Origin of the sequence: Nocardiopsis sp. NPDC101807, assembly GCF_044766605.1 — a bacterium.
GTDB lineage: Bacteria > Actinomycetota > Actinomycetes > Streptosporangiales > Streptosporangiaceae > Nocardiopsis > Nocardiopsis tropica.
The window spans coordinates 199,756-255,342 of the sequence record NZ_JBIWMK010000004.1; the positions used below are offsets into that span (position 1 = coordinate 199,756).

Consider the following 55,587-nt stretch of genomic DNA (forward strand, 5'->3'; position numbering starts at 1 on the left):
CGTCCCCGACGGCGCCGGCGTGCCCCGACGGCGGTGGGGCGGGGGGGGCGGGCCCCCCGCGCCCCCCCCCCCCCCGGGGGGCCCCCCCGGGGGGGCCCCCGGGGGGGGCCCCCGGGGGGGGGGGGGGGGGGGGGCCCGCCGCCGGTCGTCACGGGGCCGGGCGCGGTGCGTCAGGCGGGGAAGCCGCCGGTGTCCAGCGTCAGGTCGAACGGCGCGGGGAGGTGGATCTCCTTGCCGAACGGCACCTTGGTCGCGCTGGTGTACACACCGTTCTCCGGTCCGGAGAAGAGGGTGACCTCGCCCCTGTCCGTCTCCGGGTCCCAGCGGTCCACGAGCAGGTACAGGGGGATGCCGGCGTGGGCGCAACCCCAGAGCTTGGGTCTGCGGTCCCGGTCGGCGGTGCTCCTGGAGGTCACCTCGACCACCAGCAGGGCGTCGGACATCATGGCCTCGGGTTCGTACTCCATGGCGGAGTAGGGAAGAACCACCAGGTCGGGGACGTAGACACCGGTGCGCAGAGGCACGCGGACATCGAGGGTCTGGTGCACGCTGGCCTCTGACAGCCCGCCTCCGTCACGGAGGAACTCGCGATAGAGCTCTCGCTGGATCAGCGAGACGATATGGGCGTGTTCGACCGTAGGGGGTGCCACGAGAAAGAGCCCGCCTTCGATGATCTCGGCCCGCCAGCCGTCCGGCAGGTCCAACTCCTTCCAGGTGCGCAGCATGAGGTCCCAGTGGGAGTGCGCCCCGGGGGGCGTCTCCGTTTCCGCGATACTCATCTGCCGCGTCACCTCCGGTAGCTGAACGTAGCGAGGCACGATCACCGATGTGCTGGTTTCAGACTAACCGGCGGGCTTCTTTCCCACACCGGTTTCCGGAACGGGTTCCGGCGCTGCTGTAATGGGCGTATGACCAGCGAACCCGACCCCTTCCCGCGTCCACCGCTCGACACGGAGGCGCTCGACGCCGTCCTCGTCCGGCCGGGCGGCCTGTGGCGGCGGATCGAGGTGCTGCCCGAGACCGGGTCCACCAACACCGACCTGGCCGCGCGCGCCGCGGCCGGCGCCCCGCACGGGAGCGTGCTGGTGACCGAGCACCAGACCGCGGGCAAGGGCCGGCTCGGCCGAGGGTTCAGCGTCCCCCCGCGTGCGGCCCTCACCGTGTCGCTCCTGGTGCGCCCCGACACCCCCGTCTCCTCGCTCAGCTGGCTGTCCCCGCTCATGGGCGTGGCCGGGGTCGGCGCGGTGCGCCGCCTGGCCGGGGTGAAGGCGTCCCTGAAGTGGCCCAACGACGTGATCGTCCCCGCCGGGCTGCGGTCCGGTCCGGCGCGGTCGGACGGCAAGCTCGCGGGCATCCTCGCGGAGGTCGACTTCTCCTCCGGGGACCCCGCCGTGGTCGTCGGCATCGGCCTCAACGTGTCCCAGTCGCGCTCCGAGCTGCCCGTCGACAACGCCGTCTCCCTGCGCGGCGAGGGCTCCGCGGCCCTGGACCGCGGCGCGCTCCTCGCCGCCGTCCTGGGGGAGTTCGAGGAGCTGTACACGGTATGGGCGGCGGCCGGGGGCGACGCCGAGGCCAGCGGCCTGGCCCCCGTCTACCGGGACACGTGCGCCACCCTGGGGCGCCCGGTCCGGGTCCACCTGCCCGGCGGCCGGGTGCTGGAGGGGACGGCGACGGGTGTGGACTCCGAGGCGCGCCTGCTGGTCCGGGGGCCGGACGGCGAGCGCGCGCTCAGCGCGGGCGACGTCGTCCACGTGCGCCCGGGCGACTGACCGGCCCCGTCCGCCGGGCGGGGCCCGGAGCGGCGGATCTCCGGGCGGGATCGTCCACAAGAGGCTTCCGCTCACTCCCGCGGCCGACCGCCTTGTGCCATCATCACCGTTATGGCTATCGCGGACCGCTGTCCCTCCGACGACGAGGAGCTCGACGTCCCCCGGGAACGCATCCCGCGGTACGGGACGTTGTCCGTACAGGCGGCCTCCGAGCAGGGGGGAACGCTCCTGCACCGGGCGACGGGGCCGGAGCGGCCCCGGGCCGGGACCCGAAGACGGGTCGACGCCGCCCGGAGACGGGAGCCGTCGGCGGGGCCGCAGAGGTGACCATGCGCCTCCGGTACGCGCCCGCCCCTTCCGAGGAGGGGGCACGGGCGTAAGCTGGAGGTGATCCGCGCCGCGTCCCGGCACGGTGACGAGGCGATTGCTCCCCGCCATCCGGGGATGATCCGTGAAAGAGAACGTATGCCGTCGCGTCCGGACCCGAAAGCGATCGAGGCCGCCCTCCTGGGCGGCGAACCTGTCTACACCAGGGAACAGGCGATCGAGCTCGCCGGTGCCGACCCCGAACTCGCCGGCCGCATCTGGCGCGCCCTCGGGTTCCCCAACCAGGGTGACGAGACGGTCACCTTCGCGGAGAGCGACGTGGAGTCGCTGCGGATCGCCAACAGCCTGCTCCAGGAGGGCGTCCTGGACGAGGAGGGCGTGGTCCGCTTCGCCCGCGCCATGGGCCAGACCATGGCCCGCCTCGCGGACTGGCAGACCAGCATCCTGAGCACGCTCATCTACAAGGAGGGCGTGGACTCCGCGACCCCCCTGATGAACCAGGTCAAGGAGCTGCTGCCGGACGTCGAACGCCTCCTGCTGCACATCTGGCGCCGCCAGCTCTCCGCCTCCACGGCACGCACCCTCGCGGTGATGTCCAACGGCACCGACGGGGTGCCCAACTACTACCCGCTGGTCGTCGGCTTCGCGGACCTGGTCTCCTTCACCACGCTCAGCCGCGAGCTGGACGAGGTGGAGCTGGCCGGGGTGGTGGAGGGCTTCGAGGCCACCGCGGCCGACATCGTCGCCTCCGGCGGGGGCCGCGTCGTCAAGACCCTCGGCGACGAGGTGCTCTACGTGGCCGACTCCCCGGCCGAGGCCGCCGACATCGCCCTGCGCCTCGCCTCCGGCGTCAAGACCCACGTGGAGGTGCCCGACGTGCGGGTCGGCCTGGCCGCGGGGCCTGTCCTGACCCTGCACGGCGACGTGTTCGGCACGACCGTCAACCGCTCCAGCAGACTGACCTCCTTCGCCCGCCCCGGCACCGTCCTCATCGACGAGAGCCTCGCCGAGAGCCTCACCGACGAGGACGGCCTCCAGGTGGTCCGGGTGAGGGCTCGCCACGCGCACGGGCTCGGCCTCATCCAGCCGTACGCGCTGCGCCGCAACTTCGAGCCCACGGGGCTCTGACCCGCCCGGTCGGCACGCGCCGCCCCGGCCCCGGGGACGCGCCGACTCTCACTCCCCTCTTACCGAACAGGCGTGTGCGGAGAGTGCGGGAGGGATAGGCTCGGAACCGCCGTACCGGCCCACAAGACGTCAGGTGATGAACCCTGTGAGCGTGCCTCCTCCCATCCAACGCCTGCGCACCTCGGGCATCTTCAGCCTGGAGGGCGGCGAGTTCGATGTCGAGAACAACGTGTGGATCGTCGGCGACGAGGACAGCGCGATCGTCATCGACGCCGCGCACGACCACCAGGCGATCGCGCGCGGCCTCGGCGACCGCGAGCTGATGGCCATCGTGTCCACCCACGGGCACAGCGACCACGTCAACGCCGCCGTCGCGCTCGCCGACCTCGCGAACTGCCCGATCCTGCTGCACCCCGACGACGCGGAGCTGTGGCACCACGTCCACCCCCACCGCGAGCCGGACGCGCCGCTGCTGGACGGAGAGGCGCTGCTGGTCGGGGGCGTGGAGCTCCAGATCCTGCACACCCCGGGCCACACCCCCGGAGGGGTGTGCCTGTACGCGCCCGAGCTGGGCGCGGTCTTCACCGGGGACACGCTCTTCCCGGGCGGGCCGGGGGCCACCGGGCAGCCCTTCTCGGACTTCCCGACGATCATCGCCTCCATCCGCGACCGCCTGGCGCCCCTGCCGGGGGAGACCGTCGTCCACCCCGGCCACGGGGAGACCACGACCGTCGCCGAGGCCGCCGAGCACCTGGACGCCTGGGCCGCCCGGGGGTTCTGACCCGCCCGCCGGGGTGAGGGCCGAGCGGGCTCCCGGGGGGCGCGTCCCCCCGGGGGCCCGAGGACCACGGGCGCGCGTCCGGCCGCGCGCATGCCGTGCGGGTCAGCCGTCCGTCCGGGGCCGGTCAGCCGTAGGGCGCACGTTCGGGACGATCGGGGTGTCCTTCGGGCGGACCCCGATCTTCGAGCCCAGCCACACCAGGGGGTCGTACTTGCGGTCCGCGACCCGCTCCTTCATCGGGATCAGCGCGTTGTCGGTGATGTGGATGCCCTCCGGGCACACCTCCGTGCAGCACTTGGTGATGTTGCAGTAGCCCAGGCCGAACTCGTCCTGTGCGATCGCGCGGCGGTCGGCCGTGTCCTCGGGGTGCATCTCCAGCTCGGCCACGCGCATCAGGAAGCGCGGCCCCGAGAAGTGCTCCTTGTTCTCCTCGTGGTCCCGGATCACGTGGCATACGTTGTTGCACAGGAAGCACTCGATGCACTTGCGGAACTCCTGTGAGCGCTCCACGTCGACCTGCGCCATGCGGAAGTCGCCCGGCTCCGACTCCGGGTCCGGTGCGAACGACGGGATCTCCATCGCCTTCCGGTAGTTGTACGACACGTCGCACACCAGGTCCCGGATCACCGGGAAGGTGCGCATCGGCGTCACCGTCACCACCTCGTCCTCGTCGAAGACGCTCATCCGGGTCATGCACGAGAGCCTCGGCCGCCCGTTGATCTCCACCGAGCACGAACCGCACTTGCCCGCCTTGCAGTTCCACCGGACCGCGAGGTCCGGGGTCTGCGTGGCCTGGAGCCGGTGCAGGACGTCCAGCACCACCTCGCCCTCGTTGACCTCGACCCGGTATTCGGCGAGCCCGCCCTCGCCGGAACCCCGCCACACCCTGAACACGCGCTCGCTCATGACCCGTCCTCCTCGGCGGCGCCGTGCGCCGTGTCGTCCGCGGGGTGCGCTCCACCCGCCCCGCCCTCCTCGGGCAGCTCCTCCTCCGTCAGGTACTTGGACAGCTCCTCGCGCTCGAAGAGGGCGAGGAGCGCGGCCGGGATGTCCGCGACCGGGCGCCGGGCCAGGGTCACCCGGTCGGCCCGGTCCGCCCGCACCTCCAGGTTCACCCGCCGCCACTCCGCGGACATGGCCGGGAAGTCGTCCCGTGTGTGCCCGCCGCGCGACTCCTCGCGCGCCAGGGCGGCCGCGGTGATCGCCCGCGACACCAGGATCATGTTGGGAAGGGCGAGCGCCAGGTGCCAGCCCGGGTTGTAGACGCGGTCCCCGGGGGCGCTGAGCATGGACGACCGCTCCGCCAGGGAGTCCAGCCTGGCGACGGCCTCCGCCATCTCCGGCCCGCGCCGGATGATCCCCACCAGGTCGTTCATGGTGTCCTGGAGTTCGGCGTGGAGCGCATAGGGGTTCTCGCCGCCGCCCTGCTTGAGGAACTCCAGGGCGTACCGGGCCGACTCGGCGGCGACCCGGTCCACCGCCCCCCTCGGAACCGCCCCGCCGTCCGGTCCGTCCGCGTACGCGGCGGCGGCCAGGCCGGCGCGGCGGCCGAACACCACCAGGTCCGACAGGGAGTTGCCGCCGAGCCGGTTGGAGCCGTGCATGCCCCCGGCGACCTCGCCGGCGGCGTACAGCCCCGGCACGTCGGAGGCGGCGGTGTCGGCGTCCACCCGCACCCCGCCCATCACGTAGTGGCAGGTGGGGCCCACCTCCATGGGCTCGGCGGTGATGTCCACGTCCGCCAGCTCCTTGAACTGGTGGTGCATGGACGGCAGCCGTTTGCGGATCTCCTCGGCCGGGAGCCGCGTGGACACGTCCAGGAACACGCCTCCGTGCGGGGAGCCGCGCCCCTCCTTGACCTCGTTGTTGATGGCCCTCGCCACCTCGTCGCGGGGCAGCAGCTCGGGGGGCCTGCGGTGGTTCTCCGGGTCGTCGTACCAGCCGTCCGCCTCCGACTCCGTCTCGGCGTACTGGGAGCGGAACACGTCAGGCACGTAGTCGAACATGAAGCGCCTGCCCTCGGAGTTGCGGAGCACGCCGCCGTCGCCGCGCACCGACTCCGTGACGAGGATGCCCTTGACCGAGGGCGGCCAGACCATGCCGGTGGGGTGGAACTGGACGAACTCCATGTTGATGAGCGAGGCCCCGGCCCGCAGGGCCAGGGCGTGCCCGTCCCCGGTGTACTCCCAGGAGTTCGACGTGGTCCGGAACGCCTTGCCGATGCCGCCGGTGGCCAGGACGACCGCGGGGGCCTCGAAGACCACGAACCCGCCGTCCGCCCGCCGGTAGCCGAACGCGCCCGCGATCCTCCCGCCGTCGGTGACGAGCTCGGTGACGGCGGTCTCGGCGAACACCCGCAGACGGGCCTCGGGGTCGCCCAGCTCGGCGGCGTCGGCCTGCTGGAGGGCGACGATCCGCTGCTGGAGGGTCCGGATCATCTCCAGCCCGGTGCGGTCGCCCACGTGCGCCAGCCGCGGGTACTCGTGGCCGCCGAAGTTGCGCTGGCTGATCCTCCCGTCCGCGGTGCGGTCGAACAGCGCGCCCCAGTGCTCCAGTTCGAGGATGCGCTCCGGGGCCTCGCGGGCGTGGAGCTCGGCCATCCTCGGGTCGTTGAGGAACTTGCCGCCGCGGATGGTGTCGCGGAAGTGCACGCGCCACGCGTCGGAGGGGTTGGCGTTGCCCAGCGCGGCGGCGGCTCCGCCCTCGGCCATCACCGTGTGCGCCTTGCCGAACAGCGACTTGGAGATGACCGCGGTGCGCTTGCCCTGCTCGCGGGCGGCGATCGCGGCGCGGAGCCCGGCTCCGCCCGCGCCGATCACCACGACGTCGTAGGTGTACCGGGTGATGCCGGCGTCTGCTGTGGGGGGCATGTGGGTGTGCCTTTCCAGGGGACGGCCCTCCCCGGGGCTCAGTTGAGGATCCGCAGGTCGGTGATGGCGCCGCCGGCCACCAGGGCGATGTAGGCGTCGGTGGCCATCAGGGACGCGATGCTGAACCAGCCGAAGTACATGTGCCGGTCGTTGAGGGTCGAGACGCGGCTCCACATCCAGTAGCGGACGGGGTGCCGGCCGAAGCTGCGCAGGCGCCCGCCCATGATGTGGCGGCAGGAGTGGCAGCTGAGCGTGTAGCCCCAGAGCATCAGCACGTTGAGGACCATGACGAGGTTGCCGAGCCCGATGCCGAAGCCGCCGTCGGTCCCGTGGAGGAAGGCGACCGCCGTGTCCCACGTGTTGACCAGGGTGATGGCGAGGGCGACGTAGAAGAAGTAGCGGTGGCCGTTCTGGGGGAGCATCAGCGGTCGGGTCTCACCCGTGTACCGGCTGTGCGGCTCGCGTACGGCGCACGCGGTGGGCGCCTGCCAGATCGAGCGGTAGTAGGCCTTGCGGTAGTAGTAGCAGGTCACCCGGAACAGCAGCAGGAAGGGCAGGCTGAGCAGGGCGTAGGGGACGAGCGGGGGGAACTCGAAGGGGAGCCGCCCGAACAGCGCGGCCTCGGGCGCGCACTGCTGTGCCAGGCACGGCGAGTAGAACGGGGTCAGGTAGTGGTGCTCCGCCACCCAGTAGTGGTCCTGCTGGAACACCCGGAGGGTGGCGTAGACCACGAAGGCGGCCAGGCCCGCCGTCGTGAGGACCGGGCCGAGCCACCATCGGTCGGTCCGCAGGGTTCGTCGGGGGATGCGCGCCCGGACGGCTCCGGTGCGCGCGCTGTCGTCGGGGGTCACCGAGGTCTCCACCTCCTGTGGAGAGGGCGCCGGCCGGGCGGCGACCGGGGTGCGGGACCCCGGGCCCGGGCGGTGACCGCTCTCCGTGAGTGCTGCACGGCTGCGGGAGAAGCTGTAGGACCGGTCTGCAACGCAACGTTAGGACGTTGTGATCACGGTCACGTCCCGGCTGTGGAGAAACCCCTGGGAGGCGAGTGTGAATTAGGCCACTTTTAGTCATTCATTTGTGGCCCTTTGTCACTAAAAGCCGACGAACATCCCGAGTGTCATGTTCGTTGCTTTTGACAAACGAGTGGTGATAGGGGGCGGGTTTGTCCCCTGGGTGTTTTGGGGCTCAGGAAATTTCTCCGGTATTCCTACCGGAGAACCTGTCTTCCTCGGGCCCGCCCGCGCCCGCGTCCGAGATCAGCACCTCCAGATCCGGGCCCAGGTCCTCCTTCGTCATCCCCAGCAGGTACTCGTTGAGGTGCCGGCGGAAGGCGTCCGCCGAGTGCGAGGGCTCCACGTCCTTGCGCCGCGCCAGGGCCACGGTACGGAGCAGGCGGGGCCGGGCCAGCGGCGTCCCGCGCAGACCCGGCCTGTTCTTGAGCACCATGCTCGGCACGACGGCCAGACCCAGCCCCGCCTCCACGAAGCGCAGCACGGCGTCCATCTCCCCGCCCTCCACCGCCAGGTCGGGCTCGAAGCCGGCGGCCCGGCAGGCGCGCAGCGTGGCCTCGCGCACGTCGTACCCGCGCCGGAACATCACCAGCGCCCGCTCCCGGAGCTCGGTGATCCGGATCGACGCCCTTCCGTTGGGGGAGGGCTGCGACATCGGGCTCACCACGACGAGGTTCTCCCTCAGGATCGGCGTGGTCGAGAAGTCGGGGTCGCTGCTCTGGAGGGGGAGGATGATCAGCGCCAGGTCCAGCTCGCCCCGCCCCAGGTCCCGGATGAGGTCGCGCGAACCGCTCTCCTCCACCCGGAGTTCGATCCCGGGGAAGCGGGTATGGAAGTGGGCGAGGACATCGGCCAGCAGTCCCGCGCACAGCGAGGGGGTCGCCCCGAGGCGGACCCGCCCGCGACGCACCCCGGCCAGTTCGGCCACCTCCCGACGGGCCGTCTCCAGGTCGGTGAGCATGCGCTGGGCCAGCGGGAGCAGTGCCTCGCCCGCCGGGGTGAGTGTGATGTTTCCCCGGGCACGACTGAATAACGGCGCGCCCAACTCCCGCTCAAGGCTGCGGATCTGTTTGCTCAAGCTCGGCTGGGCGACGCGTGAAAGCTCGGCTGCGCGGGTGAAATGGCGGGTGCGGGCCACGGCGACGAAGTAAGCCAGCTGCTGGAACTGCATGCTCCATAGCCTAAGGCTATGGAGACCAGGGTCCCGATGACTTGGACGTCCGAGTTAACCCGAAATTAAAGTGGCAGGCTGTGGCGAACAGTACCTTGACCAAGAAGCGATCTACGGCCTACAGGTCCACGGTGGCGCTCAAGTCCGCGATGGCGGTCACCGGCGTGATCCTCGTGCTGTACCTGATCGCGCACATGTACGGCAACCTGAAAGTCTTCTCGGGCCAGGAGGCCTTCGACGGCTACGCGCACGGCCTCCGTGAGCTCGGCTACCCGCTCCTGCCCGAGAGCGGCTTCCTGTGGATCGCGCGCGTTGTCCTGCTGGCGAGCGTTCTCATCCACATCTACTCCGCAGCGGTCCTCACGATGCGCGCGCGCAAGGCCCGCACCGACCGTTACCAGGTGAAGAAGCGGGTGCAGCGCACCTACGCCTCGTACACCATGCGCTACGGCGGCATCCTCATCGCGCTCTTCGTGATCTTCCACATCCTGCACCTGACGGCGAACGTCATCGCTCCCGGCGGCAAGTCGGACAGCCCGTACGAGCGGCTCGTGAACGGCTTCCAGCCGGAGTTCTGGTACGTGACGCTGTTCTACCTCGCCTCCGTGATCGCGGTCGGTTTCCACCTGCGTCACGGTGTGTGGAGCGGGATGGCCACGCTCGGCTTCAACAAGGCCAGCCGCCAGGGCAAGATCAACGCGGTCGCCATGGCGATCGCCGTGGTCGTGACCGTCGGCTTCCTGCTCCCGCCCCTGGCGGTCACCTTTGGACTGGTGAGTTAATTGTCTGAGAACGACCTGTACATCGAGGGCGCCCCGATCCGGGACGAGAAGGCCCCCGAAGGCCCGATCAACGAGCGCTGGGACAAGCGCCGCTTCGGCGCCAAGCTGGTCAACCCCGCGAACCGGCGCAAGCTCTCCGTGATCATCGTCGGCACCGGCCTCGCCGGCGCGTCCGCGGCGGCGACCCTGGGCGAGGCGGGCTACAAGGTCACCTCGTTCTGCTACCAGGACAGCCCCCGGCGCGCGCACTCCATCGCCGCGCAGGGCGGCATCAACGCCGCGAAGAACTACCGCAACGACGGCGACAGCATCTACCGGCTGTTCTACGACACGGTCAAGGGCGGTGACTTCCGCTCCCGCGAGTCGAACGTCTACCGCCTGGCGCAGACCAGCGTCGAGATCATCGACCAGTGCGTCGCCCAGGGCGTTCCCTTCGCCCGCGAGTACGGCGGCCTCCTGGACAACCGCTCCTTCGGCGGCGTGCAGGTGTCCCGCACCTTCTACGCGCGCGGCCAGACGGGCCAGCAGCTCCTCATCGGCGCCTACCAGGCCCAGGAGCGCCAGATCGCGGCGGGCACCGTCAAGATGAACACCCGCCACGAGATGCTGGAAGTCATCGTCGTGGACGGCAAGGCGCGCGGCATCATCGCCCGCGACATGGTCACCGGCGAGATCGAGACGCACTTCGCCGACGCGGTGGTCCTGGCCACCGGCGGCTACGGCAACGTCTTCTTCCTGTCGACCAACGCCATGGGCTCCAACGTCACCGCCGCGTGGCGGGCCCACCGCAAGGGCGCGCACTTCGCGAACCCCTGCTACACGCAGATCCACCCGACCTGCATCCCGGTCAGCGGCGACTACCAGTCCAAGCTGACCCTGATGAGCGAGTCGCTGCGCAACGACGGCCGCATCTGGGTGCCCAAGGTGGGCGGTGACGACCGGGACCCGCGCCAGATCCCCGAGGGGGAGCGCGACTACTACCTGGAGCGCATCTACCCGGCCTTCGGCAACCTGGTGCCCCGCGACATCGCGTCGCGCGCCGCCAAGAACGTCTGCGACGAGGGCCGCGGCGTCGGCCCCGGCGGGCTGGGCGTGTACCTGGACTTCGCGGACGCCATCGAGCGCCTGGGACGCGACGCGGTCGAGGCCAAGTACGGCAACCTCTTCGACATGTACCAGCGCATCACCGGGGAGAACCCGTACGAGGTCCCGATGCGCATCTACCCGGCCGTCCACTACACCATGGGCGGGCTGTGGGTCGACTACGACCTCCAGAGCACCATCCCGGGCCTGTTCGTGACGGGTGAGGCCAACTTCTCCGACCACGGCGCCAACCGCCTGGGCGCGAGCGCGCTGATGCAGGGGCTGGCGGACGGCTACTTCGTCCTGCCGAACACCATCAACGACTACCTCGCGGCCGGCCCCTTCGAGCCGCTCGACGAGACCCACCCCGAGGCCGTGGCGGCCAAGGCGGACGTCACCGCGCGGATCGACAAGCTGCTCTCCATCAACGGCTCCCGCACCGTCGACTCCTTCCACAAGGAGCTCGGCCACATCATGTGGGACTACTGCGGCATGGAGCGCAACGAGGAGGGCCTGCGCAAGGCCATCGAGCTCATCCGCGAGCTGCGCGCCGAGTTCTGGCGCGACGTCAAGGTGCTCGGCACCAACGAGGAGTTCAACCAGGCTCTGGAGAAGGCCAACCGCGTGGCCGACTTCCTGGAGCTGGGCGAGCTCATGTGCATCGACGCCCTGCACCGGCGCGAGTCCTGCGGCGGTCACTTCCGCTCCGAGAGCCAGACCGAGGACGGGGAGGCCCTGCGTCACGACGACGAGTTCGCCTACGTCGCGGCCTGGGAGTTCGGTGGCGTGGACAGCAAGCCCGTGCTCCACAAGGAAGACCTGGAGTACGAGTACGTCGAGATGAAGCAGCGGAGCTACAAGTGAACATCACCCTGCGCGTGTGGCGACAGAAGGGCCGTGACGACGAGGGTCGCATGGTCACCTACAAGCTCACCGACGTCTCGCCGGACATGTCCTTCCTGGAGATGCTCGACGTCCTCAACGAGAAGCTCACGCTGGAGAACGAGGACCCGGTCGCGTTCGACCACGACTGCCGCGAGGGCATCTGCGGCGCCTGCGGCGTCGTGATCGACGGCGAGGCCCACGGTCCCGAGCGCACCACCACCTGCCAGCTGCACATGCGCAGCTTCAAGGACGGCGACACCATCACGGTCGAGCCGTGGCGGGCCTCGGCCTTCCCGGTCGTCAAGGACCTGGTCGTCGACCGGGGCGCGTTCGACCGCATCATCCAGGCGGGCGGCTTCATCAGCGCCCCGACGGGTACCGCGCCGGACGCCCACGCCAACCCGATCCCGAAGCCGGACGCGGACCGCGCCTTCGACGCCGCGACCTGCATCGGCTGCGGCGCCTGCGTGGCGGCGTGCCCGAACGCGTCCAGCATGCTGTTCACCGCGGCGAAGGTCACCCACCTCGGCATGCTCCCGCAGGGACAGCCGGAGCGGGCGTCGCGCGTGGTGAAGATGATCAACCAGCAGGACGAGGAGGACTTCGGCGGCTGCACCAACATCGGTGAGTGCGCCGCGGTCTGCCCCAAGGGCATCCCGCTGGACACCATCTCGCAGCTCAACCGCGACCTGCTGGGCTCGCTCAGCAAGGGCATCGGCTAGGCACGACCTCTGCCGGGGGCGTACCCCGGTCCGGTCCCACGGGGCCGCACCCCTTCCGGGGGGTGCGGCCCCGTCCCCGTGCGCGGGTCACCGCCGGGGGGTCAGGAGCTTCCTCAGCCGCTCCGCGATCTCCGGAACGTCCACCCCCACGATCACGGTGACGTCGGCCCTCGTGAGGCAGTGCGTCACTCGGCCAGCCTCGCCAGGAGTTCGGCGTCCTCCTGCGCGATGTCCAGGGCGTGCCGGCGCACCCTCTCGGTCCGGCGGCGTGCCGGACACTCCCCGACGGCGGTCACGACCTCGGGGTCCACACCGGTGCCGTCCTCCTCGGCCGCCTCCTCGATGCGGGCGTGCACGTCCTCCGGGAGGCGCGGGTTCATGTTCATGGGGACACGGTACCCAGGGGTGGTACCGATGAGCGGTACTACCGGGATCCGGCCTCCTGGGCGCGGTAGTGGCGCGCCACCGCGTGGAAGGCCTCCTTCGGCGTCCACGCCGCCGGGTCGTCGGCGGGGGTCCGTACGAGGCCGAACCCCGCCGTGTCCAGGTCGAACTCCGGGTCCTCGCTGTGCGGGAACCCGGGCATGGCGAACGTGAACACGAAGGCCCCCTCCACACCCCGGTCCTCGTACAGGTCGAGCAGCTCGGCGAGGTAGCGCGCCTGGACGCCCTCGTCCCGCACCGTGCCCCGGCGCAGGCGCGGCGGGTCGGCGAACCAGTTCACGGCGAAGAAGGAGCCCGCGCCCCGCAGGTCGGCGCCCTCGTACGCGCCGCACCCGAACTCGGTGACCACGAACGGGCGCCCGGCCTCGTGCATGCGGGCGTCGAGGGCCTCCGCGTAGGCGGCGTCGTCGGTCCCCGCCCGGTACAGGTTCGTCCCGGCGACGTCGAACACCGACCAGTCCACCCGCTCCCACCCCGCGGCGCCGTAGGTGAGGGGGCCGTGGAAACGCTCGCGCGCCACCGCGGCGGTGGCGGCGAGCAGGGTGTGGAGCCTGCGGTTCAGGCGCCGGGAGAAGAGTCTGAGCAGCCGGGGGCGCCTGATGATCTGGAGCCGGGAGAACTCGCCGGGGCCGGGGAGCAGCCCGGGGACGGTCAGCGAGAACTCGGTGCCGACCATCAGGGTGACCCGGCCCGGCCGGGCCGCGCGCAGCCCCTCGGCCATGTCCGCCACGGCGGCGAGACGGACGACCAGGTCCGAGGGCGTCCGGCCGTCGTACCGGGGGCGCACCCACACGTCGAGGCCGACGGCCAGGGCGGCCCGGGCCACCGATTCCAGCCGTCCGACGTCGTCGCCGACCAGCATCACGGCCGTGCAGCGCAGGTCCTCCCGCACGGTGCGCATGTCGCGCTCGGCCGCACCGGCCGGAAGGTGGTCGCTGTGGTACGAGACGCCTCGGATGTTCACCCGGCCATCCTGTCAGCCCGGGAAGGGGGCGAGGGGGCGCCGGCTCCCCGTCAGGCCGCAGGCGGGCGGACCATGCAGTACGCCGAGGGGGCCCGCGGGTCGCTGACCACCCGCACCACCTGGAACCCGTACCGCTCGTAGTAGCCGAGGTTCGCGGGGTTGGTCGTGTCCAGGTGGACGGGCACGCCGTCCGCGTCGGCCCTCGCCAGGCCGGCGCGCAGCAGCTGCGAGCCCACACCCGTCCCGCGGGCCCCGGGGTCGGTGCCCAGCAGCGCCAGGTACCAGTGCGGTTCCTCGGGGACGACCGCGCGCAGTTCACCCGTGTACCGCGCGATCTCGGGGATCCGGGAGAGGCCGACCAGGCGGGACCAGTGCGGCAGCGACCGCAGCGTCACCGCGAACCCCTCGGGCGCCGCGCCGGGCGGCGCCCACAGGGCCGCTCCCCGCACCACCGGGCCGCGCACGGAGTCCTCACGGCACTCGGCCACCGTGGTGTAGCCGCTCGGGACGTAGCCGAACCCGGCCAGGAGCGCGCAGGCCCGCGCGGTCCGCGCCATGCGCCGGTCCTCGGTCGGGAAGAACCAGCGGAAGAACGGGTCCTCGTGGAAGGCGCGCCCCAGGAGCCGGGCCACGCCGGGGACGTCGTTCATGTTCGCGGTGCGAAGGGTCCGCGCCGCGGCTGCCGTGGGGCTCACGGGGGTGCCTCTTCCCTCTCACGGGACTCCGGTCACCGCTCATGGTAGATCGCGCGAACATCCCGGGTGCGGCGTTTTCCGAGGAAGGCCCCAGGCCGCCCCGCGGGTCCCGCGCACGGCTCCCCCTCCAGCCCCGCGGAGGCTCAGGAGGGGTCGCGGATCAGGTAGTAGTGGGCGCCCGCGTCCGGGCTCTCCACCTCGCGGGACACACGGAAGCCGAACCGCTCGTAGAAGCCGACGGTCTTGTCATCGAGGGTCTGGGTGAACACGGGGAGCCCTGCGGAGTCCGCCCGGTCCAGGCCGTCGGAGAGGAGGCCGCCCGCCACACCGGTGCCCGACACCACGGGATCCACGCCCAGGGTGGCCAGGTACAGGTGGGGTTCCTGAGGAGCGGCCAGCTTCCACTCCGCGAACACCCGCACGAACGCGGTGAGGCGCGCCCGGCCGATCAGCGGGCCCCAGTGGGGCCAGGTGCGCAGCGAGACCAGCTGGCCCTCGGGGTTGGCCTCGGGCGGCGCCCACAGGGCCGCTCCCCGCACCACCGGTGCGGACTCCGTGCCGTCCACGGTCTCGGCGACCCGGGTGCCGCCGGCGGGGACGTAGCCGAACCCGGCGGTCAGGGCGAAGAAGCGCCGCGTCTTGGCGATGCGGAGTTCGTCGTCGGGGAACAGCCAGCGGAAGAACGGGTCCTCGTGGGCGGATCTGCTCAGGACCCGGGCGATGCCGGCGACGTCGTCCATGGTGGCGGGACGGGCTGCGGAGGTGACGGTCGGACTCATGCGCACTGCTCTCTGGTAGGGGGCGGCCTCACGCACATGGTAGATCACGGAACCATCACGGCAGCGCCTCGGCGGGTGTGGCGCAGACCTGTCCGGACACCGGCTGGTCGAAGACGTGGGCCCGCACCCAGGCGTGCATCGCGATCGCGGCCGCCGCGCCGGCGTTGATCGACCGCGTCGAACCGAACTGGGCGATCGACAGCACCGCCCGGCACACCTTCCGCACCTCCTCGGACAGCCCCGGGCCCTCCTGCCCGAACACCAGGACGGCGTCCCTCGGCAGCGGGTAGGTCTCCAGCGGCACCGCGCCCGGCAGGTTGTCGATCCCGATCAGGGGGAGTCCGCGCTCCTCGGCCCACGCCACCAGGGCGTCCGTGTCGGGGTGGTGGTGGACGTGCTGGTAGCGGTCGGTGACCATCGCCCCCCGCTTGTTCCAGCGGCGGCGGCCGACGATGTGGACCGCCGCGCACCCGAACGCGTTGGCGGTGCGTACGACCGAGCCGATGTTGAAGTCGTGCGACCAGTTCTCCACCGCGACGTGGAAGGGGTGGCGGACGGTGTCGAGGTCCGCGACGATCGCCTCGCGCCGCCAGTACCGGTAGCGGTCCACGACGTTGCGGCGGTCGCCCCCGGCCAGGAGGTCGGGGTCGTAGTGGTCGCCCTCGGGCCACGGTCCGGACCAGGGGCCCACACCGACCTCGCGTGCCTCGTCCTCGCCGTTGCCGTCGGGCGCGTCGGGCGCGGCCGAGGAGGGGAGGGTGGCCTGGGGTGCGGGATGCTCGTTCATCCGTTCCAGCTTACGAACCCCCGGCGCCTCCTCGGCTGGGTCGCCGTCGGCCCCTCAGCCTCCGCTCCGAGGGCCGTTCCGCCGGCTCCGGGCGACGAGGAGGGCCGCCGCGCGCCAGCCGAGCATGGCCGCGGCCAGGAACAGGGACGTGACGACGACGAAGCTGATCGGTGCGCCCTCACCGGTCAGCAGGCGCAGCGCCATACCGCCCGCCACCGTCACGGCCCACACGAACAGGCCGACCGGCCAGATCCGGTCGGGTGCCCTCCAGCCCAGGGTGACCGCCCATCCCAGGACCGTCCCGGCCAGGAACGGCCAGGCCGTGCCCCAGATGCCCGCGAGGGCGGTCCCCGACTCGTGGTCGACCCTGCCGATCACGACGAAGGCGAGCACACAGACCAGGTCGGCCGCGAAGGCGAGCGGCACCGCATACGAACGCATGCCACCAGGCTAACGGGCCGGCCGGAACCGCGGCCGGTGGGGCGCGGGGACCCCTGGAGCGGCCGGACCCGTGTCCCCGGACCGGGCTCCCGTACCCGGCGCCGCGTCCCGGACGGAGGCGGTGGAGGCGCGGTACCGGCGCCGCACCCGGCCCGGGCACGGCGGGCCCCGGCCGGGCGCGTGCCGGGGCCCGGGCCGTCCGCTACTCGCCCCGGAGGCTCTCCTTGAGGAACTCCACCTGGAGCAGCATCAGGTTCTCCGCGACGGTCGGGTCGGACGGGGAGTGCGTCACCCCCGACAGCGGCAGCACCGTGTGCGGGCGGCCCGCCGTCATCAGGGCCGACGACATCCTCTGGGTGTGCGCGAACGCCACGTTGTCGTCCGCCAGGCCGTGGATCATCATCAGCGGGCGCTCCAGCTTGGCCGCCTCCTCCAGGAGCGAGCTGCGCCCGTACGCCTCCGGCCGCTCCTGGGGGGTGCCCAGGTAGCGCTCGGTGTAGTGGGTGTCGTACAGCGCCCAGTCGATGACCGGCGCGCCCGCCACCGCCGCGTGGAACACGTCCGGGCGGCGCAGCACCGCGAGCGCGGCGAGGAACCCGCCGAACGACCAGCCGTGGATGCCCACGCGCGAGGTGTCCAGGAAGGGGAAGCGGGCCGCCGCGTCCCGCAGGGCCGCCACCTGGTCGTCCAGGACCGGAGCCGCCAGGTCGAGGTGGATGCTCTGCTCCCACTCCACCCCGATCCCCGGGGTGCCGCGGCCGTCGGCGATGAGCACCGCGAAGCCCTGCTCCGCGTACCACTGGGCGGTCAGGTAGGCCCCGCGCGCGTTGAGGACCCGCTGGGCGTGCGGTCCCCCGTAGGGGGCCACCAGCACCGGGAGCGGACGGAGGTCCTCGCGGTACCAGGACGGCAGGACGAGCGCGGTCGGGATCCGCCGCTCGCCGGCGCGCCAGAACTCCACCCTCGGCTCGGGGAGCTCCGGCGCCTCCGCGAGGCTGGGGATCTCGGAGTACGCCCGTCGCGTCTCGGTGCCGGCGTTGCGCACGACCACGGTGCGCACCCCGGCGAAGTCCATCGACCGGTGCTGGACGACGAGGGTGCCGCCGCGCAGCCGCCCGGACCGCAGGCCGCTGTGGGCCCCCGAGTCGGCCGACCGGGAGCAGCCGTGCCCGGGGACCTCCACCGGCTCCGACAGGCCGGTGGCCGGGTCCGCCAGCCACAGGGAGACGTCGCCGGGACTCCCCGCGGGCGAGCCCGTGTAGAGGACGCGGTCGCCGTCCACGTCGACGACCCCGCGCACGTACACGTCGGCGGGGCTGACGGGCGTGCCGCCGACGTACACGCGCCGCTCACCGGGCCCGTCGGGCCCCTCCGGGCCGCGGGCGATCCACACCAGGTCCCCGGAGGCCGTGTGGGCGGGCACGCCCGGCATCAGCTCGACCCACACGCCGTCGGTGTCGGTGCGCACCTCGGCGACCAGGCCGGTGGCCGGGTCGGCGCTGAGGAGGGTGAGCGAGCGCTGGCCGCGGTCCTGCGCGGTGAGGACGACGGTGGGGGTGCCGTCGGGGCCGGTGGTCCAGCCGACCGTCGACAGGTAGGGGAAGGCCTCCCGGTCCCACTCCACCCATGTGGGGGAGGGGCGGCCGTCCCGCCGGTACGCCCCCGCCGAACCGACCGGGAACACGGCCAGGCGCACGTCCGCGTTGACGCCCCCCGCCGGCGGGTAGCGCAGCGCCGTCGGCTCCTGGCCGGGGCGGCCGGGGTCGGAGACGTACCAGGTGTTCACCGCGGACTCGTCCACGCGGGCCACGGCCAGCGAGGAACCGTCCGGGGCCCACCAGAAGCCCCGGTAGCGGCCCATCTCCTCGGCGGCGACCAGCTCGGCCAGTCCCCAGGTGACGTGGTCGCCGTCGGGCTCGGCGACCACCCTGTCGCCGTGGTCGGACTCGGCCGCGGCGACGTCGATGACGTGCACGGCCCCGCCGCTGACGTAGGCGACGCGGTCGCCCGCCGGACTGATCCGCGGGTCCACGACCGGGGTGGCCGCGGGCAGCTCGCGGGGCGCGCCCCCGTCGCCGACCAGGTCGACGTAGAACAGCCGTCCGGACAGGGTGAAGACCGCCCTCGTGAAGGCGTCGTCCACCGAGTAGGCCACGATGCCGCCGCCGCTCTCACGGAGGCGCTCACGGCGCGCCCGCTCCTCCGGGGGGAGGTTCTCGTCGTCGGCGCCCAGGGCCTTGGGGTCGGCGACCACCGACTCGGTCCCGGCCTCCGTCTCGTGCACCCACAGGCACGTGCCCGTGTCTACTCCGTCGCGCCCCCGGAGGAAGGCGACGCGTTGTCCGTCCGGCGAGATCTGGAACGCGCGCGGAACACCGATCGTGAAGCGTTGGGTACGGGCCTGTTGGCGAGGAAAACTCATAGGGGGATTGTGTCCCATGCCGCGCCCGAACGAGGGAGTGTCCCCTCCCCGCCGGCCACGGCGCGCGGAGGTCCGCGCCGGAGCGCCCGGGGGCCGCACCCGCCCCCTCGCGCCCCGGGAGGCCGCGGGGCGACCCGCGCGTGCCGCGCCCCGGCCCCCTCGTGCCGCGGGAACCGCGGCCCGGCCCCGCCCCCGCCCGCTCGCTCGCACCGGGGGCCCTGGCCCCGGTCGGACACGGGCGGGTGAAGGTCCCGGCATGTCGCGATGCGACCGGTATCGTTCGCTATGTGACTGACAGGCGACTGATGATGGTGCACGCGCACCCCGACGACGAGAGCATCGTCACGGGTGCGACGCTGGCGAAGTACGCGGCCGAGGGGGTCGGCGTCACCCTGGTGACCTGCACCCTCGGCGAGGAGGGCGAGGTCATCCCCGACGACCTCGCGCACCTGGCCGCCGACCGCGACGACACCCTGGGCGGCCACCGGGTCGGCGAGCTGGAGAAGGCCTGCGTCGCCCTGGGCGTGCGCGACCACCGGTTCCTCGGCGGCGCCGGCCGCTACAGGGACTCGGGCATGGCGGGCGGTTCCGCGAACGACCACCCGAAGGCGTTCGCCGGGGCCGACCCGGAGGCCGCCGCGACGATGCTCGCGGAGATCATCCGCGAGGTCAGGCCGCACGTACTGGTCAGCTACGACGAGTACGGCGGCTACGGGCACCCGGACCACGTCCAGGCGCACCGGATCACCCGGCGCGCGTGCGCCCGGGCCGGTGAGCGCTCCATGGCGGGCACGCCCTGGCAGGTCGGCAAGCTCTACGCGATCGCCCAGCCGGTGTCCGTGATCGAGGCGTCGATCGCGCGGCTCAACGAGGAGGCGGGCCCGTTCACGCCGCCCGCGCAGGTGTCCGACATCGCGCGCGGCACCCCGGACGAGCTGGTGACCACGCGCGTCGACGCGGGGGCGCACTGGGCGGCGAAGGCGATGGCGATGCGGGCGCACGCCACGCAGATCACCGTGGACGGCGAGCGGTTCGCCCTGTCGAACGGCATCGCGCAGGAGATCGACGCCGTCGAGTACTTCACGCTGCTGCTGGGACCGGCGCCGCGCGTCCGTCCGGGGGAGTACGAGACGGACCTGTTCTCCGGGCTGTGATCCCGGGCGGTCCGGGCGACCGTCTACCCTCGTCTGCTGTGAGCACACCTGAGTCCACCGGGGCCGGAGAGCGGAGACCGCCCCGGACGTCCCTGTCGCCGCTGCTGACCGCGGCCACCTTCGCGGTCCTGCTGCTGCTCGGCGCCCTCCTGGGCCTGCTGTCCACGACCGGCGCCGGCTGGCTCACCCGCTACTGGGACGCGGGCCGGCCCGCGACGGTGCTGTCGGTGGCGGGGCTGGTGGCCTTCCTGGCGCTCCTGTACGGGGCGGGCCGCCTGTGCGCGTGGGGGACCCGGGGCCCGTCCGGGGCGGTGGCCTTCGCGGTGGGGTTCCTGGCGGTGCTGATCGCCCTGGTCAGCTACCTTCCCGGTGGCGACGCCGTCCTCAGGAACCACCTCATGCACAACGCGTACCTGTTCGGGACGATGCTGGTCCTGGCGATCTCCGTGGTCCGCAGCGGGATCTTCCTGCCCCCGGCCCCTCCGGGCGGCGCCCGGCCGCAGGAGCGGTCCCCGTCGGGCGCGCACCCGCCGGACGGGGCCTGACCCCGGCGTCGGGCCGTATACGGGGAGAGGACCCCGGGGATCGCCCCGGGGTCCTCTCCCCGTATACGGGATCAGGCCCAGAACTGCAGGAGGAGCTCTCCGTAGAAGGCGATCCCGGGGAACACCGGGTTGGGCAGGACCAGGTCGAACAGGCCGTACACCAGGTTCACCAGGGCCTCCCTGACCCCGGGGAACCACAGGACGGCGAACACGGCCACGGAGCCGAACAGGGCGTTGCGGCGGGCGGCGGGGACCCACGGTGCGCGGTGCGCCGCCGCGGCCAGCACCTCGAAGCCGTCCAGGCCCGGGACGGGCAGCAGGTTGACGAGGGCGGCGGTCAGGTTCGCGAAGGACAGCAGCGCCATCGCGGCGATCGCCCAGTTGGTGGTGTCGTTGCCGGGGGGGACCAGGACGGTCACGACGGCGGCGAGGACCGCGGACAGCAGGAGGCTGGCCAGCGGGCCGGCGAGCGCCACCGCGGCGCGGCGGCCCCGGGACGGGATGCGGTCCCAGTCGACGTAGGAGGGCGGCCCGGTCATGCCGAAGGCCCCCAGGCCCAGGTAGAGCGAGGGCAGCACGAGCCCGGCGAAGGCCTGCGGGTAGGCGAACGGGTTGAGCCTCAGGTAGGCGCTCCCGCGCAGCGAGCGGTCCCCGGCCAGGTACGCCGCGAGCGCGTGCGCGAACTCGTGGACGGCCGAGGAGACGATCCACCCGAGCAGGATGAGCAGGGGCGGGATCAGCGGGGTGACGCTCGCGCCCTCGGCGGCCCAGTCGAGTTCGACCGCGCGCCAGGAGAGCCAGCCGGCGAACCCCGTGAGCCCCAGCAGCAGGACGAACACCGGGCTGGGCAGGAAGTCGACGCGGCTCGGGACCGGGGCACCGTCCGCGGGCGCGCCGTCGCCCCCGGAGGGGCCCTCCACGTCAGCGGAGTCCCCGCCGGGCCCGGGCGCCCCTGGGCCCCCCTCTCCGGAGGACGCGGGTTCGTCGTCGTCCCCGCCCAGGTCGGGGCGGTTGAGGGCGCCCTCGGGCATCCTGTCCCACGGGTCGACGCCGGGTGCCTCGTCCGCGCCCCGGTCGGGTCCGGGCACGTCGGTCGTCTCCGCCTTCTGGGGCGGTTCGGGCGTGGGCATGGTGCTCCTGCTGGTCGCGGGTGGGTCGCGCTCCAGATTAGGCCCTGGGCGGGACCCGTTCGCAGCGGGTGCGGTCCAGGGGCGGGGCGGCACGGGGGCCTACACGACCGCCCGGGGGGCCACCGCCGACTGGTGCAGGCACGCGACCGCGAAGGCGCGGCCGGGCGCCGTCAGCTCCCGGTGCCCGGCGCCGTCGTCCTCGCCGAGCAGGCCGAGGGTCTCCAGCAGCCAGCACACCGCCATCACCAGCGCCCGCACCCGGTCCGACGCGGCCTCGGCGGTCCTGCGGTGCGAGGCGGCGTGCCGACCCGACGCGAGCGGCGGCTCCGGCGGCACCCAGCCCGACTCGGTCAGCGTCCTCTCGGCCGCCTCCACGTCCGACTCCCGCCGGCGCTCGTGCGAACCGCCGCCCTGCGGGGAGCGGGACAGCAGCATGCCCAGGAGCGTCTCCGCCGCCGCCTGTTCCAGTCCGCCGGTGCGGCACAGGGTCTCGGTGGAGGCCCGCCACAGCGCCTCGGGGTCCTCGCGCAGCTGCCGGCCGCGCCGGGTCAGGACGAGCCTGCGCCCGGACCGGCGCACGGCGCGCATGCCCCGCAGCGCCTGGTGCAGGGCGATCAGCTGGGTCGCGTCCGTCTCGCTGCGCGGGGGTTCCGGGGTGGTCCGCCAACCGAAGTCCGCGCACATCTGGCGGACCACGCCCGGCGAGATGTAGCCGATCTGGGTGAGGGCGATGCCGTCGGCGGCGAGGTCCAGCAGCCGTTGCAGCGGCGCCATCGACCGGTCCGCCGCGCGCGGCACGTCCGCGCCGGCGATGATCTGCCCGACGAGCGGCCACAGCCGCTGCCGGTGCGGGTGCGCCGACGAGCTGAGCCACGCGCGGACCCGCTCCTCCCGCACCAGGTCCAGGTGGCTCAGGCCCCGACGGCCCGGCCGGGTCAGGAAGGAGCGGGCGAACTGCTCCTGGGCCGGACGCCACCCGCGCTTGCCCGGCCTGACGTCGCCGAGGGAGATGGCCAGCTCCAGGGCGGCCGAGGTCTCGTCGCGGGCGCGGATCTCGGCGTCGCCGACCGCGGTGCCCCACGTGAGCTCGGGAAGGTCCGGGGGCTCGACCCCGGACTCCCACATGAGCCGCTCGTACATGGCCAGCCCCGCCGCGTGGTCCTCGGAGTAGACGGCGATCAGGGAGGCGGTCTCCTGCGCCGAGCAGATCTGCGCGTACCGGTAGAGCTGGAGGAGGGAGAAGAGGCTGCCGAGGGAGCGCACGGCGAACAGCTGCTCGTCGGCGGAGTCCTGGAAGCGGACCGGGAGCTCGAACCAGCAGAACCGCTGGACGGCGTGCTGGTTGAGCCTCTCGATCTCCTGGTCCGGCGCCAGGACGTCCAACGCCGTCCGGGCCGTGTCGGCGGCCCGCTCGTCCCGTCGGCCCAGCTCGGCGAGGGCGGACGCTACTGCTTCGCGCATGACGGGCGCTCACCACCTCCCCGCGTACCCGCGCCCGTCCGCGCGGTGTTCCGCAGGGGGGCGCGTTGCTTCGTTCGTCTGTCCCCGGGGGGTCGGGCCGGGGCCCGCTCCGGGACTGTGCGTCTCCTACCCCGCACGGGGCGAAGAATGCCTGTGTCCAGGCGCGGTGTGGACGCCGCGCCCGGCGGGCCGGGCGGCGCCCGCCGCGGGGCTCAGGCCGTATCCGGGGGCGGGCCGCCGCGGCGGCGCGGGGGCACCGGCGGAACGACGCGGCTGGCGGCGACGGCCGACTCCTCGACCTCCACCGCGGACCCGTCGCGCCGGCGCACGGTGATGACGCCGCCTTCCCAGGACTCCACGACCCCGACGACGTCGGTGAACCCGCCCCCGGCGAGGACCGTGCGTACGGAGACCCGGCGGCCCACGTCCTCCGGGGTTATCCGGTGGACGAGACGTCCTCCCATGTGCATCGAACGAGCCCCCCGATTGTGCGCCGGTTGTTCTTCGCCGCCATACTAGGAGGACGACATCTGTGCCATTTGCTTGCAGAGCCCGGGAGCAGGGCCTAGGCGCCCGCACGCCGAACCCGGTCCGGGGTTCTCAAGGTCCCCGCCTCCCCCGTGGAAAGCGGGGGTGAGACAAGGAGTACGACGTGACCTACGTCATCGCGCAGCCCTGTGTTGATGTGCTGGACAAGGCGTGCATTGACGAGTGCCCCGTGGACTGCATCTACGAGGGCGACCGCATGCTCTACATCCACCCGGACGAGTGCGTCGACTGCGGTGCGTGCGAGCCGGTCTGCCCGGTCGAGGCCATCTACTACGAGGACGACCTGCCCGAGCAGTGGTCCGACTTCTACAAGGCCAACGTCGACTTCTTCGACGACCTGGGGTCCCCGGGCGGCGCGTCGAAGGTCGGCAAGATCGACCGGGACCACCCGCTCGTCGCGAAGCTGCCCCCGCAGGCCGAGTAGCCGCGCAGTCCGCGTTCCGGCCCGACAGGGGCCGAGCCGCCACCGCACCCCCCTGGCGCAGAGGGTGCGCGGGCGTGGGTCACCCGCGCGGTGACGTGTCGCGCCGACCCCCTCCGGAGGGTCGGCGCGATTGCTGTGCGAACCGAAACCGATGGATGGAGTGTGCACCGATGGCCGAGCGGCGACCCGTGGCGGACCGGCTCCCGACCTTCCCGTGGGACCGGCTGGCGCCGTACAAGCGCACGGCCGCGGCGCATCCCGGCGGGATCGTGGACCTGTCCGTCGGCACGCCGGTCGACCCGGTCCCGGCGTCCCTCCGCAAGGCCCTGTCCGAAGCCTCGGACTCGCCCGGATACCCGCTGACCTGGGGAACGCCCGAGCTGCGGGCCTCCATCCGCGGCTGGCTGTCGCGCCGCCACGGCGTGGACGTCGCCGAGGGCGCGGTGCTGCCCACCGTCGGCTCGAAGGAGCTCGTCGCGTGGCTGCCGACCCTCCTCGGCCTCGGTGCGGGCGACACGGTCGTGCACCCCGCGCTGGCCTACCCGACCTACGACGTCGGCGCCCGGATCGCCGGTGCGACCCCGGTCGCCTCCGACGGCCTGACGGCGCTGGGCCCGGCCCCGGCGGGGCTGGTGTGGGTCAACTCGCCCAGCAACCCGACCGGGCGCGTCCTGGGCGTCCCGCACCTGCGCAAGGTCGTGGAATGGGCCCGCGAGCGCGGGGCCGTGGTGGCCTCCGACGAGTGCTACCTGGACCTCGGCTGGGACGGCGCCGAACCGGTGTCGATCCTGCACCCGGACGTGTCGGGCGGGTCGCACGACAACCTGCTCGCGGTGCACTCGCTCTCCAAGCGCTCCAACCTGGCCGGCTACCGGGCGGCCTTCGTCGCCGGGGACCCCGCCCTGGTCGGAGAGCTGCTGGCGGTGCGCAAGCACGCCGGGATGATCGTCCCCGCACCCGTCCAGGCGGCGATGCGGGCGGCCTTGGACGACGACGCCCACGCCGCCGAGCAGAAGGAGCGGTACCGGGCCCGCCGGACCCGGCTCCGCGCGGCCCTGGAGGGGGCGGGCTGGCGGATCGAGCACTCCGACGCCGGACTGTACCTCTGGGCGAGCCACCCCCGCCACGACGCCTGGGGCGCGGTCGCGCACCTGGCGGAGCGCGGCGTCCTGGTCGCCCCCGGCGACTTCTACGGCGCCGCGGGGGCGGGACACGTGCGGGTGGCGTTCACCGCCACCGACGAGCGCGTCGGGGCCGCCGTCGAGCGGCTGGCGGAGTAGCGGGACGGCCCCGGGGAACGGCCGCCGGGCCGGTCCCCGGCGCCGCCGCGGACGCACAGGGCCCCGGCGCGACGCGCGCCGGGGCCCTCGCACGTCACCGCGCGGCGGTCAGCCCAGGACCACGCGCCCCCGGGTGTCCTCCCCGGCCGCCGTCCACGCCTCGGCGCCGTCCAGGCCGTCCGACGCACGCCACAGCCGGTCGTTGTAGGCGACCGAGGTCAGCCCGTACTCCTCGGCGTGCGCGACCGCCCACAGGGCCATGGCCCAGCCGAGGTCGCCGGTCCTCATCGCCTCGTCCGCGTTCAGGGGGAGCTCCGCCGGGTCCACGCCGAAGACACGCGCCATCTCCTCCTGGGCGCCCGCCGCGTCCGCGTCGCCCGCCCGCAGGGCGTCCAGGGCCTCGGCGTCGTACCAGCAGGTCAGGCTCGGACCGAGCTCTCCGGTGGTCACCTCGGCCATCCGCGCCGACAGGGCCTCGTGCTGGTCGTAGGCGTAGCCGTCCGCGCTGCGCTGGACCGCCTGGGCGGCCTCGAACACCGGGATCTCCGACCAGTTGTTCACCTCCACCAGCTCGTCGTAGAACGCGCGGGTGGCGAAAACCGGGTCGAGGATCTCCTCCGGCTCGCCCCACTCCTGGGACGGCCGCTGCTGGAACAGGCCGAGGGAGTCCCGGTCGCCGTACTCCAGGTTGTAGAACGCCGTCTCCTGCCACACGGTCGCGAACGCCACGGTCACGGCCTCGGGCGGCAGGTCGCGGCTGAACGCCACCCCGCCCACCGTGGTCGCGCTCACCGCCTGGGCGATCTCCATCTCGTACTTGCCGTCGGACAGCTGCAGACGGCAGCCCGGATCGGGGGCCTCGACCGCGGTCTCGACCGGCTCGAACGTGGTCAGCACGTAGTACGCGCCCGCGACGAGGAGGCCGCACACGAGGAAGAGGGACAACAGGATCTTGACGAAGGCGGAGAGCCTCCGGCGCTTACTGGGCACAGGCGAACCAAGGGTCGGGAGCAGGTGGGGTGCACCACACGGAGAGGAACGTCACCCGTGCCGCGCGGGGCCCGCAGCGAGCCCAGGCCGCATTGTAGTCCGCGCCGGGCGGCGCGGAGGGGCGGATCCCCGGAGGCGGTCGGCACACACGGGCGGGGGGTACCCCCGCACCTTTCGCGAACCACTAACGTGTGTGCACATGACCAGCTCGTACTCCAGCCCGCTGCCCGACCGGATCGACGAACTCTGGGAGAAGCGCTCCGAACTCACGCCCTCCCACGCCGAGGCGCGCGAGACCATCACCGGCGCCATCGACCTGATCGACGAGGGCAAGGCCCGTGTCGCCTTCGTCGACCCCGCGACCGACGAGGTCGTGGTCGACGAGCGCGCCAAGCGTTCCATCCTCCTCGGCTTCAAGGTCCTGGACATGAAGGAGTCGCAGGTCGGCGACTTCCGCCACCACGACCGCATGCCCCTGAAGACCCGCTTCGACGGCGTCCGCGTCGTCGCCGGGGCGATCGCCCGCTGGGGCTCCTACCTCGCCCCCGGCGTCGTCCTCATGCCGTCCTTCACCAACATCGGCGCCTACGTCGGCTCCGGCACCATGGTCGACACCTGGGCCACGGTCGGCTCCTGCGCCCAGGTGGGCCGGAACGTCCACCTGTCCGGCGGCGTCGGCGTCGGCGGCGTCCTGGAGCCCCCGCAGGCCTCCCCGGTCGTCATCGAGGACGACGCGTTCCTCGGCTCCCGCAGCATGGTCGTCGAGGGCGCCCGCGTGCGCACCGGCGCCAAGCTCGGCGCGGGCACCATCCTGACCTCCTCCACGCGCGTGTTCGACGCCGAGACCGGCGAGGAGCTGGAGCGCGGCGAGGCCCCGGTCTGGTCGGTGTGCGTGACCGCGAACCGCACCAAGAGCTTCCCGGGCGGCGACTTCGGCATGCCGGTCCTGCTGGTGCTCAAGCGCCTGCAGGAGGGCGAGGAGCACGACAAGCTCGCCCTGAACGACCTCCTGCGGGAGCACGGCGTCAACGCCTGACACGCGTCCGCCGGGCCGCACGCCCGGCGGCACGCCGGCCGCGTCCGGCAGGGGCGCCCCCCGAAGGCGGGGGGCGCCCCTCGCGCGTTCCGTGCGCCGCCCCGAGGCGGGTTCCGGGACCGGGCCCGCGGTCCGGCTCCGGAACACGCCCGGAGGTCCCGGTGGGGGACGTCCGGCGGGGGAGGGGCGCGGCCGCGCCGCTGTCCCCGCCGGTCCGCCGCCGCGTCCGGCGGACCTCCCGCCGCCCGTGTGCCGCGCCCTTCCCCGGCCGGTACGCCCGGGGTGTGTTCCGTGGACGCCGTCCGTCGCGAGCGGCGCATCCGGTGCGTTCACCGCAAGGCCGGAGAAGGGGTCGGGGCGGGTCCTGTCGACGGAGGGGAACGCCGCGAGGGGCGTGCCGGGGCGACGCGCGGCAGGGCGAGTGCCCGCGGAACACGATCTAGGGTGGCCGTACGCGCGCCCCGCCCGCGCACCCGCCGGGGTGCGCGAACACGGCCGGGCCCGCGGCACGACGGCAGAACACAGCTCGGAAACGGGGCGACACCATGCTGGACCTGACCTCTGACGTGGCGGACCTGACCGCCGCACTCGTGGACATCCGCTCCGAGAGCGGCGACGAGGCGAACCTCGCCGACGCGGTCGAAGGGGCGCTGAAGGCCCTCCCGCACCTCGCGGTCACCCGCGACGGCGACGCCGTGGTCGCCCGCACCGGACTGGGCCGCCCGCGCCGCGTGGTCGTCGCCGGGCACATCGACACCGTCCCGATCGTGGACAACGTCCCCTCCCGCGTCGAGGACGGGCGCCTCTACGGGTGCGGCGCCACCGACATGAAGGCCGGGGTCGCCGTCCAGCTCAAGCTGGCCGCCCTGGTGGCCGAACCCGTGCACGACGTCACCTACGTCTTCTACGACAACGAGGAGGTCGACGCGTCCCGCAACGGCCTCCTCCGGCTCACCCGCAACCACCCGGAGTGGCTGGCCGGGGACTTCGCGATCCTGATGGAGCCCACGGACGGGGTGATCGAGGGCGGCTGCCAGGGGACCATGCGGGTGGAGGTCGTGGCCCGGGGCAGGCGCGCGCACAGCGCCCGGTCGTGGATGGGCGAGAACGCGATCCACGGCGCCGGGGCCGTCCTCGACGTCCTGCGCGCCTACACCCCCCGCGAGCCCGAGGTGGAGGGGCTGCGCTTCCACGAGGGCCTCAACGCCGTGTTCATCGAGGGCGGGGTCGCCGGCAACGTCATCCCCGACGAGTGCGTGGTGAAGGTCAACTACCGGTTCGCCCCGGACCTGTCCGTCGCGGACGCGGAGGCCCACCTGCGCGAGGTGTTCGACGGCTTCGAGGTGCGCGTGGTGGACGCGGCGGCGCCCGCGCGCCCGGGGCTGGACGACCCCTCGGCGGCGGCGTTCGTCGCCTCGGTGGGGGAGGGGGAGGCCCGCGCCAAGCTCGGGTGGACCGACGTCTCGCGCTTCTCGGAGCTGGGGGTGCCCGCCGTCAACTACGGCCCCGGCGACCCCGTGCTCGCGCACACGAAGGACGAGTACGCGGAGATCGCGAGGATCCGCGAGGCCGAGGAGCGCATGGTCGCCTGGCTGACCGGGGCCCGCTGAGCACCGCGGGCCCGGCCCGGCCGCCCGGGGGCGGCGTGACCGGCCGCGACGGAGGCCCGGGGGCGAACCTGCCGCTCGTGGCCATCACCGGGTCACGTGTGGTTCAGGTGTGAGCCGTTCCCACGCGGATAGCTTTACGACATGACCGAAGACGAGAACGTAAGGCGGGCAGGCCCCCTCACCTACCGGGGCAGCTCGATTCCCAGCACCACCACCGACCAGCGACTCCTCGACCGGCGAGGCCCCTCGGACTGGGTGCACACCGACCCGTGGCGGGTCCTGCGCATCCAGTCGGAGTTCGTGGAGGGCTTCGGGCTCCTGTCCGAACTGCCCTCGGCGGTGAGCGTGTTCGGCTCGGCCAGGATCAAGCCCGGGACCCGCTACTACGACCTGGGCGTCGAGGTGGGCGCCAGGCTCGCTGAGGCGGGCTACGCCACGATCACCGGCGGCGGCCCCGGCATGATGGAGGCCGCGAACAAGGGCGCCCAGGAGGCGGGCGGGCTCTCGGTGGGGCTCGGCATCGAGCTGCCCTTCGAGCAGTCCCTCAACTCCTACATCGACATGGGGATGACCTTCCGGTACTTCTTCGTCCGCAAGACGATGTTCGTGAAGTACTCGCAGGCCTTCGTGGTGCTGCCCGGGGGCTTCGGCACCCTCGACGAGCTGTTCGAGGCGGCCACCCTCGTGCAGACGAAGAAGGTCACCCGGTTCCCGGTGATCCTGGTCGGCCGCGACTTCTGGGGCGGGCTGGAGGAGTGGGTCCGCACCAGCCTCCTGGAGAACGAGCTGATCAAGCCGCAGGACATGGAGCTGGTCCAGATCGTCGACGACCCCCTGGAGGTCGTCGACATCATCCGCAAGTCCCACCTGCACATCGCCCGGGAGCAGGAGGAGCTCGCGCGGTCGGAGGCGGGGCCCGAGCAGTAAGGACCGGCCACACGCGCCCGGCGCCGCCCCTTCCGGGGCGGGAGGCGGTCGGGCCCCCGGGGCGCGGCCCGCGCGGAGCCGCCCCGCCCGGCCGCCTCCCGCCGGCCTCCCCACGGGCGCCGGTGTGTGGCACGATCGGGTCCGTGCCTGTTCTCATCATGATCCTGGTTGCCGCGGCCGCGCTGGCCGTGCTCGTCGGCGTGGTCTACGTCGTGCTCGGCAAGGGCGGTCAGCTCGCCCGGTTCGAGGCCGACTACCCCCCGCTCCCCCTGCCGGACGACCGCGCCGTCAGGGCGCGCGACCTCGGTCGCGTGATGCTCCCCCTCGCCCTGTGGGGCTACCACGTCCGCGCCGTGGACGAGCTGCTGCTGCGGCTCACCACCACCCTGCGCGAGAGGGAGGAGCGGATCGAGGACCTGGAGTGGCGGCTGTCGCGGCTCGACCCCTCCTACGTCCCGGAGGGGACCGGACCGCTCCCGGGGTCGCACCTGCCCGGGGACGCCTACGCGCCCGGCGCGGTGGCGGGGACCGGTCCCGAGGGGGCGGACGCGCACGGCGGTCCCGGCGGGGACGCCGGGCGGGAGCCCGCGGATCCCGGGGACGGCACCCGGGGCGAGTCCGCGGACGAGGCCACGGAGGTCGCCGTGGACGACGCCGCGGAGGAAGCCGCGGACGACGCCGCGGTCGGCGGGAACCAGCGCTGACCGGACCCGGCGGCGGGGCCGGGGCGCCCGGTCCGCCCGGTCCGGGGGCGGCGTCGGCCGCGGAATCGCGGTGCGCTTCCACCCGGCCCGACCTGCCGATCCGGCGCCCGCTATGCCGTGCATCACAGCCGCGGCGCCGTTCTGTGGCGGATCCGGCGGGTTGGCGTGCTCTATTCTCGGTCGCTGTACCCGATACCCCCGTTCCGCCGGAGCGGGTGCAGCGTTGTTGAGGATGGCGAGGATGGACACAGCAGCCGAACTCGAGTCGGGAGCCGGGGACAGGCGCGACGCGCCCGCCTCCTCGGTGACCCCGGCCCACCCCGTGCAACAGCTGTCCCTGTGGCCGCCGCCCAGGTCGACCCGGCACAGCGGGAAGCGCCGCCGCCAGATCGCCCTCCTGGCCGCGGCCGCGGCGGCCGTCCTGCTCGTCGGCGGCGGGGCCGCGGCGTGGGCCGTGCTCGCGGAGCCCGGCGAGGAGGAGAGCGGTCCGACCGTTCCCGCCGAGGCCTTCGTCGGCGCGTGGTCCGGCGAGATGAGCCAGGTGGACACCGACGGCGAGCACGTGGCCGACTGGCACGCGGAGGTCCGGATCGAGGAGGGCGCCGAGCGCGGCAGCACCGCCTGGACGACCTTCTCCTGCTCGGGGACCCTGGTCCTGTCGGCCGGAGACAACGACCGCCGCGTCTACGCCTACACCGAGACGGCCGACCCCGAGGACCGGTGCGTCGACGAGGCCGAGCTGACCGTGTGGTCGGCGTCCGACGGCGGCGGGCTGAGGGCGGAGTGGTCCTCCATCACCCGGGAGGGGACCCGGATGATCTCGACGGGCGACCTCGGCTGACCCGGCGCGGGACCGGCCCCAGGTCGGGGCGTCCCGAGGGGCCGCGTCCGCACGGTCGGCCCGGGGCCGCGGAGCTCTCCGCGCCCCGGATACTCCCCGAGTTTCGGTCAGGACCGATATAACCTTACTGACCGAAGATTCCTCGTGGGCGTGTGCTCGCGGCGGCGGCCCCGCTGTCGCCTGGCGCACACGGAGGGGTGAACCTCCGAGATAATGGTCGAAGAGTGATTCACGCCCCTTAAGCCACACGGGCATGAGTCACCCGGAACCGGCATGCGGCTCCGGAGCCGAGACCGGTCACGCGGATCGGCGCCGGTGCTGTGGGTCGGCCCCGGTCACCCGCGAGGAACACTAGAAAGGGGAATGGCATGGCGGCGATGAAGCCGAGGACCAGCGACGGGCCGATGGAGGTCACCAAGGAGGGTCGCGGCATCATCATGCGGGTCCCGCTGGAGGGCGGCGGACGCCTGGTTGTCGAGCTGACTCCAGACGAGGCGTCCGAGCTCCGGGACGCGCTCAAGGGTGTCGTCGGCTAGTTCGGCAGTGAACCGTCCCCCACCCCGGGCCGGAAAGCCCTGACGACCCCCGAGGTTGTACACCTCCCAAGTGAACGATTGTGAGCGGCCTGTGCCTTTCGCCACGGAGATCCACCCCGTACCGGGGAAGCTCGTCGATTCCACCGCGGACCTGCTGGTCCTCCCCCTGATTCCGGGAGACAGCGGACCCGAGGCGGTCGAGGGGGTCGCCGAGAGCGGCCTGACACAGGTCCTACCGGCATCGCTCACCGATCTGTTCGCGCACTACTCGCTCACCGGGAAACCCGGAGAGCTGGCCCACTTCCCGGTGCCCCGGGACCAGGGCCTGGTCCGCCTGGCGCTTCTGGGGGTCGGAACGGGTTCGCCCGACGACCTCCGGAAGGCCGGCGCGGCCCTGGCCCGGGCCGCCCGCGGGATCGAGCGCGTGGCCCTCGCCTGGCCCGGCTCCGGCGCGGAGGCCGCCACCGCCTTCGCCGAGGGCGTGCTCCTGGCCTCCTACACCTTCAGCCTCAAGACCTCGGAGGTCCCGGACGACCGGCGCCCGGCGGCCTCGGTCGAGGTCGCCGCCGGGGACGGCGGCGACGGCTCCCTGGCCGGCGCTCTGGAGCGGGGCACGGCCCTGGCCGCGGCCACCGCCCTGGCCCGCGACCTCATCAACACCCCCTCCCTGACCAAGGACCCCGAGTGGATGGCGGCGCGCGCACGCGACGTGGCCGCGGACAAGGGCCTCCAGGTGCGGGTGTGGGACGAGAAGGACCTGGAGAACGAGGGGTTCGGGGCGATCCTCGGCGTGGGGCAGGGCTCCTCGCGCCCGCCGCGCCTGGTCCAGCTCTCCTACACGCCCGAGAACCCCTCCGCGCACGTCGTCCTGGTCGGCAAGGGCATCACGTTCGACACCGGCGGGCTCTCCCTCAAGCCCAACGACAACATGTCGCTGATGAAGACCGACATGAGCGGCTCCGCGATCGTCCTCGCGGTGCTGTCGGCCCTGTCGGCCGTGGGCGCCCCGGTCCGCGTGACGGGCCTGCTGGCCCTGGCGGAGAACGCCTTCTCCGGCGACTCCACCCGGATCGGCGACGTGCTCACCACCTACACCGGGACGACCGTCGAGGTGCTCAACTCCGACGCCGAGGGCCGCCTGGTCCTCGCCGACGCCATGGGCTACGCGGTCGGCGAGCTGGCCCCGGACGTCCTGGTGGACGTCGCGACGCTGACCGGCGCCGCCAAGGTGGCCCTCGGCACCGGCACGGGCGCGCTGTACAGCAACGACGAGGAGCTCGCCGCCCAGCTGGAGGAGGCCGGACGCGAGTCCGGCGAACCCCTGTGGCGGATGCCGCTCACGGAGGAGTACGTGCCGACCACGAAGTCGCGGGTGGCGGACCTGGCCAACATCGGCACCCGCGGACGCGACTTCGGCCCCGCGGGCGCCACCGACGCCGCCCTGTTCCTGCGCGAGTTCGCCGGGGACGTCCCGTGGGCGCACCTGGACATCGCGGGGCCCGGAAGGTCCATGAAGGAGAGCGGACTGCTCAGCAAGGGCGGCACGGCGTTCACGACCCGCACCCTCCTGCGCTGGCTCGCCGGCCGCTGAGCGGGGCCGGACGGCGGCCGGACCACGGTGGGGGAGGGGGCTCCCCCTCCCCCACCGTTCGTCCCGCGGCTACAGGATGGCGGCCAGCAGCCCCTCGCCCACGGGCATGAACAGCGGGATGGACGCCTCCTCCGCGCGCAGCCGGCCGATCACCTCCCGGACGGCGGTCTCCCTCGGGTCCGGCATGCGCAGCGGTCCGTCCGGCTCGGAGGAACCCGCCATGGCGCCGTTGAACACCACCATCCCGCCCGGACGCAGCAGGCGCCGCGCCTCCTCCAGGTACAGGGGGTAGGAGACGGTGTCGGCGTCCACGAGGACCAGGTCGTAGCCGCCGTCCGTCAGCCTCGGCAGCACGTCCAGGGCGGCTCCGCGGATCAGCCTGGCCCGTCCGGCGCCGAACCCCGCCCTCGCGAACGCGGACCGCGCGTACTCCTGGTACTCGGCGTTCGTGTCGACCGTGGTGAGGATGCCGTCCGGCGTCATGCCGCGCAGCAGCCAGATCCCGGAGGAACCGCACCCCGTGCCGATCTCGACCACGGACCGGGCGCTGATGGAGGCGGCCAGGAAGCGCAGCGCGCCCCCCGTGGCGGCGTCCACGGGCGGGGCCGTCGACCGCAGGCCCGCGTCGTACGCGTCGGCGAGCGGCTCGTCCTCCATGGCGTCCCGCTCGAAACGGGCCTGCTCGGTGCGGACCCAGGTGAGCCGGGCCGCTGTCTCCTCCGGACTGGTGATGACGGCCTCCCGCTGCTGTGGTCACCTACGTGTCGTGGGCCCGACCGGGAAGCCGTCACCCACCGTGGAATGATGGTCCGACCAGGTCCGGCGCCTGGCAGAAGACTAGCCTGATCCGGAGCGAACTCCGAGCGTGGCGGCGGGAACTTAATCCACGCCTCCCGGCGTTGAATCGGGATGAACGTACGTTGATCGCCACGAAGCAAACTCCCCCCGACCAGCCAGTCGGCGAATCGACGGGATGAAGGGAGCAGCGGTGCCAGAGACCGGCCCTGCCGTGGAATTCGAGGCATGGGAACCCCCGAGCTGGGACGAGGTCGTCCGGACCCACTCGCCGCGCGTCTACCGGCTCGCCTACCGGCTGACCGGCAACAAGCACGACGCGGAGGACCTCACGCAGGAGGTCTTCATCAGGGTGTTCCGCTCGCTGGCCAACTACACCCCCGGCACCTTCGAGGGGTGGCTGCACCGCATCACCACCAACCTGTTCCTGGACATGGCCCGCCGCAAGGCCCGTATCCGCTTCGAGGGCCTGGCCGACAACGCGGACGAGCGGCTGGAGGGGCGCGAGCCCTCCCCTGCCCAGCGCTACGACGACCGGCACTTCGACGCCGACATCCAGTCCGCGCTGGACGCGCTGCCCGCGGAGTTCCGCGCCCCCGTCGTCCTCTGCGACATCGAGGGGCTCTCCTACGAGGAGATCGCGGCGACGCTCGACGTCAAGCTCGGCACCGTCCGCAGCCGTATCCACCGGGGCCGCGCCCAGCTGCGGCGGGCCCTGGAGCACCGGAGGTCCCTGGCCGCCGAGCAGCACGGGGTGAGCAGCGGCGGCAACGTCAGCAACGGGGAGGCGGAGTGAGCAAGGACCACCTCGGAGAGCGGCTCTCCGCGCTCGTGGACGGCGAACTGGGCCCCGTCGAGCACGAGAGCGCCCTCATCCACCTGGCCAAGTGCGAATCGTGCCGGTTCGAGGCCGACATGCTGCGCCGACTCAAGCGCCGCCTCACCGGCCTGCGCGAGCCGGAGCCCGACCTGGACTTCATGGGGCGGCTCACGAGCCTGTCCCGCGACCCCGGACCGGGGGGCCGGGGCCCCTCCGATCCGCCGCCCGGGGGCGCGGGCTTCGGGCTCCGCCCGCCGCTGGGGTCATCGCGTCCCCTCGGCGGCTTCCCCGCAGGGGGCGCTCCGGCCGTGGAGACCGCGGCGGAGCCCGCGCCGGCCGGGACGGGGCGCAGCGGACCCGTCCGCCCCGAGCGGTCGGCCCGCCCCGTCAGGCGCCGCGGCGGGGACCGCTTCTCCCACCTGCTCCCGGACTTCCCGGGAGGGCGCTACGCGGTCGCCGGCTTCGCGGTCGCCACCGCGCTCCTGGGCACCGCGTTCGTCGCGGGCGGAGAAGCGCAGGACGCGCCCGTGGTGGAGCCCCGCCTGTCCGACTACGCGGTCGAGCACGCGGTGACCAGCCGTCAGATACCCGTCGTGGACTCCCGCCCGGCGGAGGCCCGTCCCGTGGGGACCGAGACCCCGCCCGGGTACGGCTCCACCGAAACGACGCGGTGAGCGCGGGAGCACCCTCCTCCGCCACCTCCGGTCCGGCCGCGCTCGTCGCCGTCCTGGCGCTGTGCGTGGTCCTGCTGACCGGAGCCGCGTGCCCGGACGCGGACCAGGTCCCCGCCGAGGGGTCCGACGACGGCATGCCCGTCCTGCGCCGGGCCGCCGTGGCGGGGAAGGAGACGGCCTACTCGGCGGTGCGCGAGGTGACCGGCGCGGAGGGGGAGGCGCCGTCCCACGTGCACGTGGTGCACCGGCCCGGCGACGGCCTCGCGCTCGCTCCCGTGGGGGAGGAGGAGTCCGCGTTCGTGGTGAGGGCCTCCTCGGCCCTGGAGGCGCTGGACGAGCGCCTGCTGCACATGCTGGAGGACACCTACGAGGTGACCGACGCGGGCACCGCCGACCTCGACGGCCGGGAGGCCCGGGTGGTGGAGGCCGGACGCGCCGACGGCACCGTCGCCGGGCGGTTCTGGGTCGACACCGGGACCGGGCTGCTCGTCGGGAGCACGGTCTACGAGGAGTCGGGGGAGCCCGCGCTCGGCGTCCGCCTGACCGGCCTCGCACCGGGGGAGGGCGACTGGCCGGAGGGGGCCGTCGGCGGCGCCCCCTGGGGCGACGCCCTGACCGGGGGCGAGCGCGCCGGTCTGCGGGAGGACGGGTGGACGCTCCCCGAGCACCTCCACTGGAACCTCAGGCTGGTCGACGCGCGCTCCACCGAGCACGCCGGCCGCCGCGTCGTGCACGCGATCTATTCGGATGGTTTGTCGCAGGTGTCGGTTTTCATCCAGCGTGGGAAGCTGGACACGAAACACGCCGCTTCACTCCGTGACGGATACGCCGGAACCGATATGGGGGGAGGCGGCGTCACAACACAACACGACACGATCTTCGGCGGAGACGTGGGCCAGTACCAGAGCATGTGGCAGGCGGGCGGCTTCGTCTACACGGTGCTGGCCGACGCCCCCGCCGGGATCGCCTCGTCCGCTGTGACCGCGCTGCCGGGACCCGAGAGTTCCGGCTTCTGGGCCAGAGTGCATCGGGGCATGTCCCGGTTGGGGTTCCTCTAGGGGTGCCCTCCGGTCGAGGCGGACCCGCCGGGCGGCGGGCGGTCCGCACCGCCCGGGGGCCCGTGCGGCGGGACCCGCGCCGGGTCGCGTGTCGACCGCGAGCCAAGCGACAGAGCGACCCACGGAGCAGGTCTTGACTGAGGAGAACGGCCGTTCGGACCACCGGGGAGGGCCCTCCCGGCCGGCCCCGCCGGAAGGCGCACCGCCCCCCGGGGACGGACCGCGGGGGGCGGCGCCCACGCCCGGCCGGACACCCGCGGAACGCCGGTGGGCCGCTCCCGGCCACCCGGTTCCCGAAGACCCGGCCCCCGTCACCGCCGCCGGCCCGGGTGCCGCCCCCGATCCGTCCCCATCCGCCTCTCCCCGCAGTGGAGATCCCATGAACCACACCCCTCCCGGGCAGGGCGGACAGCCCGGCGCCTCCTCGAACCCCGCGGACCGGACCGGTCACCAGCCGGTCCCGGGCGGCCCCGCCGACCCCCAGAACCCCGCGGGGAGAGCCGGGCCTCCGGGCGTGTCCGGCCACGGGCCGGGCGCCCCCGGAGGCCCGGGCCACGCGACCCCCCAGGGGCCTCCCGCGCCCCACGGCCCGACGGGCCCCGACCATCCCACCGGCTACTCGGCCCCCTTCCACCGGGCGGACCCCGACGCCGCCGGGCAGATGGGCAGACCCGGTCCGTACGCCCCCGCGGACGCGCCCGGCCCCTCCGGACCGCACGCGCCGCAGTCCGCGCAGGCGGCCTACGGGATCGCGCCGCCCGCCGCGCCCCGACCGCGCGGACGCGGCGTCCCGGCGTGGATGGCCCTGTCCGGCATGCTCGTGGTCGCGCTCATCGCGGGCGGCGCGGGCGGTGTGGCGGGCGGGCTCCTCAACGGCTCCGCGGCCTCCGACACCGCACCGGAGGACGACGGCCCCGTCATGAACGAGCCCCCGCCCGAGGCGCCCCAGCGCGACCCCGACACCATCGCCGGGGTGGCGCAGCGGGTCAGCCCGAGCGTGGTCTCGCTCATCAGCGCCGACGCGCGCGTCCCGGGAGGCGGCTCCGGGTTCGTCATCGACGGCGACTACGTCGTCACCAACGACCACGTCTCCAGCGGGCTGGAGGCGGACGGCATCGTCATCGAGTACAGCGACGGCACCCTCTCGGACGCCACCGTGGTCGGCGCCGACCCCAGCTCGGACCTCGCGGTCCTGTCGATCGCGGACCCCCACGACGTCGAACCGCTCCAGTTCGGGGACTCCGAGGAGGTCATCGTCGGGGACGAGGTGATCGCGATCGGCGCCCCCCTCGGCCTGAACGGCACCGTCACCCAGGGCATCATCAGCGCCGTCAACCGGCCGGTCAGCTCGGGCCAGGGCGAGAGCGGCGGGCGCTTCTACGCCCTCCAGACCGACGCCGCCATCAACCCGGGCAACTCCGGGGGGCCGCTGGTGGACACGCAGGGCCGCGTCATCGGGGTCAACTCGATGATCGCGACCATGGGCGCCATGGGGGAGACCAGCGGCAACATCGGCCTCGGCTTCGCGATCCCCTCGGTGGAGGCGGAGCGCGTGGTCAACCGCCTCATGGAGGACGGCGAGACCACGTACGCGGACATCGGCGCCGACATCGACGAGGGCAGCCCCCTCGCGGGCGCGGTCATCGCCGAGGGGGCGGATGCGGTGGAGCCGGGCGGTCCGGCCGACGAGGCGGGGCTGGAGCCCGGTGACGTGATCGTCTCCCTCGACTCCCGTCCGGTCGGCTCGGGCGAGGACCTGCTCGCGATGCTGCGCAGCCGCGCCCCCGGCGACGAGGCCGCCGTCGAGTACGAGCGCGACGGCGAGCGCGAGAGCACCACGATCGTCCTCGGCTCGACCGACGACTGAGGCCCGGAGCGGCCCGGACGTGCCCGCCCCGGACACGCGAAGGCCCCCGGTCGCCCGGGGGCCTTCGCCGTTCCTCCTCCCGGCGCCGCGGGCGGCCCGGGAGGGTGTCAGCGTCCGGCCGGGGAGATGCCCAGCTGCATCCCCGCCAGGCCGCGCGGCTTGCCGACCAGGGACTCGGCGATGCCGGAGATGACCTTGCTCGCCTCGGTGTCCGGGTCGCCCAGGACGAGGGGGGTGCCCTCGTCGCCGCCCTCGCGCAGACGGGTGTCCAGCGGGACCTGGCCCAGCAGCGGGATGGTGGTCCCCAGCGTCTTGGTCAGCGCGTCGGCGACCGTCTGGCCGCCGCCCTCGCCGAACAGGTGCAGGGGCTCCCCGCCGCCCGGCGGCACGAAGTACGACATGTTCTCGATGACGCCCGCGATGCGCTGGTGCGTCTGCGCGGTGATCGCGCCCGCGCGCTCCGCCACCTCGGCGGCGGCCATCTGCGGCGTGGTCACGATGAGCAGCTCGGCGCTCGGCAGCAGCTGCGCGGTCGAGATCGCGATGTCGCCCGTGCCCGGGGGCAGGTCCATCAGCAGGACGTCCAGGTCGCCCCAGAACACGTCCGCCAGGAACTGCTGGAGGGCGCGGTGCAGCATCGGGCCGCGCCACACCACGGGCTGGTTGCCCTGGGTGAACATGCCCACGGAGATGACCTTGATGCCGTGCGCGGTGGGCGGCAGGATCATGTCCTCGACCTTGGTCGGGAAGTCCGACGCGCCGAGCATGCGCGGCACCGAGTGGCCGTAGATGTCGGCGTCGACGACGCCGACCTTGTGGCCCTGGGCGGCGAGCGCCGCGGCGAGGTTGACGGTGACGGACGACTTGCCGACCCCGCCCTTGCCGGAGGCGACGGCGAAGACCTTGGTCAGGGAGTTGGGCTTGGCGAAGGGGATCTCCTTCTCCGCCTGGCCGCCGCGGAGCTTGGTCTGGAGTTCCTTGCGCTGCTCGTCGCTCATCACGTCGAGCTCGACGCGGACGGAGGTGACGCCGGCGACCTTGGTCACCGCCGCGGTCACGTCCTTCTCGATGCGGCCCTTCATGGGGCAGCCGGCCACCGTGAGGTAGATCCCGACGCTCACGGCACCGTCGTCGGCGATGTCGATGCTCTTGACCATGCCGAGGTCGGTGATGGGACGGTGGATCTCCGGGTCTTGCACCGTGGCGAGGGCTTTCTGCACCTGCTCGGTGGTTGCTGTGGAGGACATGTGCTCAATCGTAGGTCAGCGGGGCGGGATGGTTGGTCTGCGGTGTCACCCGCACGTACCACCGTTTCCAACCAGCCGGGGGCGTCCCTCATTCCTCGCGGCGGCGGCGTTCGGCCATCCCCTGTTCATACTGTGACCAGGCGATAACGGCGTGGCCTTAACACTGGCAATACACGGCCGGATAGTAGTCTCGGCGCACGATGGGAAATGTGCCGCCACCGCCTGGTTCGTCCTGGCCCGCCGCGCCCGAAGGGCCGGAGGGGCGGGCTTCTGGGGCCTACGCGCAGGAGCAGACCTGGGCCGGACCCCCCGGCGGGGGGCGGCTGACACCGCCCGGCGGGCACCCGGCGGTCAACCCCGATCCGGGGGTGTGGGCCTGGCCACCGCCCCGGCCGGTGCGCACGAACGAGTTCGCCTGCGCGGAACTGCCCAGGGGTGAGTCCTATCACAGGCTGGGCCGGACCTCCCGCTTCCGCTGGTGGACGACGCCCCTCGCCCTGGCGGGGTTCGCCGTCCTGCTGTTCTTCCTGTGGATGGCCATCCTGCTCTCGGTCACGATCGTCGCGATCGTCGAGGGCAGCGGGCTCGCCCCCGATTCGGTGCGCATCAGCGAGATCGCCCAGCTGGCCTTCGGCCTGCTGTCGTCGGCCCTGCTCATCCCCATCGTCCTCTTCGTCGTACGGGTGGTCCAGTGGCGCCGCGTCGGCTCCCTGATGTCGGTCGCGGGCCGGGTGCGCTGGGGCTGGCTGGCGGTCTGCACCGCCGCGGCGGTCCTGCCGGTGGCCCTGGGCGTGGCGGCCTTCCTGCCGCTGGCCCGCATCGTCCAGCCCGGCCTGGTGCCCCACCAGGGCGCCGGGGGGACCGAGGTGTTCGCGGCGGCGATGGCGGTCGTCCTGGTCCTGGTCCCGTTCCAGTCCGCGGCCGAGGAGATCACCCTGCGCGGCCTGGTCATGCAGATGGTCGGCGCGCTCGGGGCGCGCCCCGGCGAGCGGGGCGGCGACTCCGCGATGGCCCGGGTGCTGCGCTCCCCGGGTCCCTCGGTCCTGGCGGGCGGCACGCTGTTCGCCGCGCTCTACCTGGCCACGCACCCCGGCGACCTCTGGACCACGGCCGCCCTCGTCGTCATGGGCCTGGGCGCGGCCTGGCTGACCTGGCGGACCGGCGGCCTGGAGGCCGCGATCGCGCTGCACACGGTCAACAGCCTGGTGCAGTTCACGCTGTGCGTCTTCGAGGACCGCCTGTCGGAGATCGGCACGGGAGCCGTCGTCGGCGCGGGGCTGCCCCTGGGCGCCGGCTCGCCGATCGTCCTGCTCCTCACGACGGCCCAGGTCGGCCTGTACACGCTGGGCGTGGTCTGGCTGGCCCGCCGCCGAGGGGTGCGCCGCACCAGCGCCGACACGCCGCGCTGAGCCCGTCCGGTCCGCGGCTCAGGCGATCGGCTCCCGGGGGGCGCCCTCCGCGACCGCCTCCGGGCGCTCGGGGAACACCCACGTCCGGTACGCGAAGAACCGGAACAGCGTGCCGATCCCCACCCCCACCACGTTGCCCGCGACGTTCTGCGCGAGCACCCCGTCCAGGCCGAGCACGTGCACGGAGAACCCCTGGCAGGCCAGCTGGATGGCCAGGCCGACCCCGTTCATCACCAGGAACAGCAGCGTCTCGCGCCCGTAGCCCGTGCGCTCCCGGTCGCCGAACGTCCAGAACCGGTTGCCGACGAACGCGACCGCGATCGAGCACAGTGTCCCGACCACCTGCCCGGACAGCGGGCCCAGGCCCGCCACCCCCCACAGCAGGTTGGTGGCGCCCAGCTGGACCACGTAGGCGACCGCGCCGACGGAACCGAACTTGCCCACCTCCGCGGCGAGCTTCGCGAGCTTGGGATGGCGGGCGGAGAAGTCGCGCACGGCCGTCGCCTCCAGTCGTGTGATCGGGGGTGCGCCTTCGGACGGGCCGCCGACCTGGGGGCGAGAGGGGCTTCCGGCCGCCGTGCGCGCACGCTCTAGACTCTAGCCCGGGGACTTGAGCAGGGCCCCGGCCGCGGGTTCCGAGCCGAACCGGCCAGGCGTCCCCGCAGGGGAGCCGTCCCGTCACCGCGGTTGACGAGCATGTGAGTTGAGGAACTGTGAGCGAGCGTAACCGCACCGTCCCCCGCGTGGGAATGGTCGGAGGTGGCCAACTCTCCCGGATGACCCACCAGGCGGTCATCGGGCTGGGCGTCCACTTCTCCGTCCTGGCCGCCTCCCCCACCGACAGCGCAGCCCTGGTCTGCGGCGACGTCACGCTGGGGGACGACCGCGGCCTGGACGACGTCATGGCCTTCGCCAAGGCCAACGACGTGGTGACCTTCGACCACGAACACGTCCCCGAGCCGGTCCTGCGCGCCGTCGAGGAGGCGGGCGGGCTGCTGCGCCCCGGCCGGGACGCCCTGCGCTTCGCCCAGGACAAGCTGCGCATGCGCACCCGCATGGCCGAGCTGGGCGCCCCGTCCCCGCGGTGGAGGGCCGTCACCGCGCCGGAGCACGTCACCGGGTTCGCCGACGGCGAGGGGGGCACCGGGTGGCCGGTCGTCCTCAAGGCCGCGCGCGGCGGCTACGACGGCAAGGGCGTGTGGATCGCCGCCGACGCCGAGGAGGCGCGGGCGGTCGTGGAACGGGCCGCCGCCGAGGGCGTCCCCCTCCTGGTGGAGGAGAAGGTCGCCTTCTCCCGCGAGCTCGCGGTGCAGGTGGCCCGCTCCCCGCACGGCCAGGTCGCGGTCTACCCGGTCGTGGAGACCGTGCAGCGCGGGGGCATCTGCCACGAGGTCGTCGCCCCCGCCCCCGGCCTCTCCGACGAGAAGGCCACGAGGGCGCAGGAACTCGCCATCGAGATCGCCCAGGCGCTCGACGTCACCGGGGTCCTGGCCGTGGAGCTGTTCGAGACGGCCGAGGGCGTCGTCGTGAACGAACTCGCCATGCGGCCCCACAACTCCGGCCACTGGAGCATCGAGGGCGCCCGCACGTCCCAGTTCGAGCAGCACCTGCGCGCGGTCCTCAACCTGCCCCTGGGGTCGCCGCGCACCAACGCCCCCTTCACCGTCATGGCCAACCTGCTGGGCGGCACGGACCCCGACGTCTACAGCCGCTACCTGCACGTGATGGCCAAGGACCCCGAGGTGAAGGTGCACTTCTACGGCAAGGACGTGCGTCCGGGCCGCAAGATCGGGCACGTCACAGTGATGGGCGACGACCACCAGGACCTCCTGGAGCGCGCCCGCGACGCTGCCGCCTACCTGCGAGGAGACGACCAGTGAGCAACCAGGCCCCCGTCGTGGGCATCGTGATGGGCTCGGACTCGGACTGGCCGGTGATGCGCGAGGCCGCCGAGGCACTGCGCGAGTTCGACGTGCCGTTCGAGGCCGACGTGGTGTCCGCGCACCGTATGCCGCACGAGATGATCTCCTACGGGGAGGAGGCCGCCGGACGCGGCCTGAAGGCGGTCATCGCCGGGGCGGGCGGCGCCGCCCACCTGCCCGGCATGCTGGCCTCCGTGACCACGCTGCCCGTGATCGGCGTCCCGGTGCCGCTCAAGTACCTCGACGGCATGGACTCCCTGCTGTCCATCGTCCAGATGCCGGCGGGCGTCCCGGTGGCGACGGTGGCCGTGGGCGCGGCGCGCAACGCGGGCCTGCTGGCGGTGCGGATGCTCGCGGCGCACGACCCGGAGCTGTCCGGGCGGATGAAGAAGTTCCAGGAGGAGCTGAGGTCCCAGGCCCACGCCAAGGGCGAGCGCCTGCGGCGCGAGGTCGCCGAGGGCGGCAGGCCCACCGGCTTCGGCCTCTAGCCGCGCGGGCACCGGGGCCTCCGCGGACCGCGCCCCGAGCGGCCCCGGCGCCCCGAGCGGCGCCGGGGCCGCGCCGTGCCCGGGGCGGAGGCGTGTCAGCCGGAGGCGGGCAGGAGCGCGCGCAGGCCGTCCATCGCCTGGTCGACGGTGGGCAGCGCCTCCGGGTCCACGAGGAACTGGATCACGTAGCCGGCGATGAGGTTGTAGACCAGCGACCCCAGGCCCGCGACGGTGCCGGGGTCGACCTCGCCGGGCTCCACGCCCAGGATCATCGCGGCCAGCTCCCGGCGGCCCCCGGCCAGCCCCTCGGCGAGGGCCTCGCGGACGCCCTCGTCGAACTCGGCCTGCGTGAAGGCCTGGACGCTGGCCACCAGCAGGTCCCGCTCCTCCGGCAGGGACGCGAAGACGGAGCCGAGCAGGGCGCGCATCCGCTGTTCGGGCTCCTGCGAGCGGGAGGCGTCGACGGCCGCCTGGAAGGAGTCGCCCCACTCGCCGGACGCCTCCAGCACCGCCGCGTTCATGAGGTTGTCCTTGGACCCGAAGTGGTAACCGATGGACGCCAGGTGCGCCCCGGACGCGGCGGCGATGTCGCGGGCCGTGGTCTTGCCGTACCCCTTTTCGACCAGGCACTTCCTGGCGCCTGCCAGCAGGTCGTCTCGTTGGCTCATACGGGGATCCTAGCATTTTTGTACGTACGTACATATTGACCTCTGATTTTGACGTACGTACGATCAAAGGCATGCACACCCCACCGAACACGACGGGCCGCCGGGCCGCGCCGCGCGCCTGGGCCGGACTCGTCCTCCTCCTGATCCCGGCGCTGCTGGTGTCCATGGACATCTCGATCCTCTTCGTCGCCGCACCCGCCATCGCCGAGGCGCTCGAACCCGGCGCCACCCAGTGGCTGTGGATGATGGACGTCTACGGCTTCGTCCTCGCCGGCCTCCTCGTCACGATGGGCGGCCTGGGGGACCGCCTCGGGCGCCGCAGGCTGCTCCTCGCCGGCGCCGCGCTCTTCGGCGCGGCCTCGGCGCTCCTGGCCTTCGCGCCCAACGCCGAGCTCTTCATCGCGGGCCGGGCCCTCCTCGGCCTCGCCGGGGCGACCCTCGCCCCGTCCACGCTGTCCCTCATCCGCAGCATGTTCACCGACCCCCGGCAGCGCGGGGCGGCCGTCGGCGCCTGGACCGTCGCCTTCACCGGCGGCGCCGTCGCCGGTCCGATCCTCGGCGGCCTGCTCCTGGAGTTCTTCTGGTGGGGCTCGGCCTTCCTGGTCAACCTGCCGTTCATGGTCCTGCTGGTCGCCCTCGCGCCGTTCCTCGTCCCGGAGTCGCGCGACCCGGGCGCGGCCGGCTTCGACCTCCCCGGCGCGGGCGCCTCGCTCGTCGCCGTCCTCGGACTGGTCTACGCGGCCAAGCGCTTCGCCGAGCACGGCATCGAGTTCCAGGGCGTCGTCGCCCTGCTCGTCGGCACGGCGTTCCTGGCGCTGTTCGCGGTCCGCCAGCGCCGCGCCGAGCACCCGCTCGTCGACGTCGCGCTCTTCGCCCGCCCCGCGTTCAGCGCCGCCGTGGGCAGCAACACCGCCGTGGCCTTCGCCGCCGCAGGACTCGGCCTCCTGGTCTTCACGTTCCTCCAGACCGTGCACGGCCTCAGCCCGCTCCAGGCCGCGCTGTGGTCCCTGCCCGTGTTCGCCGGCACCGTCCTCGGCGCCGTCCTGGCGGGCGCCGCCTCGCCGAGGGTCCGCCCCGGCCCCCTGATGGCCGCGGGCCTGCTGGCGGGCTCCGCCGGGTTCGCCGTGGTGGGGACCGTGGAGGCGGACTCGCCGCTGGCCGTCCTCGTCGTCGGGTACACGGTGACGACCTTCGGCGTCGGCGTCGTCGGCACCCTCGCGAACGGCCTCGTGCTGGCCGCGGCGCCGCCCGAGCGGGCCGGCGCCGCCGCCGGGGTCTCCGAGACCAGCACCGAGTTCGGGTCGGCCCTGGGCATCGCGGTCCTCGGCACCGCCGCGACGGGGATCTACCGCAGGGCCATGGAGGAGGGCCCGTCCGGCGCGGAGGGGCCCGCGGGCGAGACCGTCGCCGGCGCCGTCGCCGCCGCGCCGCGGTCGGAGGACCCCGGGGCCCTGCTCGACGCGGCCTTCGCCGCCTACACCGCCGGGGTCTCCACCGCCGCCCTCACCGGCGCGGCCGTGCTCGCGGTCGCCGCCCTCCTCGTCGCCGCGGCCCTGCGGGGCCTGCCCCCGGGGGCAGGAGGGGAACCCGTCGGGGCCGCCGGTGGGGAGGGCGCCCCGGCGGCGGGCGCCCCGGCGGCGGACCGGGATCAGGCCCCGAGGGCGTAGCGCCGGGGGGCCGCGCACTCCTCGGCGGGCCTCTGCTCCAGGTAGCCCCACTCCAGGAGGTCGCTCACCGGCACGTACCCGTCGCCCTGCGCCTCGGGGAGCTCCCCGGCCGGTGCGAGGACCTGCTCACCGCCGCCCGGCTGCTCGAAGTGCGGCGCGATCGGGCCCACCAGGGCGGTGAACCCCGTCGCCACCTCGTAGCAGTTGTAGTTGTGCTCGGGTCCGCCGGGCCAGGTGTTGAGGGAGTCCGGCGGCAGCGCCCGGCGCTCGTACGGCGCGCCCGCCGGGGCCAGGAAGGTGCCACGCGGCGATCCGAACCGGTCCAGCATCCGTCCCTCGCGGAGGCGTCGGAGCCCGTTCACCGGCTCGCCGTCCACCACCACGAAACCCATGTGCTCGGGGTAGTCCCAGCCCTGGGGGGTGGCCCACCTGTCCAGGAACTCCGCCGGGGTGAGGTCGCCGAGCCTGTCGTAGGAGCGGACGAGCGACCCCACGGGGCCCTCCGAGGGGAGCTCGGCGGGCCCGAGGCGTCGGTCGCCGCACAGGTACGCCGCCAGGTCCTCCTCGGTGGGCGGGGGATCGAGCACCGGACAGCCGGCCTGCGGCGCGGACGGCGCCCCGGGAGGGGCCGGCACGTCGGCGTGGGCGGGCGGCGCCACCAGGAGCAGGGCCAGTGCGGCGCCTGCCACCGCGGAGAGCTTCACGAATCGGACTCCGTTCGTTTCCTCGGGCGCCGACCCGGTGCCGGCCGCCCGCATTCGACCACGGAGTGAAGTGAAGCACGGACGGACGGTCACCACCCGGGGTTCGCCGGAACTGCCGACCGGAGGAGGGGAGGGGCGCCCCGCCCCACGCGGTCGCCGGGGGGCGGCTCCCGCTCCGGGAACGCCGGAGGCCGGCCCCCTCGGGGACCGGCCGTCAGGAGCGGGTCGGGGCCTACTGGCGGCCGAGGGCCCGGTAGGCCCACCCCGAGGCCCGCCAGAACGTGGGGTCGAGGGCGTTGCGCCCGTCCACGATCCTCTTCCGGGCCACCACGGTGGCCAGCTCCTCCGGGTTGGCCTCGCGGAACTCGGTCCACTCGGTGAGCAGGAGCACCACGTCCGCCCCCCGCGCCGCCTCCAGCATGGAGTCGGCGTAGTTCAGCTGCGGGTGCTCCGCGCGGGCGCGCTCCAGCGCCACCGGGTCGTACACCGTCACCTGGGCGCCGAGCGACGCGATGGTCGAGGCGACGTCCAGCGCGGGCGAGTCCCGGATGTCGTCGGAGTTCGGCTTGAACGCCGCTCCCAGGACGGTGACCGTGCGGCCGGCGAAGCTGCCGCCGATCAGCTGGCGGGCGAGGTCGATGGTGCGGGCGCGGCGGCGCTGGTTGATCGCGTCCACCTCCCGCAGGAACGACAGGGCGGGCTCCACGCCCAGCTCGTCGGCGCGCGCCATGAACGCGCGGATGTCCTTGGGCAGGCAGCCGCCGCCGAAGCCCAGGCCGGGGCCCAGGAACTTGCCGCCGATCCGGTCGTCGTACGACAGGGCCTCGGCCAGCTGGATCACGTCGGCGCCCGCGACCTCGGACACCTCGGCCATCGCGTTGATGAAGGAGATCTTCGTGGCCAGGAACGCGTTGGCCGACACCTTGACGAGTTCGGCGGTCTGGAGGTCGGTCACCAGGAAGGGGACGCCCTCGTCGACCTGCTGCTGCCACAGGGCGCGCACGGCCTTCTCGACCCGGGGCGAGTCGGTGCCGATCACGATCCGGTTGGGGCGCAGGGTGTCCTCGACGCCGAAGCCCTCGCGCAGGAACTCGGGGCTCCACCCCAGTTCGGCCTCCCCGCCCACGGGGGCGAGCGCGGCCAGCCGCGCGGCCAGGGTCGCGGCGGTGCCCACCGGGACGGTGGAGCGGCCGACGACCACGGCGGGACGGTGCAGGTGCGGGGCGAGCTGGTCGATCGCGGCGTTGACGTAGCGCAGGTCGGCCGCGCCGGACTCGTCGCGCTGGGGGGTGCCCACGCAGATCAGGTGCAGGTCCGCGAACTCGGCGACCTCGCTGAAGGAGGTGGTGAAGCCGAGGCGCCCGGTCTCCAGGCTCTTGCCGAGCAGTTCGTCGAGGCCCGGCTCGAAGAAGGGCACCCTGCCGGAGCGGAGCATCTCGATCTTGGCCTCGTCGACGTCGAGCCCCAGCACCTCGAACCCCATCTCGGCCAGGCAGGCCGCGGTGGTGGCGCCCAGGTAACCGGTACCGATGACGGAGACGCGCATACGGTCCGCTTCGACCACTGGTTGAGTCCTTCCTCGCTTTCGTCCGTCGCCTGTGCCGGTGGTTGTTCCCGCAGAAGGCGGTCAACACCCCGGTGGAGGGCAGAAAACGGACATGGTTCGGCCGACGGGGGTGCCCCGGGGGCGCGATGCATCACCTTACGCGCCGAGGTGTGGCGCATGACCGAACACCGCGTGAACAGTCAGGCGCTCAGGTTACCGGTGGGTGCGGCCCCTCGGCCACGGGGGCGCGGCTCAGCGGGGACCGCCCCGGAAGGGGCCCGCCCCGCCGCTCTCGTCGTCCAGGGGCGTCCAGGTCGCGCCGGACGCGTCCCGCCGGAAGGGGGTCGTGGTCCGGTCCGGGTCACCGGCGAAGGGATCGTCCCGGTCGAGGACGGGGGACGGTGCGGGCACCGCGTCCGGAACGGTGTCGCCCACGGGACCGCGGTCGCCCCGCGGGGCCCCGCCCGCCCCGTCGGGAACGGCGCCGCGGTACCGGTCCCGGCCGGGACCGGTCAGGGGGGCGGGGAGCCCGGCGTCGGCGGCCGTCCGCCAGCGGGCCGGCATGGCCGCCGAGACCAGCAGCAGCGTCCCGAGCGGCAGCCCCACCGCGAGGCCCGCGCCGGCCGGGTACAGGAAGCTCTCGTCGTTCAGCCACGCCAGGGCGGGGCCCATCGACGCGGGATGCACGGCCGGCCACAGGCACAGCGCCGTGAGCAGGGCCCCCGACGCCCCTGCCGCCAGCGGGGACGCCCGGGACGCGACCAGGTAGGCGCACACGCCCCCGGTGAGGCACGACACGGCCGCCGACAGCACCGTCGCGACGCCCACGTCGCCCTCGGCGAGCCGCGGGAGGGCCTCGGCCGACCAGGCGACGGCGACCCACAGCACGGGGGCGAGGGCGATACCGGCGAGCAGGCCGACCAGGTGTCGGAGCACAGGAGTCCTTCCTTCGCGGGGGTCACCCGCAGACGTTGTCCCGGGCGGTCGAGGTGGAGAGGCCCTCGGAGGCGGAGGGCTCCGCCTCCGGCCCGGGGGACTCCGCGCCGTCCGGGGCGTGGAACCCGGTGTAGTCGGATCCGATCACGACCTGGAGCTCGCCGTCCAGGGCGGCGTCCTCGACGGCCTCCGCGCCGGGGATCATCCCGGCCACGTACGCGGCGTCGGCCCCGTCGTCCGGCCCGTGCCTCACCTCGGTCGTCGGCACGTCGTTGCTGCTCCAGTTCTCGGCGGGCGCGGTCAGCGCGAAGCCCGCCCCGGTCAGGCCCTCGTCCACCTGCGCGCCGAGGCCGGGGGTCCCGACCCCGTTGAACACCCTCACCCGGACGTCACCGGGGTCCGGGTCGCCGCTCCCCCCGGCCGGGGCCTCCTCCCCGGGCTCGGCGACCGGCCGGTCGGCGCGGACCGCGGCGAACAGCTCCCGGGAGGCCGGCTCGTCCCACAGCAGGGCGACGTCGCCGCGCGGCGTCCAGTGGTTCATGTCGGCGATGGGGACCTGGGTGAAGGTGACGGCCCCCATGTCCAGGTCGCGCATCTGGTAGGCGAGCTCGTTGATCGTGCTGGTGTCCAGGCCGGAGTCCACCGTCACCGAGGAGAGGGCGCTGTCCAGGAACGCGGTCAGCTTGGCGGGGTCGGACAGGGTCTCGCTGCTCAGCGCCCGGTCGAGCATCGCGGACAGCACCTGCTGCTGGCGGTCGATCCGGTCCAGGTCACCGCGCGACGTGGCGCGGGTGCGGGCGAAGGCCAGGGCCTCGGTCCCGTCCACCTCGTGCGTGCCCGCGGCCATGTCCAGCTGCGCCTTGGGGTCGTCGACGGGCTCGGGCAGGCACACCTGGATGCCGCCCAGGGCGTCGACCACGTCGACGAAGCCGTGGAAGTCCACCTCGACGTAGTGGTCGATCCGCACGTCGGTCACCGACTCGACGGTCCGGACGGCCAGCTGCGGCCCGCCGTAGGCGTAGGCGGCGTTGATCTTGTCCTCGCCCTCGCCCGGGATGTCCACCCACAGGTCGCGGGGGATGCCGACGACGGTCACGCGGTCGCGCTCGTGGTTGAGCCGCACCAGCATCATGCTGTCGGAGCGCCGGCCCGGGGTCGAGCCGACGCTCAGGTCGTTCCGGTCCTCCTGGTCGACCTCCTCGCGGCTGTCGGAGCCGATCACCAGGAAGGTCAGGCCGCCGGTCGCCTCCGGCCGGTCGCCGTCCGACAGGCCGGAGAACACGTCGAACCTGTTCAGGGAGCCGGACATCCATCCGGTGAGGGCCCACGAGGTGCCCGAGGCGAGCAGGACGAGGACGGAGAAGGCGCCCATCAGGAGCAGACCCGTGCGGCGCCGCCGCGCGGCCCTGCTGGGAACGGTCACCCGGCCCGACCTGGGGGACCGGCGGTCCTCCGGCGGCAGCGGCTGGGAACGCTCTCGCCGGAAGCCGTCCCCCGGCCCCTGCGTTCCCGAGCTGTCGTCGCTCATCGGCGTCCCCGTCCCAACCGACCCACGGTGTCCTTATCCCTAGGTTGTCACCCGATCCGCCGAAGAGCGCGGGATGTCAACCCTCGGCGTGTTGTCCTCCGCTTTGGGTAGGACGCGGCCGGAGCCGCCGGGGTTCCGCCGGCACGGGGAGCCGTCCTGAGGCGTATCCGGTACCAGCGTGTGACCGAAATCCATGGCCTTGGAGTGACTTACGCGCAAAAATGATCGTTTCCGGTACGCGCACGGCGGCCCCCCGCTTCCGGGGAGCGCCGCACTGCCCGCCCGCCGCGGACCGGTCGCAACCCCTTCCCCTTTCCCTTTTCCCCGCACCATCCCGGAGTACCACCATGTACCAGCAGCCCCAGTACGAAGCCGTGTCCCCGAAGAACTGGCTCACCACGCTCCTGCTCAGCCTCTTCCTCGGCGGTCTCGGGGTCCACCGCTTCTACGTCGGCAAGACCGGCACCGGCGTCCTCATGCTGATCACCTGCGGAGGCGCCGGCGTCTGGGCCCTCATCGACCTGATCATGGTCATCATGGGCAACTTCAAGGACGCCCAGGGCCTGCCCGTCAAGAACCAGGGCTGACCCGTCGGCGGCGCGGCCCGGCGGCGATCCCGCCGGGCGCTCCGGGCCGTACGGGTGCAGTACCGTTGACGCGCGCGAGGGAAGCCCCTCGCGAGTCCCCGACACGTCTTGACCTTGGGAAGTGCCCGTGTCCTGGCCGCCTGTCTCCGTCGTCATGCCCGTACTCAACGAAGAACGCCACCTCGCCTCGGCGGTGGAGCACGTCCTCGCCCAGGAGTACCCGGGCGAACTGGAGGTCGTGCTCGGGGTGGGCCCCTCCTCGGACCGCACCCGCGAGGTCGCCGACGGGCTCGCCGCCGCCGACCCCCGCGTCAAGGTGGTGGACAACCCCACCGGCAGGACCCCGGCCGGCCTCAACGCCGCCATCGGCGCCTCCTCGCACGACATCGTCGCCCGTATCGACGGGCACGCCATGATGCCCTCCGACTACCTCCGTGTGGCCGTGGAGACCCTGCGCGAGACCGGCGCCGACAACGTCGGCGGCATCATGGCCGCCGAGGGCACCACCCCCTGGGAGAAGGCCGTCGCCGCCGCCATGACCTCCAAGGTGGGCGTCGGCAACGCGCGCTTCCACACCGGGGGCGAGGGCGGTCCCGCCGACACCGTCTACCTGGGCGTCTTCCGGCGCTCGGCGCTGGAGCGCGTCGGCGGCTACGACGAGGCCTTCCTCCGCGCCCAGGACTGGGAGATGAACCACCGCATCCGCACCACGGGCGGCACCGTGTGGTTCCAGCCGCGGATGACGGTCTCCTACCGGCCGCGCCGCAACGTGCGGCTGCTCGCCAAGCAGTACTTCCACTACGGCCGCTGGCGGAGGGTGGTCGCCCGCCAGCACAAGGGCACCATGAACCTGCGCTACCTGGCGCCCCCCGTCGCCCTGACCGGGGTGGTCGCGGGCCTGGTCGGCGGGTTCGCGTTCTGGCCCCTGTTCCTGGTCCCCGCCGCCTACCTGGCGCTGGTCACCGCCGCGTCCGTGCCCCTCGGCCGGGGGCTGCCGGCCGCCGGCCTGCCGCTGATCCCGCTGGCCCTGGCCACCATGCACATGTCGTGGGGCGCCGGCTTCATCACCAGCCCGCCCGGACTCGGCTCGGACTCGCGCACCGCGCAGGGCGCCAGCGCCTGACGCGCCCGCCGCCGCGGGTCCCGCGAAGACGGCCGTGTCCGGCCAGGGGCCGCCCTCGCACCGGGGGCGGCCCCTCTGCTACCCAGGGAGCAGGACACGGAGAGGAACCCATGGACGAGTTGCGGGGCGACCAGGCCGCGTGGCGGTTCGACGGCGAGTCGATCGCGATCGCGTACGAGACGAAGGGCTGGTTCAAGAGCCCCCTCCTGAAACTCCTCGGCGGCCTGAGCGTGCCGCTCGCGGCGGTGGAGGAGGTGGACTTCCGACCCGGGGCGGCGCGCAAGGGCGGCTGGGCCATGAACCTGCGGCTGCGGGAGCGGATGGACCCCTACGCCGCGGTCGGGGCGATGCTCGACGAGCGGGCACAGCCCTTCAGGCTGACGGGGCCCGCGTCGACGGAGCTGGTCGCCGAGTACCTCGCGGACCAGGTGAGGTTCGCCGCCGGGCAGGCCGGGGAGCCCGACGGCGCGACCCCGGCGGCCCTCGTCCCGCCGCTGCCGCTGCACGTCAGGACCTCCGAGGGGACCGCCCACCTCGACCGGGGGCGCCTGACCCTGGTGTGGGGCGGGGGGCACGCGAGCGGTTTCAAGAAGAAGCAGCAGCGCCGCGAGTTCGACCTGGCCGACATCGCCGCCGTCGAGTGGTCCCCCCTCGACGACTGGGGCTGGGGCTTCGTCCGGGTGATCACCGCCGACGGGGCGGGGCAGGCCGCGGCCAAGCCCCGGAACGACCTCAACGTGCTGCGCGCGGGGGAGGAGGGCAGCGAGATCCACCAGGTGTTCCTCCTCGCCGCCACCGTCACCGCGCACATGTGGGCCCGGGACGCCCGGGCGCGGCCCGCGCCCGGTGCGGGCGGAACACCGGGCGACGGCCGGACCGGGCGGGACGACGACGCCTGGTGGAGGGACACCGCCAGGAGCGCGCTGGACGCCGTGCGCCGCTCCGCGCTCGCCCTGAACCGTCCCGGCGGCGCCCCCGCGGAGAGCGACGGGCCGGGCGCCGACGGAGGGGCCGCGCCGGGGGAGGGGCGGGCCTCCGAGGACGTTCGCGTCGGGGGCGCCGACACCGCGTGGATCTTCGAGCAGATCGAACGCCTCGGGGAGCTGCACGCGAAGGGCCTGCTCACCGACGAGGAGTTCTCCGCGAAGAAGGCCGAGCTCCTCGGCCGGATCTGACCCTCCCGGACCCGGCCCGCCGTGCCCGGGGCCTCAGCCCCCTGTGCGGGCCCCGCCCTCCCGGGCCTTGAGGGCGGAGACCGCTCCGGGCACGTCGTCCACCACGACCGCGTCCATGCCCGCCTCCGCGAAACGGGCCGCGTCGACCGGGTCCGGGCACCAGGAGACCACTTCCAGCCCCGCCCGGTGCGCCAGGTCCACGGTGTACGGCACCGAACGGCGGCCCGGCCGGGGGGCGTCGCCGGTCAGCCCGAACGACCGCGCGTCCACCGCGACGATCGCGCACCCCAGGCCGGCGGCGCCCGCCACGGCCTGGTCCAGCGGGTTGCGCACGAACGGCATCCACGCCGTCGGCACCTCCGGGGCGCCCCCGTGGACGGCCACGAGGACGCCGGGGTCGAACGAGCAGACGAACACCCGGCGACGTTTGGCCTCACGGCGCAGGTACGGGAGGAGAAGGGAGGCCGTCCGCCGTGACGGAGCGTCGACCGCGTCCTCCATGACCGACTTGACGTCCACGTCCAGCCCGACCCCCGCGGGGATCGCCGCGAGCCCCTCGTCCAGTCCGGTCAGCCCCGCCGCGGCGCACTCCCGCACGGTCAGGTCGACGATCGCCCGGCCGTCGGCCAGGGCGGCGTCGTGGTGGAGCACCAGCGCGTCGTCGGCCGTGCGGCGCACGTCGACCTCCACCCAGTCCGCCCCGGCCGCGGCCGCCGCCGCGTAGGACTCCGGCGAGTTCTCGCGGGCGCCGTCCACCACGCCGCGCCCCGCGCCGCGGTGCCCGATGACCTCGGTGGCCCCGAAGACCCGGCTCACGAGTCCGCCTCCGCCGGGACGGCGCGGGCGCGGGCCCGGCGCAGCAGCGTCTCGGCGACCTCCACGTCCCCCGGGTTCGTCACCTTGATGTTGTCCTCCTCGCCGGGCACGATCCGCACCTCCTCGCCGGGCAGGTACCGCAGCACCACCCCGCAGTCGTCCGTGGCGACCAGCCCCGGGTCGGCCATCGCCAGGGCGTAGGCGCGGCGCGCCACGCCCAGACGGAACCCCTGCGGGGTCTGCATGCGGCGCAGCTCCGAGCGCGGCGGCACCTGGACGACGGCCTCGCCGCCGGTCCGGCCGGGGGCCACCCTGACGACCGTGTCGGCGCTGGGCACCGCCACCCCGACGGCGCCCGCCTCCCCCAGCGCCGCGACGCACGCGCCGATCGTGGCGGGACGCACGAGCGGCCGGGCCGCGTCGTGCAGCAGGGCCAGGTCGGTGTCGGCCGCGCCCCCCATCGCGGAGAGGGCGGCGTACGAGGTGTCGGTGCGGGTCCCCCCGCCGGGAAGCACGGCGGTGACCTTGGTGAACCCCGCGGAGGCGACGACGTCCTCCACCCTTCCCACGTACTCCCGCACCATGAGGACCAGGATCTCGTCCACCTCCGGGCACGCCTCGAACGCGGCGATGGAGTGCTCGATGATGGGCCGCCCCTCCAGGGGCAGCAACTGCTTGGGGGAGGGGGCGCCCATGCGGGCGCCGACCCCTCCGGCCAG

At 73.7% G+C, this 55,587-nt stretch carries 55 protein-coding genes (1 of these 55 only partly in view); 29 read left to right on the plus strand and 26 right to left on the minus strand.

Annotation, left to right across the window (positions count from 1 at the left end):
- Positions 1–170: 170 nt before the first annotated feature.
- Positions 171–779 carry a Uma2 family endonuclease gene (locus ACIRPH_RS13825; RefSeq protein ID WP_402913730.1) on the minus strand — a complete coding sequence of 203 codons (609 nt, stop codon included), beginning with the start codon at positions 777–779 and terminating at the stop codon, positions 171–173.
- Positions 780–908: 129 nt separating this feature from the next.
- Here ACIRPH_RS13825 and ACIRPH_RS13830 point away from each other — a divergent pair, with 129 nt between their 5' ends.
- The 4 genes from ACIRPH_RS13830 to ACIRPH_RS13845 all read left to right on the plus strand — a co-directional run bounded on the left by ACIRPH_RS13830 (position 909) and on the right by ACIRPH_RS13845 (position 4,005).
- Positions 909–1,769: a biotin--[acetyl-CoA-carboxylase] ligase gene (locus ACIRPH_RS13830; RefSeq protein ID WP_402913733.1), complete on the plus strand. Its 861-nt coding sequence runs from the start codon at positions 909–911 to the stop codon at positions 1,767–1,769.
- Positions 1,770–1,880: 111 nt separating this feature from the next.
- Entirely contained in the window at positions 1,881–2,096 is a 216-nt protein-coding gene (locus ACIRPH_RS13835; protein WP_402913736.1) for a hypothetical protein, read from the plus strand.
- 138 nt (positions 2,097–2,234) lie between these two features.
- Positions 2,235–3,224 (plus strand): adenylate/guanylate cyclase domain-containing protein, encoded by a 990-nt coding sequence (locus ACIRPH_RS13840; protein ID WP_402913739.1) that lies wholly within the window; start codon positions 2,235–2,237, stop codon positions 3,222–3,224.
- Positions 3,225–3,360: 136 nt separating this feature from the next.
- Positions 3,361–4,005, plus strand: coding sequence for an MBL fold metallo-hydrolase (locus ACIRPH_RS13845; protein WP_402913743.1), 645 nt, complete (start codon positions 3,361–3,363; stop codon positions 4,003–4,005).
- A gap of 102 nt (positions 4,006–4,107) precedes the next feature.
- Here the strand turns inward: ACIRPH_RS13845 and ACIRPH_RS13850 are convergent, their stop codons facing one another.
- The 4 genes from ACIRPH_RS13850 to ACIRPH_RS13865 all read right to left on the minus strand — a co-directional run bounded on the left by ACIRPH_RS13850 (position 4,108) and on the right by ACIRPH_RS13865 (position 9,056).
- Positions 4,108–4,911 (minus strand): succinate dehydrogenase/fumarate reductase iron-sulfur subunit, encoded by an 804-nt coding sequence (locus ACIRPH_RS13850; RefSeq protein ID WP_402913746.1) that lies wholly within the window; start codon positions 4,909–4,911, stop codon positions 4,108–4,110.
- The gene (locus tag ACIRPH_RS13855) at positions 4,908–6,875 is read right to left on the minus strand and encodes a fumarate reductase/succinate dehydrogenase flavoprotein subunit (RefSeq protein WP_402913749.1); all 1,968 of its coding nucleotides are present in this window, start codon (positions 6,873–6,875) and stop codon (positions 4,908–4,910) included. Before ACIRPH_RS13855 ends, ACIRPH_RS13850 begins: the two co-directional genes overlap by 4 nt.
- Before the next feature lie 38 nt (positions 6,876–6,913).
- Complete coding sequence (locus tag ACIRPH_RS13860) at positions 6,914–7,726, minus strand: hypothetical protein (protein WP_402913752.1); 813 nt, start codon at positions 7,724–7,726, stop codon at positions 6,914–6,916.
- Between the two features lie 334 nt (positions 7,727–8,060).
- Entirely contained in the window at positions 8,061–9,056 is a 996-nt protein-coding gene (locus tag ACIRPH_RS13865; RefSeq protein WP_402913755.1) for a LysR family transcriptional regulator, read from the minus strand.
- Positions 9,057–9,187: 131 nt separating this feature from the next.
- Here ACIRPH_RS13865 and ACIRPH_RS13870 point away from each other — a divergent pair, with 131 nt between their 5' ends.
- Genes ACIRPH_RS13870 through ACIRPH_RS13880 form a run of 3 tightly spaced genes read left to right on the plus strand, consistent with a single transcriptional unit; the run spans position 9,188 to position 12,528 of the window.
- On the plus strand, positions 9,188–9,838 hold the full coding sequence (locus ACIRPH_RS13870) for a succinate dehydrogenase cytochrome b subunit (protein ID WP_402914779.1): 651 nt from the start codon (positions 9,188–9,190) through the stop codon (positions 9,836–9,838).
- Positions 9,839–11,785, plus strand: a complete 1,947-nt coding sequence (locus ACIRPH_RS13875; RefSeq protein ID WP_402913758.1) for a fumarate reductase/succinate dehydrogenase flavoprotein subunit — start codon at positions 9,839–9,841, stop codon at positions 11,783–11,785.
- A complete protein-coding gene (locus ACIRPH_RS13880) occupies positions 11,782–12,528 on the plus strand; it encodes a succinate dehydrogenase/fumarate reductase iron-sulfur subunit (RefSeq protein WP_402913761.1) in 747 nt (248 codons plus the stop codon). Before ACIRPH_RS13875 ends, ACIRPH_RS13880 begins: the two co-directional genes overlap by 4 nt.
- Before the next feature lie 185 nt (positions 12,529–12,713).
- On the opposite strand, the gene ACIRPH_RS13885 is transcribed toward ACIRPH_RS13880, so the two are convergent.
- The 7 genes from ACIRPH_RS13885 to ACIRPH_RS13915 form a co-directional block, all read right to left on the minus strand.
- The gene (locus ACIRPH_RS13885) at positions 12,714–12,914 is read right to left on the minus strand and encodes a CopG family transcriptional regulator (RefSeq protein WP_402913763.1); all 201 of its coding nucleotides are present in this window, start codon (positions 12,912–12,914) and stop codon (positions 12,714–12,716) included.
- A 38-nt stretch (positions 12,915–12,952) separates the two neighbouring features.
- Positions 12,953–13,936 (minus strand): hypothetical protein, encoded by a 984-nt coding sequence (locus tag ACIRPH_RS13890; protein ID WP_402913766.1) that lies wholly within the window; start codon positions 13,934–13,936, stop codon positions 12,953–12,955.
- 50 nt (positions 13,937–13,986) lie between these two features.
- The gene (locus ACIRPH_RS13895) at positions 13,987–14,631 is read right to left on the minus strand and encodes a GNAT family N-acetyltransferase (protein WP_402913768.1); all 645 of its coding nucleotides are present in this window, start codon (positions 14,629–14,631) and stop codon (positions 13,987–13,989) included.
- Between the two features lie 143 nt (positions 14,632–14,774).
- The gene (locus ACIRPH_RS13900) at positions 14,775–15,410 is read right to left on the minus strand and encodes a GNAT family N-acetyltransferase (RefSeq protein WP_402913771.1); all 636 of its coding nucleotides are present in this window, start codon (positions 15,408–15,410) and stop codon (positions 14,775–14,777) included.
- 55 nt (positions 15,411–15,465) lie between these two features.
- Positions 15,466–16,197 (minus strand): TrmH family RNA methyltransferase, encoded by a 732-nt coding sequence (locus ACIRPH_RS13905; RefSeq protein WP_402913773.1) that lies wholly within the window; start codon positions 16,195–16,197, stop codon positions 15,466–15,468.
- A 54-nt stretch (positions 16,198–16,251) separates the two neighbouring features.
- On the minus strand, positions 16,252–16,638 hold the full coding sequence (locus ACIRPH_RS13910; RefSeq protein WP_402913776.1) for a DUF3054 domain-containing protein: 387 nt from the start codon (positions 16,636–16,638) through the stop codon (positions 16,252–16,254).
- Positions 16,639–16,840: 202 nt separating this feature from the next.
- Positions 16,841–19,060, minus strand: coding sequence for a prolyl oligopeptidase family serine peptidase (locus ACIRPH_RS13915; RefSeq protein WP_402913778.1), 2,220 nt, complete (start codon positions 19,058–19,060; stop codon positions 16,841–16,843).
- 287 nt (positions 19,061–19,347) lie between these two features.
- On the opposite strand from ACIRPH_RS13915, the gene mshB reads away from it, so the two are divergent.
- Positions 19,348–20,214 (plus strand): N-acetyl-1-D-myo-inositol-2-amino-2-deoxy-alpha-D-glucopyranoside deacetylase, encoded by an 867-nt coding sequence (gene mshB / locus ACIRPH_RS13920; RefSeq protein WP_402913781.1) that lies wholly within the window; start codon positions 19,348–19,350, stop codon positions 20,212–20,214.
- Between the two features lie 38 nt (positions 20,215–20,252).
- Positions 20,253–20,759, plus strand: a complete 507-nt coding sequence (locus ACIRPH_RS13925; RefSeq protein ID WP_402913783.1) for a hypothetical protein — start codon at positions 20,253–20,255, stop codon at positions 20,757–20,759.
- 71 nt (positions 20,760–20,830) lie between these two features.
- Here the strand turns inward: ACIRPH_RS13925 and ACIRPH_RS13930 are convergent, their stop codons facing one another.
- From ACIRPH_RS13930 to ACIRPH_RS13940, 3 genes are all read right to left on the minus strand, one after another.
- Positions 20,831–21,889 (minus strand): site-2 protease family protein, encoded by a 1,059-nt coding sequence (locus tag ACIRPH_RS13930; protein WP_402913784.1) that lies wholly within the window; start codon positions 21,887–21,889, stop codon positions 20,831–20,833.
- Between the two features lie 99 nt (positions 21,890–21,988).
- Complete coding sequence (locus tag ACIRPH_RS13935; RefSeq protein WP_402913786.1) at positions 21,989–23,350, minus strand: hypothetical protein; 1,362 nt, start codon at positions 23,348–23,350, stop codon at positions 21,989–21,991.
- A 212-nt stretch (positions 23,351–23,562) separates the two neighbouring features.
- On the minus strand, positions 23,563–23,820 hold the full coding sequence (locus ACIRPH_RS13940; protein ID WP_402913789.1) for a hypothetical protein: 258 nt from the start codon (positions 23,818–23,820) through the stop codon (positions 23,563–23,565).
- Between the two features lie 182 nt (positions 23,821–24,002).
- Between ACIRPH_RS13940 and fdxA the strand changes: the two genes are divergently transcribed.
- Together fdxA and dapC are read left to right on the plus strand one after the other, a co-directional pair.
- Positions 24,003–24,323: a ferredoxin gene (gene fdxA, locus ACIRPH_RS13945; RefSeq protein ID WP_013154907.1), complete on the plus strand. Its 321-nt coding sequence runs from the start codon at positions 24,003–24,005 to the stop codon at positions 24,321–24,323.
- A 170-nt stretch (positions 24,324–24,493) separates the two neighbouring features.
- Complete coding sequence (dapC, locus tag ACIRPH_RS13950; RefSeq protein WP_402913794.1) at positions 24,494–25,603, plus strand: succinyldiaminopimelate transaminase; 1,110 nt, start codon at positions 24,494–24,496, stop codon at positions 25,601–25,603.
- Positions 25,604–25,711: 108 nt separating this feature from the next.
- On the opposite strand, the gene ACIRPH_RS13955 is transcribed toward dapC, so the two are convergent.
- Positions 25,712–26,593 (minus strand): hypothetical protein, encoded by an 882-nt coding sequence (locus ACIRPH_RS13955; protein WP_402913797.1) that lies wholly within the window; start codon positions 26,591–26,593, stop codon positions 25,712–25,714.
- Between the two features lie 199 nt (positions 26,594–26,792).
- Between ACIRPH_RS13955 and ACIRPH_RS13960 the strand changes: the two genes are divergently transcribed.
- The 7 genes from ACIRPH_RS13960 (at position 26,793) to ACIRPH_RS13990 (ending at position 33,838) form a co-directional block, all read left to right on the plus strand.
- A complete protein-coding gene (locus tag ACIRPH_RS13960; protein WP_402913800.1) occupies positions 26,793–27,629 on the plus strand; it encodes a 2,3,4,5-tetrahydropyridine-2,6-dicarboxylate N-succinyltransferase in 837 nt (278 codons plus the stop codon).
- A gap of 545 nt (positions 27,630–28,174) precedes the next feature.
- On the plus strand, positions 28,175–29,239 hold the full coding sequence (gene dapE / locus ACIRPH_RS13965; RefSeq protein ID WP_402913803.1) for a succinyl-diaminopimelate desuccinylase: 1,065 nt from the start codon (positions 28,175–28,177) through the stop codon (positions 29,237–29,239).
- 141 nt (positions 29,240–29,380) lie between these two features.
- On the plus strand, positions 29,381–30,166 hold the full coding sequence (locus tag ACIRPH_RS13970) for a TIGR00730 family Rossman fold protein (protein ID WP_402913805.1): 786 nt from the start codon (positions 29,381–29,383) through the stop codon (positions 30,164–30,166).
- Positions 30,167–30,309: 143 nt separating this feature from the next.
- Positions 30,310–30,870, plus strand: a complete 561-nt coding sequence (locus tag ACIRPH_RS13975; RefSeq protein ID WP_402913808.1) for a hypothetical protein — start codon at positions 30,310–30,312, stop codon at positions 30,868–30,870.
- A gap of 241 nt (positions 30,871–31,111) precedes the next feature.
- The gene (locus tag ACIRPH_RS13980; RefSeq protein WP_402913811.1) at positions 31,112–31,711 is read left to right on the plus strand and encodes a hypothetical protein; all 600 of its coding nucleotides are present in this window, start codon (positions 31,112–31,114) and stop codon (positions 31,709–31,711) included.
- Positions 31,712–32,079: 368 nt separating this feature from the next.
- Positions 32,080–32,247 carry a DUF3117 domain-containing protein gene (locus tag ACIRPH_RS13985; protein WP_267948190.1) on the plus strand — a complete coding sequence of 56 codons (168 nt, stop codon included), beginning with the start codon at positions 32,080–32,082 and terminating at the stop codon, positions 32,245–32,247.
- Positions 32,248–32,338: 91 nt separating this feature from the next.
- Entirely contained in the window at positions 32,339–33,838 is a 1,500-nt protein-coding gene (locus tag ACIRPH_RS13990; protein ID WP_402913814.1) for a leucyl aminopeptidase, read from the plus strand.
- A 69-nt stretch (positions 33,839–33,907) separates the two neighbouring features.
- On the opposite strand, the gene ACIRPH_RS13995 is transcribed toward ACIRPH_RS13990, so the two are convergent.
- Positions 33,908–34,495, minus strand: a complete 588-nt coding sequence (locus tag ACIRPH_RS13995) for an O-methyltransferase (RefSeq protein ID WP_402913817.1) — start codon at positions 34,493–34,495, stop codon at positions 33,908–33,910.
- A 316-nt stretch (positions 34,496–34,811) separates the two neighbouring features.
- Between ACIRPH_RS13995 and sigE the strand changes: the two genes are divergently transcribed.
- The 4 genes from sigE to ACIRPH_RS14015 all read left to right on the plus strand — a co-directional run bounded on the left by sigE (position 34,812) and on the right by ACIRPH_RS14015 (position 39,052).
- A complete protein-coding gene (gene sigE, locus ACIRPH_RS14000; protein ID WP_330159666.1) occupies positions 34,812–35,429 on the plus strand; it encodes an RNA polymerase sigma factor SigE in 618 nt (205 codons plus the stop codon).
- The gene (locus ACIRPH_RS14005; RefSeq protein WP_402913822.1) at positions 35,426–36,127 is read left to right on the plus strand and encodes a zf-HC2 domain-containing protein; all 702 of its coding nucleotides are present in this window, start codon (positions 35,426–35,428) and stop codon (positions 36,125–36,127) included. The genes sigE and ACIRPH_RS14005 overlap by 4 nt, the downstream gene beginning before the upstream one ends.
- On the plus strand, positions 36,124–37,185 hold the full coding sequence (locus ACIRPH_RS14010; RefSeq protein ID WP_402913824.1) for a transcriptional regulator: 1,062 nt from the start codon (positions 36,124–36,126) through the stop codon (positions 37,183–37,185). Before ACIRPH_RS14005 ends, ACIRPH_RS14010 begins: the two co-directional genes overlap by 4 nt.
- 379 nt (positions 37,186–37,564) lie before the next feature.
- Positions 37,565–39,052, plus strand: a complete 1,488-nt coding sequence (locus ACIRPH_RS14015; RefSeq protein WP_402913826.1) for a trypsin-like peptidase domain-containing protein — start codon at positions 37,565–37,567, stop codon at positions 39,050–39,052.
- Between the two features lie 107 nt (positions 39,053–39,159).
- Here ACIRPH_RS14015 and ACIRPH_RS14020 read toward each other — a convergent pair whose 3' ends face one another.
- Positions 39,160–40,299 carry an Mrp/NBP35 family ATP-binding protein gene (locus ACIRPH_RS14020; protein ID WP_402913829.1) on the minus strand — a complete coding sequence of 380 codons (1,140 nt, stop codon included), beginning with the start codon at positions 40,297–40,299 and terminating at the stop codon, positions 39,160–39,162.
- Positions 40,300–40,694: 395 nt separating this feature from the next.
- On the opposite strand from ACIRPH_RS14020, the gene ACIRPH_RS14025 reads away from it, so the two are divergent.
- Positions 40,695–41,708 (plus strand): lysostaphin resistance A-like protein, encoded by a 1,014-nt coding sequence (locus tag ACIRPH_RS14025; protein WP_402913831.1) that lies wholly within the window; start codon positions 40,695–40,697, stop codon positions 41,706–41,708.
- Positions 41,709–41,726: 18 nt separating this feature from the next.
- On the opposite strand, the gene ACIRPH_RS14030 is transcribed toward ACIRPH_RS14025, so the two are convergent.
- Entirely contained in the window at positions 41,727–42,203 is a 477-nt protein-coding gene (locus ACIRPH_RS14030; protein ID WP_402913833.1) for a GtrA family protein, read from the minus strand.
- A 218-nt stretch (positions 42,204–42,421) separates the two neighbouring features.
- On the opposite strand from ACIRPH_RS14030, the gene ACIRPH_RS14035 reads away from it, so the two are divergent.
- On the plus strand, positions 42,422–43,588 hold the full coding sequence (locus ACIRPH_RS14035; RefSeq protein ID WP_402913835.1) for a 5-(carboxyamino)imidazole ribonucleotide synthase: 1,167 nt from the start codon (positions 42,422–42,424) through the stop codon (positions 43,586–43,588).
- A 29-nt stretch (positions 43,589–43,617) separates the two neighbouring features.
- Positions 43,618–44,118 carry a 5-(carboxyamino)imidazole ribonucleotide mutase gene (gene purE, locus ACIRPH_RS14040; protein WP_402914781.1) on the plus strand — a complete coding sequence of 167 codons (501 nt, stop codon included), beginning with the start codon at positions 43,618–43,620 and terminating at the stop codon, positions 44,116–44,118.
- Positions 44,119–44,213: 95 nt separating this feature from the next.
- Here purE and ACIRPH_RS14045 read toward each other — a convergent pair whose 3' ends face one another.
- Positions 44,214–44,786 (minus strand): TetR/AcrR family transcriptional regulator, encoded by a 573-nt coding sequence (locus ACIRPH_RS14045; RefSeq protein WP_402913838.1) that lies wholly within the window; start codon positions 44,784–44,786, stop codon positions 44,214–44,216.
- Positions 44,787–44,857: 71 nt separating this feature from the next.
- On the opposite strand from ACIRPH_RS14045, the gene ACIRPH_RS14050 reads away from it, so the two are divergent.
- On the plus strand, positions 44,858–46,453 hold the full coding sequence (locus ACIRPH_RS14050) for an MFS transporter (protein WP_402913839.1): 1,596 nt from the start codon (positions 44,858–44,860) through the stop codon (positions 46,451–46,453).
- Here the strand turns inward: ACIRPH_RS14050 and ACIRPH_RS14055 are convergent.
- From ACIRPH_RS14055 to ACIRPH_RS14070, 4 genes are all read right to left on the minus strand, one after another.
- Positions 46,435–47,157, minus strand: a complete 723-nt coding sequence (locus tag ACIRPH_RS14055) for a TNT domain-containing protein (protein ID WP_402913842.1) — start codon at positions 47,155–47,157, stop codon at positions 46,435–46,437. The two genes, ACIRPH_RS14050 and ACIRPH_RS14055, sit on opposite strands and share 19 nt — an antisense overlap.
- 232 nt (positions 47,158–47,389) lie before the next feature.
- Positions 47,390–48,721: a UDP-glucose dehydrogenase family protein gene (locus tag ACIRPH_RS14060; RefSeq protein WP_402913844.1), complete on the minus strand. Its 1,332-nt coding sequence runs from the start codon at positions 48,719–48,721 to the stop codon at positions 47,390–47,392.
- Positions 48,722–48,955: 234 nt separating this feature from the next.
- Complete coding sequence (locus tag ACIRPH_RS14065; RefSeq protein WP_402913847.1) at positions 48,956–49,639, minus strand: YIP1 family protein; 684 nt, start codon at positions 49,637–49,639, stop codon at positions 48,956–48,958.
- A gap of 22 nt (positions 49,640–49,661) precedes the next feature.
- Entirely contained in the window at positions 49,662–51,167 is a 1,506-nt protein-coding gene (locus tag ACIRPH_RS14070) for an LCP family protein (protein WP_402913849.1), read from the minus strand.
- Positions 51,168–51,514: 347 nt separating this feature from the next.
- On the opposite strand from ACIRPH_RS14070, the gene ACIRPH_RS14075 reads away from it, so the two are divergent.
- From ACIRPH_RS14075 to ACIRPH_RS14085, 3 genes are all read left to right on the plus strand, one after another.
- Positions 51,515–51,754, plus strand: coding sequence for a TM2 domain-containing protein (locus ACIRPH_RS14075; protein ID WP_402913852.1), 240 nt, complete (start codon positions 51,515–51,517; stop codon positions 51,752–51,754).
- 127 nt (positions 51,755–51,881) lie between these two features.
- The gene (locus tag ACIRPH_RS14080) at positions 51,882–52,877 is read left to right on the plus strand and encodes a glycosyltransferase family 2 protein (RefSeq protein ID WP_402913854.1); all 996 of its coding nucleotides are present in this window, start codon (positions 51,882–51,884) and stop codon (positions 52,875–52,877) included.
- A gap of 110 nt (positions 52,878–52,987) precedes the next feature.
- The gene (locus tag ACIRPH_RS14085) at positions 52,988–54,052 is read left to right on the plus strand and encodes a DUF4429 domain-containing protein (protein ID WP_402913857.1); all 1,065 of its coding nucleotides are present in this window, start codon (positions 52,988–52,990) and stop codon (positions 54,050–54,052) included.
- A 33-nt stretch (positions 54,053–54,085) separates the two neighbouring features.
- Here the strand turns inward: ACIRPH_RS14085 and ACIRPH_RS14090 are convergent, their stop codons facing one another.
- Together ACIRPH_RS14090 and ACIRPH_RS14095 are read right to left on the minus strand one after the other, a co-directional pair.
- Complete coding sequence (locus ACIRPH_RS14090) at positions 54,086–54,868, minus strand: glycerophosphodiester phosphodiesterase (RefSeq protein ID WP_402913859.1); 783 nt, start codon at positions 54,866–54,868, stop codon at positions 54,086–54,088.
- On the minus strand, positions 54,865–55,587 hold the 3' portion of the coding sequence (locus ACIRPH_RS14095; protein ID WP_402913861.1) for a 2-C-methyl-D-erythritol 4-phosphate cytidylyltransferase. The gene runs 27 nt beyond the window's last position; the window shows 723 of its 750 coding nt (coding positions 28–750); the start codon falls outside the window, past its right edge — the gene reads right to left on this strand; the stop codon is at positions 54,865–54,867. Before ACIRPH_RS14095 ends, ACIRPH_RS14090 begins: the two co-directional genes overlap by 4 nt.

Excerpts from the sequence above, each read along its gene's own strand:
- ACIRPH_RS13825 (WP_402913730.1), bottom strand. The coding sequence starts at position 779 with ATGAGTATCGCGGAAACGGAGACGCCCCCCGGGGCGCACTCCCACTGG.
- ACIRPH_RS13830 (WP_402913733.1), top strand. The coding sequence starts at position 909 with ATGACCAGCGAACCCGACCCCTTCCCGCGTCCACCGCTCGACACGGAG.
- ACIRPH_RS13835 (WP_402913736.1), top strand. The coding sequence starts at position 1,881 with ATGGCTATCGCGGACCGCTGTCCCTCCGACGACGAGGAGCTCGACGTC.
- ACIRPH_RS13840 (WP_402913739.1), top strand. The coding sequence starts at position 2,235 with ATGCCGTCGCGTCCGGACCCGAAAGCGATCGAGGCCGCCCTCCTGGGC.
- ACIRPH_RS13845 (WP_402913743.1), top strand. The coding sequence starts at position 3,361 with ATGAACCCTGTGAGCGTGCCTCCTCCCATCCAACGCCTGCGCACCTCG.
- ACIRPH_RS13850 (WP_402913746.1), bottom strand. The coding sequence starts at position 4,911 with ATGAGCGAGCGCGTGTTCAGGGTGTGGCGGGGTTCCGGCGAGGGCGGG.
- ACIRPH_RS13855 (WP_402913749.1), bottom strand. The coding sequence starts at position 6,875 with ATGCCCCCCACAGCAGACGCCGGCATCACCCGGTACACCTACGACGTC.
- ACIRPH_RS13865 (WP_402913755.1), bottom strand. The coding sequence starts at position 9,056 with ATGCAGTTCCAGCAGCTGGCTTACTTCGTCGCCGTGGCCCGCACCCGC.
- ACIRPH_RS13885 (WP_402913763.1), bottom strand. The coding sequence starts at position 12,914 with ATGAACATGAACCCGCGCCTCCCGGAGGACGTGCACGCCCGCATCGAG.
- ACIRPH_RS13900 (WP_402913771.1), bottom strand. The coding sequence starts at position 15,410 with ATGAGTCCGACCGTCACCTCCGCAGCCCGTCCCGCCACCATGGACGAC.
- ACIRPH_RS13905 (WP_402913773.1), bottom strand. The coding sequence starts at position 16,197 with ATGAACGAGCATCCCGCACCCCAGGCCACCCTCCCCTCCTCGGCCGCG.
- ACIRPH_RS13910 (WP_402913776.1), bottom strand. The coding sequence starts at position 16,638 with ATGCGTTCGTATGCGGTGCCGCTCGCCTTCGCGGCCGACCTGGTCTGT.
- ACIRPH_RS13915 (WP_402913778.1), bottom strand. The coding sequence starts at position 19,060 with ATGAGTTTTCCTCGCCAACAGGCCCGTACCCAACGCTTCACGATCGGT.
- ACIRPH_RS13930 (WP_402913784.1), bottom strand. The coding sequence starts at position 21,889 with ATGCCCACGCCCGAACCGCCCCAGAAGGCGGAGACGACCGACGTGCCC.
- ACIRPH_RS13935 (WP_402913786.1), bottom strand. The coding sequence starts at position 23,350 with ATGCGCGAAGCAGTAGCGTCCGCCCTCGCCGAGCTGGGCCGACGGGAC.
- ACIRPH_RS13940 (WP_402913789.1), bottom strand. The coding sequence starts at position 23,820 with ATGCACATGGGAGGACGTCTCGTCCACCGGATAACCCCGGAGGACGTG.
- dapC (WP_402913794.1), top strand. The coding sequence starts at position 24,494 with ATGGCCGAGCGGCGACCCGTGGCGGACCGGCTCCCGACCTTCCCGTGG.
- ACIRPH_RS13960 (WP_402913800.1), top strand. The coding sequence starts at position 26,793 with ATGACCAGCTCGTACTCCAGCCCGCTGCCCGACCGGATCGACGAACTC.
- dapE (WP_402913803.1), top strand. The coding sequence starts at position 28,175 with ATGCTGGACCTGACCTCTGACGTGGCGGACCTGACCGCCGCACTCGTG.
- ACIRPH_RS13970 (WP_402913805.1), top strand. The coding sequence starts at position 29,381 with ATGACCGAAGACGAGAACGTAAGGCGGGCAGGCCCCCTCACCTACCGG.
- ACIRPH_RS13980 (WP_402913811.1), top strand. The coding sequence starts at position 31,112 with ATGGACACAGCAGCCGAACTCGAGTCGGGAGCCGGGGACAGGCGCGAC.
- ACIRPH_RS13985 (WP_267948190.1), top strand. The coding sequence starts at position 32,080 with ATGGCGGCGATGAAGCCGAGGACCAGCGACGGGCCGATGGAGGTCACC.
- ACIRPH_RS13995 (WP_402913817.1), bottom strand. The coding sequence starts at position 34,495 with ATGGAGGACGAGCCGCTCGCCGACGCGTACGACGCGGGCCTGCGGTCG.
- sigE (WP_330159666.1), top strand. The coding sequence starts at position 34,812 with ATGAAGGGAGCAGCGGTGCCAGAGACCGGCCCTGCCGTGGAATTCGAG.
- ACIRPH_RS14015 (WP_402913826.1), top strand. The coding sequence starts at position 37,565 with ATGAACCACACCCCTCCCGGGCAGGGCGGACAGCCCGGCGCCTCCTCG.
- ACIRPH_RS14020 (WP_402913829.1), bottom strand. The coding sequence starts at position 40,299 with ATGTCCTCCACAGCAACCACCGAGCAGGTGCAGAAAGCCCTCGCCACG.
- purE (WP_402914781.1), top strand. The coding sequence starts at position 43,618 with ATGGGCTCGGACTCGGACTGGCCGGTGATGCGCGAGGCCGCCGAGGCA.
- ACIRPH_RS14045 (WP_402913838.1), bottom strand. The coding sequence starts at position 44,786 with ATGAGCCAACGAGACGACCTGCTGGCAGGCGCCAGGAAGTGCCTGGTC.
- ACIRPH_RS14050 (WP_402913839.1), top strand. The coding sequence starts at position 44,858 with ATGCACACCCCACCGAACACGACGGGCCGCCGGGCCGCGCCGCGCGCC.
- ACIRPH_RS14070 (WP_402913849.1), bottom strand. The coding sequence starts at position 51,167 with ATGAGCGACGACAGCTCGGGAACGCAGGGGCCGGGGGACGGCTTCCGG.
- ACIRPH_RS14075 (WP_402913852.1), top strand. The coding sequence starts at position 51,515 with ATGTACCAGCAGCCCCAGTACGAAGCCGTGTCCCCGAAGAACTGGCTC.
- ACIRPH_RS14085 (WP_402913857.1), top strand. The coding sequence starts at position 52,988 with ATGGACGAGTTGCGGGGCGACCAGGCCGCGTGGCGGTTCGACGGCGAG.